Annotated in this window: 47 protein-coding genes (1 of these 47 running past the window's edge); 10 read left to right on the top strand and 37 right to left on the bottom strand. The window is 36.2% G+C overall.

Annotated features, from left to right (window positions below; genetic code table 11):
• Positions 1-1785 carry the 3' portion of a DNA topoisomerase (ATP-hydrolyzing) subunit B gene (gyrB, locus tag A9G45_RS05795; protein ID WP_065568389.1) on the top strand. It extends 627 nt beyond the left edge of the window, so 1785 of the gene's 2412 nt are visible here — the last part of the coding sequence; the start codon falls outside the window, past its left edge; it ends in the stop codon at positions 1783-1785.
• A 336-nt stretch (positions 1786-2121) separates the two neighbouring features.
• Here gyrB and A9G45_RS05790 read toward each other — a convergent pair whose 3' ends face one another.
• From A9G45_RS05790 to gss, 15 genes are all read right to left on the bottom strand, one after another.
• The gene (locus tag A9G45_RS05790; RefSeq protein WP_141673621.1) at positions 2122-3609 is read right to left on the bottom strand and encodes a hypothetical protein; all 1488 of its coding nucleotides are present in this window, start codon (positions 3607-3609) and stop codon (positions 2122-2124) included.
• Positions 3610-4036: 427 nt separating this feature from the next.
• A complete protein-coding gene (locus A9G45_RS05785; protein WP_065568391.1) occupies positions 4037-5488 on the bottom strand; it encodes a VWA domain-containing protein in 1452 nt (483 codons plus the stop codon).
• 119 nt (positions 5489-5607) lie between these two features.
• On the bottom strand, positions 5608-6993 hold the full coding sequence (locus tag A9G45_RS05780; RefSeq protein WP_065568392.1) for a VWA domain-containing protein: 1386 nt from the start codon (positions 6991-6993) through the stop codon (positions 5608-5610).
• A 119-nt stretch (positions 6994-7112) separates the two neighbouring features.
• The gene (locus A9G45_RS05775) at positions 7113-8498 is read right to left on the bottom strand and encodes a VWA domain-containing protein (protein ID WP_176701657.1); all 1386 of its coding nucleotides are present in this window, start codon (positions 8496-8498) and stop codon (positions 7113-7115) included.
• A gap of 79 nt (positions 8499-8577) precedes the next feature.
• Entirely contained in the window at positions 8578-9060 is a 483-nt protein-coding gene (locus A9G45_RS05770; protein WP_065568394.1) for a hypothetical protein, read from the bottom strand.
• Positions 9061-9062: 2 nt separating this feature from the next.
• Positions 9063-9752, bottom strand: a complete 690-nt coding sequence (locus tag A9G45_RS05765; protein WP_065568395.1) for a hypothetical protein — start codon at positions 9750-9752, stop codon at positions 9063-9065.
• Entirely contained in the window at positions 9752-11377 is a 1626-nt protein-coding gene (locus A9G45_RS05760; RefSeq protein ID WP_218057044.1) for an SUMF1/EgtB/PvdO family nonheme iron enzyme, read from the bottom strand. Before A9G45_RS05760 ends, A9G45_RS05765 begins: the two co-directional genes overlap by 1 nt.
• Positions 11334-12557: an ABC transporter permease gene (locus tag A9G45_RS05755; RefSeq protein ID WP_065568396.1), complete on the bottom strand. Its 1224-nt coding sequence runs from the start codon at positions 12555-12557 to the stop codon at positions 11334-11336. Before A9G45_RS05755 ends, A9G45_RS05760 begins: the two co-directional genes overlap by 44 nt.
• Positions 12558-12560: 3 nt before the next feature.
• The gene (locus A9G45_RS05750; protein ID WP_065568397.1) at positions 12561-13277 is read right to left on the bottom strand and encodes an ABC transporter ATP-binding protein; all 717 of its coding nucleotides are present in this window, start codon (positions 13275-13277) and stop codon (positions 12561-12563) included.
• A 4-nt stretch (positions 13278-13281) separates the two neighbouring features.
• Positions 13282-15246, bottom strand: coding sequence for a vWA domain-containing protein (locus A9G45_RS05745; RefSeq protein WP_065568398.1), 1965 nt, complete (start codon positions 15244-15246; stop codon positions 13282-13284).
• Positions 15247-15258: 12 nt separating this feature from the next.
• Positions 15259-16272, bottom strand: a complete 1014-nt coding sequence (locus tag A9G45_RS05740) for a hypothetical protein (protein WP_065568399.1) — start codon at positions 16270-16272, stop codon at positions 15259-15261.
• A gap of 113 nt (positions 16273-16385) precedes the next feature.
• Positions 16386-19058, bottom strand: coding sequence for a putative virulence factor (locus A9G45_RS05735; RefSeq protein ID WP_065568400.1), 2673 nt, complete (start codon positions 19056-19058; stop codon positions 16386-16388).
• On the bottom strand, positions 19055-22081 hold the full coding sequence (locus A9G45_RS05730; protein ID WP_065568401.1) for a virulence factor SrfB: 3027 nt from the start codon (positions 22079-22081) through the stop codon (positions 19055-19057). The genes A9G45_RS05735 and A9G45_RS05730 overlap by 4 nt, the downstream gene beginning before the upstream one ends.
• A 9-nt stretch (positions 22082-22090) precedes the next feature.
• The gene (locus A9G45_RS05725; protein WP_065568402.1) at positions 22091-23656 is read right to left on the bottom strand and encodes an SrfA family protein; all 1566 of its coding nucleotides are present in this window, start codon (positions 23654-23656) and stop codon (positions 22091-22093) included.
• 286 nt (positions 23657-23942) lie between these two features.
• Positions 23943-25817 carry a bifunctional glutathionylspermidine amidase/synthase gene (gss, locus tag A9G45_RS05720; protein ID WP_065568403.1) on the bottom strand — a complete coding sequence of 625 codons (1875 nt, stop codon included), beginning with the start codon at positions 25815-25817 and terminating at the stop codon, positions 23943-23945.
• Between the two features lie 201 nt (positions 25818-26018).
• Between gss and ybeD the strand changes: the two genes are divergently transcribed.
• Positions 26019-26285 (top strand): DUF493 family protein YbeD, encoded by a 267-nt coding sequence (gene ybeD / locus A9G45_RS05715; protein WP_065568404.1) that lies wholly within the window; start codon positions 26019-26021, stop codon positions 26283-26285.
• A 288-nt stretch (positions 26286-26573) separates the two neighbouring features.
• Here ybeD and adk read toward each other — a convergent pair whose 3' ends face one another.
• The 11 genes from adk to putP all read right to left on the bottom strand — a co-directional run bounded on the left by adk (position 26574) and on the right by putP (position 37616).
• Positions 26574-27218: an adenylate kinase gene (gene adk, locus A9G45_RS05710; RefSeq protein ID WP_065568405.1), complete on the bottom strand. Its 645-nt coding sequence runs from the start codon at positions 27216-27218 to the stop codon at positions 26574-26576.
• Between the two features lie 39 nt (positions 27219-27257).
• Entirely contained in the window at positions 27258-27509 is a 252-nt protein-coding gene (locus A9G45_RS05705) for a YfgJ family double zinc ribbon protein (RefSeq protein ID WP_065568406.1), read from the bottom strand.
• Positions 27510-27512: 3 nt separating this feature from the next.
• Positions 27513-28979, bottom strand: coding sequence for a ribosome biogenesis GTPase Der (gene der / locus A9G45_RS05700; protein ID WP_065568407.1), 1467 nt, complete (start codon positions 28977-28979; stop codon positions 27513-27515).
• Between the two features lie 17 nt (positions 28980-28996).
• Positions 28997-30169 (bottom strand): outer membrane protein assembly factor BamB, encoded by a 1173-nt coding sequence (bamB, locus tag A9G45_RS05695; protein WP_065568408.1) that lies wholly within the window; start codon positions 30167-30169, stop codon positions 28997-28999.
• A 25-nt stretch (positions 30170-30194) separates the two neighbouring features.
• On the bottom strand, positions 30195-30920 hold the full coding sequence (locus A9G45_RS05690) for a YfgM family protein (RefSeq protein ID WP_065568409.1): 726 nt from the start codon (positions 30918-30920) through the stop codon (positions 30195-30197).
• A 16-nt stretch (positions 30921-30936) separates the two neighbouring features.
• The gene (gene hisS, locus A9G45_RS05685) at positions 30937-32214 is read right to left on the bottom strand and encodes a histidine--tRNA ligase (protein ID WP_065568410.1); all 1278 of its coding nucleotides are present in this window, start codon (positions 32212-32214) and stop codon (positions 30937-30939) included.
• 24 nt (positions 32215-32238) lie between these two features.
• Positions 32239-33348, bottom strand: a complete 1110-nt coding sequence (ispG, locus tag A9G45_RS05680) for a flavodoxin-dependent (E)-4-hydroxy-3-methylbut-2-enyl-diphosphate synthase (protein WP_065568411.1) — start codon at positions 33346-33348, stop codon at positions 32239-32241.
• An 85-nt stretch (positions 33349-33433) separates the two neighbouring features.
• Positions 33434-33874: a helix-turn-helix domain-containing protein gene (locus A9G45_RS05675; protein WP_065568412.1), complete on the bottom strand. Its 441-nt coding sequence runs from the start codon at positions 33872-33874 to the stop codon at positions 33434-33436.
• A gap of 59 nt (positions 33875-33933) precedes the next feature.
• Positions 33934-34800, bottom strand: a complete 867-nt coding sequence (pdxY, locus tag A9G45_RS05670; RefSeq protein ID WP_065568413.1) for a pyridoxal kinase PdxY — start codon at positions 34798-34800, stop codon at positions 33934-33936.
• Positions 34801-34804: 4 nt separating this feature from the next.
• Positions 34805-36076, bottom strand: coding sequence for a tyrosine--tRNA ligase (gene tyrS, locus A9G45_RS05665; protein ID WP_218057043.1), 1272 nt, complete (start codon positions 36074-36076; stop codon positions 34805-34807).
• Between the two features lie 52 nt (positions 36077-36128).
• Complete coding sequence (gene putP / locus A9G45_RS05660; RefSeq protein ID WP_176700682.1) at positions 36129-37616, bottom strand: sodium/proline symporter PutP; 1488 nt, start codon at positions 37614-37616, stop codon at positions 36129-36131.
• A 281-nt stretch (positions 37617-37897) separates the two neighbouring features.
• Between putP and nth the strand changes: the two genes are divergently transcribed.
• Together nth and smrB are read left to right on the top strand one after the other, a co-directional pair.
• On the top strand, positions 37898-38536 hold the full coding sequence (nth, locus tag A9G45_RS05655) for an endonuclease III (protein WP_065568416.1): 639 nt from the start codon (positions 37898-37900) through the stop codon (positions 38534-38536).
• 5 nt (positions 38537-38541) lie between these two features.
• Positions 38542-39081 carry an endonuclease SmrB gene (gene smrB / locus A9G45_RS05650; RefSeq protein WP_065568417.1) on the top strand — a complete coding sequence of 180 codons (540 nt, stop codon included), beginning with the start codon at positions 38542-38544 and terminating at the stop codon, positions 39079-39081.
• Positions 39082-39751: 670 nt separating this feature from the next.
• Here the strand turns inward: smrB and cgtA are convergent.
• From cgtA to rplU, 4 genes are all read right to left on the bottom strand, one after another.
• Positions 39752-40918 (bottom strand): Obg family GTPase CgtA, encoded by a 1167-nt coding sequence (cgtA, locus tag A9G45_RS05645; RefSeq protein WP_065568418.1) that lies wholly within the window; start codon positions 40916-40918, stop codon positions 39752-39754.
• Entirely contained in the window at positions 40918-41883 is a 966-nt protein-coding gene (locus tag A9G45_RS05640) for a DMT family transporter (RefSeq protein WP_065568419.1), read from the bottom strand. The genes cgtA and A9G45_RS05640 overlap by 1 nt, the downstream gene beginning before the upstream one ends.
• Before the next feature lie 88 nt (positions 41884-41971).
• Positions 41972-42232 carry a 50S ribosomal protein L27 gene (gene rpmA, locus A9G45_RS05635; RefSeq protein WP_034915250.1) on the bottom strand — a complete coding sequence of 87 codons (261 nt, stop codon included), beginning with the start codon at positions 42230-42232 and terminating at the stop codon, positions 41972-41974.
• A 15-nt stretch (positions 42233-42247) separates the two neighbouring features.
• A complete protein-coding gene (gene rplU / locus A9G45_RS05630; protein WP_034948580.1) occupies positions 42248-42556 on the bottom strand; it encodes a 50S ribosomal protein L21 in 309 nt (102 codons plus the stop codon).
• Positions 42557-42772: 216 nt separating this feature from the next.
• On the opposite strand from rplU, the gene narX reads away from it, so the two are divergent.
• The 3 genes from narX to A9G45_RS05615 all read left to right on the top strand — a co-directional run bounded on the left by narX (position 42773) and on the right by A9G45_RS05615 (position 46535).
• Positions 42773-44596 carry a nitrate/nitrite two-component system sensor histidine kinase NarX gene (gene narX, locus A9G45_RS05625; RefSeq protein ID WP_065568420.1) on the top strand — a complete coding sequence of 608 codons (1824 nt, stop codon included), beginning with the start codon at positions 42773-42775 and terminating at the stop codon, positions 44594-44596.
• A 3-nt stretch (positions 44597-44599) separates the two neighbouring features.
• Positions 44600-45253, top strand: coding sequence for a two-component system response regulator NarL (narL, locus tag A9G45_RS05620; RefSeq protein WP_065568421.1), 654 nt, complete (start codon positions 44600-44602; stop codon positions 45251-45253).
• A gap of 259 nt (positions 45254-45512) precedes the next feature.
• Positions 45513-46535 carry a DUF4272 domain-containing protein gene (locus tag A9G45_RS05615; RefSeq protein WP_065568422.1) on the top strand — a complete coding sequence of 341 codons (1023 nt, stop codon included), beginning with the start codon at positions 45513-45515 and terminating at the stop codon, positions 46533-46535.
• Positions 46536-46720: 185 nt separating this feature from the next.
• Here A9G45_RS05615 and cysG read toward each other — a convergent pair whose 3' ends face one another.
• The 4 genes from cysG to nirB form a co-directional block, all read right to left on the bottom strand.
• Positions 46721-48106, bottom strand: a complete 1386-nt coding sequence (cysG, locus tag A9G45_RS05610) for a siroheme synthase CysG (RefSeq protein ID WP_065568423.1) — start codon at positions 48104-48106, stop codon at positions 46721-46723.
• Positions 48107-48336: 230 nt separating this feature from the next.
• The gene (gene nirC, locus A9G45_RS05605) at positions 48337-49104 is read right to left on the bottom strand and encodes a nitrite transporter NirC (protein WP_065568424.1); all 768 of its coding nucleotides are present in this window, start codon (positions 49102-49104) and stop codon (positions 48337-48339) included.
• Positions 49105-49128: 24 nt separating this feature from the next.
• Entirely contained in the window at positions 49129-49461 is a 333-nt protein-coding gene (gene nirD, locus A9G45_RS05600) for a nitrite reductase small subunit NirD (protein WP_065568425.1), read from the bottom strand.
• 1 nt (position 49462) lies between these two features.
• Positions 49463-51985: a nitrite reductase large subunit NirB gene (gene nirB / locus A9G45_RS05595; protein WP_065568426.1), complete on the bottom strand. Its 2523-nt coding sequence runs from the start codon at positions 51983-51985 to the stop codon at positions 49463-49465.
• A 283-nt stretch (positions 51986-52268) separates the two neighbouring features.
• Between nirB and A9G45_RS05590 the strand changes: the two genes are divergently transcribed.
• The 3 genes from A9G45_RS05590 to A9G45_RS05580 are packed head-to-tail and all read left to right on the top strand — an operon-like array spanning position 52269 to position 55118.
• Positions 52269-52766, top strand: a complete 498-nt coding sequence (locus tag A9G45_RS05590) for a MarR family winged helix-turn-helix transcriptional regulator (RefSeq protein WP_065568427.1) — start codon at positions 52269-52271, stop codon at positions 52764-52766.
• A gap of 58 nt (positions 52767-52824) precedes the next feature.
• A complete protein-coding gene (locus tag A9G45_RS05585) occupies positions 52825-53964 on the top strand; it encodes an HlyD family secretion protein (RefSeq protein ID WP_065568428.1) in 1140 nt (379 codons plus the stop codon).
• Positions 53961-55118, top strand: coding sequence for an ABC transporter permease (locus tag A9G45_RS05580; RefSeq protein ID WP_218057042.1), 1158 nt, complete (start codon positions 53961-53963; stop codon positions 55116-55118). The genes A9G45_RS05585 and A9G45_RS05580 overlap by 4 nt, the downstream gene beginning before the upstream one ends.
• 203 nt (positions 55119-55321) lie before the next feature.
• On the opposite strand, the gene A9G45_RS05575 is transcribed toward A9G45_RS05580, so the two are convergent.
• The 3 genes from A9G45_RS05575 to A9G45_RS14390 form a co-directional block, all read right to left on the bottom strand.
• Positions 55322-56710, bottom strand: coding sequence for a hypothetical protein (locus A9G45_RS05575; protein WP_065568429.1), 1389 nt, complete (start codon positions 56708-56710; stop codon positions 55322-55324).
• On the bottom strand, positions 56707-56970 hold the full coding sequence (locus A9G45_RS05570) for a PAAR domain-containing protein (protein WP_065568430.1): 264 nt from the start codon (positions 56968-56970) through the stop codon (positions 56707-56709). The genes A9G45_RS05575 and A9G45_RS05570 overlap by 4 nt, the downstream gene beginning before the upstream one ends.
• Before the next feature lie 32 nt (positions 56971-57002).
• A partial coding sequence (locus A9G45_RS14390; RefSeq protein WP_065572378.1) for a T6SS immunity protein Tli3 family protein occupies positions 57003-57671 on the bottom strand: 669 nt, incomplete at its 5' end.

Below are 57671 nucleotides of genomic sequence, written 5' to 3'. Positions count from 1 at the left end.
GGCAAAAGTGAGCATTATCATTATGAAGGTGGTATTCAAGCTTTTGTTGAATACTTAAATAAAAATAAAAACCCTATTCATCCGAAAATATTCTATTTTAGTACTGAAAAAGATAACATTGGTGTCGAAATTGCATTGCAATGGAACGACGGCTATCAAGAAAATATCTACTGTTTTACTAATAATATTCCTCAACGAGATGGGGGAACGCATTTAGCTGGTTTCCGTGGAGCAATGACTCGCACATTAAATAACTATATGGAAAACGAAGGATATAGTAAAAAAGCCAAAATCAGTGCAACGGGCGATGATGCGCGCGAAGGGTTAATTGCCGTAGTCTCAGTCAAAGTGCCAGATCCTAAATTTTCCTCACAAACCAAAGATAAATTAGTGTCATCAGAAGTTAAATCTGCGGTTGAATCAGTAATGGGCGAAAAATTAGCAGAATATCTACTTGAAAACCCAAGTGATGCCAAAATTGTAGTTGGGAAAATCATTGACGCCGCAAGAGCCCGTGAAGCAGCCCGTAAAGCTCGAGAAATGACCCGTCGTAAAGGCGCTTTAGACTTAGGCGGATTACCCGGTAAACTTGCTGATTGCCAAGAAAAAGATCCTGCCTTATCTGAGCTTTACTTAGTGGAAGGGGACTCTGCGGGTGGTTCGGCAAAACAAGGTCGTAACCGTAAAAACCAAGCGATATTACCACTTAAAGGTAAGATTTTAAACGTAGAAAAAGCCCGTTTTGATAAAATGCTTTCTTCGCAAGAAGTGGGAACATTAATTACCGCTCTCGGTTGTGGAATTGGTCGTGATGAATATAACCCAGATAAAATGCGTTACCATAGTGTTATTATCATGACCGATGCCGATGTCGATGGATCACATATTCGTACATTATTATTAACGTTCTTTTATCGTCAAATGCCTGAAATTATTGAGCGTGGTTATGTCTATATTGCTCAACCACCACTATATAAGGTCAAAAAAGGGAAGCAAGAACAATATATTAAAGATGATGAAGCAATGACACAATTTCAAATCGCTTTAGCTCTTGAAGACGCATCATTGCACGTCAACGATCATGCACCAGCGCTTGCCGGCGAAGCTCTCGAAAGGCTAATTGCTGAATATCAAAAAGTCGAAAAACTCATTACCAAGATGGAACGCCGCTATCCAAAAGCGCTACTATCTGAATTAGTGTATCATGAGGTATTAGACGAAAATATTTTACAAAATCAACAAATGGCAGAAAATTGGGCAAAAACTATTGTTGAAAAATTATCCAACAAGGAGCAACATGGTAGTAGCTACCTTTATTCAACTGAATATAATGAAAAAACACAACTACATGTGCCAATTATTAAAATCAGAACCCATGGTGTAGATACTCATTACCCTTTAGATCAAGTCTTCATTCATAGCAATGAGTACCGTAATATTTGCCACCTTGGAGCACAATTGAAAGATCTACTTGAAAGTGGCGCATTTATTCAACGAGGTGAACGAAAACAGCCAGTTGAATCCTTCGAAGAAGCGGTTGAGTGGTTAATTAAAGAGTCTCGCCGAGGCTTAACAATTCAGCGATATAAAGGCCTTGGAGAAATGAATCCAGAACAGTTATGGGAAACCACAATGGATCCAACCAGTCGCCGCATGTTACAAGTCACCATAAAAGATGCTATTGAAGCAGATCAATTGTTTACAACTCTCATGGGTGATGAAGTCGAACCTCGTCGATTATTTATTGAAGAAAATGCTCTTAAAGCAGCCAATTTAGATTTTTAAAGGTCACGCTATTTTAATATACAACATAAAAGACTAGGCACCCAACCTAGTCTTTTATTGATTAAAACAAGAGAAATAACAAATTGAATTAACAAGTTATAAAGAAAAACAGAATCTTGTTAAAAATTTTTAATTAGGTATGCGTTTCAGTATAGAATTCTTTTTGATCCTTTTAGCTTTATATTGAAACGACGCTTATTGTTGTTGATTAACATTAATAATAAGCACGTTATTCTTCAATATTATCATTGCGTTTTTCTCCATTTTAAGTTGAGGCAACTTCTTTAATGCTTAGCCTTAATTAGCTGATAATCCTGCTTGTCAAGCTAATTATCATCACGGATAGATACACAACCCATTGTTGTGACTGTAAGGATAACTTCCATCAGCAGCACCAGAAGTTGAATCGATACGAAATCTCCATCCTCCATAGGGATCACTCGTCCAGAACCAAGCATTTGCAATACCAGCACCTTTATAATGGGTTATATCCCCCCACTCAGAGAAAAATCCAGCACCGATTTGACGCTGATAATGATGGCCACTTGATGCTGGCGTGGCACCAACTAAACTTCGGCAGTAAATAGTTTCGTTTGCTCCTGAGCAGACCGCATTAGTAAGATCTTTTGCTTGTGGAAGACGATAACCTAAACTAGCACACCAATTTTCAGTTTCGATGTTGGTTGCTGACCTTTCACCACGGCTGACAAACCACTTCTGTAACACAAACCCATATTTTATCACTGCTGCACCGCTACTATCATAACCAACTAACTCAAAAGTTTTTGGTAAGGCTGGTGTGTAAATTCGAGCTGGGTTTGCCTCCTTTATTTGATCATCAGTTGCCACAGGACCTGTTAGCAGAACTCGCACACGGGTGCCATTCGCATTGGGTGTCATAATAGCCGTTATTCCCTCATCGGTAATGGAAGGCCAAGTCAATTGGGTACCTTCCGATATATCTAAATCAAAATATAGGCCATTTGCGCCCGTGGTTGGGAAGTTAAGGTTATATGATGTCGGTATTATAGATTGAGGAAGAAAGCCCCTGTTTGGCTGCCAAATATTAGCTGGACCAGCAAATTTCCACCCATTAAAGCCTGGTTCATTATTTCCGCCAAGCCTCAAATTAGGCTTAGCATAAAGAACGGCTGGTGATGATTTTGGAATGATGTAGTAAGTCACTGTGCCAGCGTTAAAAGTACTACGATTAGGTACACCATACTGGGTACTTAAACTACTATTTGTATTACTTAACACTACTTTATAAGGCGCTCTAGCAATATCTAAAGTATCAGCGCGACCAACTACCTGATTATTTTTATCTGTAATATTAACGGTTAAGCTACCCATAGCCGTTACGCCATTAACCTCCTGCCCATCACCATCATCATCACCCCAATAATAATAAGGCGCATCAATAAGTGCTTTTAACTCTATCGTATCAGTTGTTGATGGTACTAACATGTCAACATCAGCAAAAGTCTCTCCAACACGAGGAAGTACGATTGGGTTTGTTGCTGAAGTATTAGTAATTGGAGTAATGGTAGTGCCATCTGATAAGGTAATAGCTAATAAATCTTCTGTATTTATCACTTTTGTTTTACCGTTATTAAACGTTAAATAAGGCGCACTACCTTGAATCATGTTTGTTGTGGTAGCTGATAATGCCTGAGAATCGAACGAAAACGGCAATAGCAATAACAGGGATAATGTTATAGGGAATTTTACTAATATTAATGAAGTGAACGAGAAAACCTGTCTACAATAGTGATTTAATAGATTTAAAACATAAAGCTGCTGCGTTCTATCGCGGTAATGCACAAAATACTCCTTTCCTCAATTACTTATCTGTTTTATTTAACTCTGTTATAACTTTTTGCTAGTAAAATAAGTTAAATTAATTTGTTATCACCTGAATTATAACGTTTGAAAAAAAATTGACCACTTTTGCGATTAAAATATTTGTAAGGATTTGTTAAGAATGGTTCCGCATAAAAAATTAAATGACTAATGAACAAATAGTATTAGCCAATATTTATGCTTTTTGAATAATTTGGAACAAACACGAAGTGTACCGAATGAATAGCTGACAAAACTAAATATTAAACGCTAAATCAAGTTGTGAAAATTTTTACTTAGATCTTGTGATAACGCTTAATAATTTATAAATAAAAAATAGATGATAGCATAATTATCAATAATCTATATCAATAAATTAGCTAATAAATCCACTATTTTTTGTGTTTTTTTATTGACATACTGGTCTATTAATTTTCAAATTTGAAACCGCTTTATTCATCTGTTTGATCATATCTTTTGGACTTTGAGCAATGTAAACTTTGCCACCAGTGGCATTAGCAATACAGTCTATTTTGTGTTCACCGGCAATATCAACGATATTAATTTTTAACCTAGGCTTTTGCGTAGCAATATAATTCGCTAAGGTGCAAATGTTATTTTTTGTACAATTATCTTCGCCGTCACTAATAATAAGTATATAGTCATCACGTTTTACACCATCTAGCATTTTGCTGGCTTTTTCTAGCCCGTTATATAAAGGTGTCCCTCCCCCTCCTGCTGCAGTTGGTGTTAATTTTTTAATTTTACGCTTTAGTGTTCCTCGGTTAGCATAATTATAAAATGGCGAAACATATGCTGCTGGGCAATTTGTTAGTGTCACAAGCGAGATATCAATGTTCGGTTGTATCTTATCAATGCTTGATGTAGCCACACTCTTACTACTTGATAAACGAGTTGGTAAGCGCGTCATTCGCTTTTCGTATTGGATTCTTTCCTGCTCGGACATATTCCTATAACCATAAGTCAAATATTGAAAATATTGCTCCACTTCTGATGGCGATTCATTCAATGTCACCGTCATGGATAATGAATTATCAAACACAATTGCCATTTTAGATGGATTAGGATCTTTATTCATCTCTTCTTTGGTTATACAGTTAGGTGGATTTTTTACCTTTGGTGCTGGCTCAGGTACAGGCACTGTCTCTGGTTTAGGCTCAGATGTTACAATTGGCGCAGGTTCTGATGTCGGCAAAAGATCTTGTGGTTCAACAACTGGCTCTGTTTTAGGTTCTACTTGTTTTGTTTCAACAGATGATGAAATAACTGGCGCTGGCTGCTGAGGGGCAACTGCTTTTTCTTTATCAAATGGGTAAAATAAATACCAAAGGAAACTAGACAAACCAAGCAGTAATAAAGCTAAAAGTAAAAAATGCCACCAACGCCAAAATGGTTTAGGCACAATAACAGGAGCCGGTGCGGGCATAACAGGCTCTTCAAAGGCATTAATAATAACAGGATCTTCATTTATAACATAAATCTGATTACCTAAACTCTTAATTCTTGGAAGCCAAAACGAAATTAAACACTGATCTTCATCGCTTAAGATCATCAATTTAACAGCTTGTTCAATATCATTAATACGTGTTTGTAATGTCTTAGCTATTTGATTTTTATGTGATTCATTAGCAATACTATCAAGTAAAACAGGTTGACCTTCAAGATTAGTATACCAGCCAATATATTTATTGTTATCAATTAACTTTGGTGTTGCTAAAATTGAAAACGTACGATCAGTTAAATGTGACTTTAGTAATAGTAGTAAGGATTTATATTGGTTTAGTAGAGAAATCTTCTCTGAATTATTATGTTCAAAGACAGTTCTAGTTATTCGTTGCATTACTAATTTAATCCCTTACATTTTACCTTTACACTAAAGCTACATTAATTTTAAAACATGCTCATAAGCAGAAATACAATTAATGCTATATGCATTTATATAATATTATTTCAACATAATTATTCACATAGCGGTTTGCTAATATTCATACTTGAAACAGCATTGTTCATTTGTTCAACTATTTGTTTTGGGCTTTGAGCTACATAAACTTTACCACCAGTTTGCTCTGCCACACAATCAATTTTATGTTGCCCAGCAATATCCACAATATTTATCTTTAAACGTGGCTGTTGGGTAGCGATTTTGCTCGCTAACGAACAAATATTAGCCTTGGTACAATTGTCTTGACCATCACTAATAACTAATATGTAATCATCACGGTTTACGCCATCAAGCATTTTGCTGGCTTGTTTTATCCCACTATATAATGGTGTTGCGCTGTTATCATCCAGTGGTTTTAACTTGTTGATTTTATTCTTTAAGTTACTTCTATTATCATAACTATAAAACGGTGTAGTTTGTGCTACAGGGCAAGCTGAGAGTGTAACTAATGCTATATTAACGTTTGCTTGAATTTTATCAATGCTTGCTAATGCAACTTCTTTGCTACTTGATAACCGATTAGGCAGGCGTGTCATGCGTTTTTCATAGGCATCAGCGTCTTCTAGCGACATTGAATAGAAATCAGTGTTCAAATATTTATTAATAGAATCTTGAGATTCCATCAACGTCAATGACATTGATGCTGAATTGTCAAATATCATAACCATTTTAGGTGCATCACTGTTACTGACAATCTCTTCACGAGCAACACAATTTTTAGGTGCAATGGCCGTTGGCTCTGATGTCGATTTTACAACGGGTTCAACTTCTTCTTTGCGGGGTTCCACAATAGGTTCTGGTTTCTTTTCTTCTACTGGTTGAGTAATGGCTGGCTCAGCAACTTGAGCCACAGGCTTTTGTTTTCCATATGGGCAAAATAAATACCAAAGGAGCCCAAACAAACCAAGCAATAATAAAGCTAAAAGTAAAAAATGCCACCAGCGCCAGAATGTTTTTGGTGGAATAATAGGAGGTGGCGCGGGAGGCAAAATCGGATCTTCAAAGCTATTAATGATAACGGGTTCATCATTAATAACATAAATAGGGTTACCTAAGCTTTTAATTCTAGGCAACCATGATGAAATAAATCCCTGCTGCTCAGCAGTTATTGGCATTGACTTAACTGCTGACTCGATATCGTTAATACGATCTTGCAATGTTTTTTCTATCTTACTTTTTTGTGATTGATTACAAATCTCACTCAATAAAGCAGGTTGCCCTTCTAAAAGCGTATACCAACCAATATACTGATTATCGTTAATCAATCTTGGTGTTGCTAAAATCGAGAAAGCACGCTCTGTTAAATGCGGTTTTAGCAGTGTTAACAAAGAGTTATATTGATCTAATAAAGACATCTTTTCGGAGTCATGGTGTTCAAAAGCTATCCGAGTTATTCGCTGCATTATTAATTTAATCCCTTATAGTTCAATTTTAGACTAAAACTGTACTCATTTTGAAACATGCCCATAAACAGAAATACAAATGATGCTAGATACATTTATATAGCATCATTTGAAAATAATTATTCACATAGTGGTTTGCTAATATTCATACTTGAAACGGCGCTATTCATTTGTGCAACTATCTGTGCTGGACTTTGAGCTACATAGACTTTACCGCCAGTTTTATTAGCTACACAATCAATTTTATGCTTCCCAGCAATATCCACAATATTTATCTTTAAACGCGGCTGTTGAGTGGCTATTTTGCTCGCTAACGAACAAATATTAGCTTTGGCACAATTGTCTTGACCATCACTAATAACTAATATGTAATCATCACGGTTTACACCATCAAGCATTTTGCTGGCTTGTTTTATGCCACTATATAATGGCGTTGCACTGTTATTATCTAGTGGTTTTAACCTGTTAATTTTATTTTTTAACTTACTTCTATTGTCATAACTATAAAACGGTGTAGTTTGTGCTACAGGACAAGATGAGAGTGTGACTAATGCAATATCAACGTTTGCTTGTATTTTATCAATGCTTGCTAATGCTACTTTTTTACTACTTGATAACCGATTAGGCAGGCGTGTCATGCGTTTTATATAAGCCTCAGCTTCTTCTGGCGACATTAAATCTTCTGTATTCAAGAATTTATTAATAGCTGCTTGAGACTCCATCAATGTAAACATCATTGATGCTGAATTATCAAATATCATAACCATTTTAGGTGCGTCACTGTTACTGACAATCTCTTCACGGGCGATACAGCTCTTAGGTGCAACGACCATTGGCTTTGAAGTTGGCTCTGAAGTTGGCTCTGATGTCGATTTTACAACTGGTTCAACTTCTTCTTTGCGGGGTTCCACAACAGGTTCTGGTTTCTTTTCTTCTACTGGTTGAGTAATGGCTAGTTCAGCAACTTGAGCCACAGGCTTTTGTTTTTCATATGGGCAAAATAAATACCAAAGGAGCCCAAACAGACCAAGCAATAATAAAGCTAAAAGTAAAAAATGCCACCAGCGCCAGAATGTTTTTGGTGGAATAATAGGAGGTGGCGCGGGAGGCAAAATCGGATCTTCAAAGTTATTAATGATAACGGGTTCGTCATTAATAACATAAATAGGGTTACCTAAGCTTTTAATTCTAGGTAACCATGATGAAATAAATCCTTGCTGCTCAGCAGTTATTGGCATTGACTTAACCACTGCTTCGATATCGTTAATACGATCTTGCAATGTTTTTTCTATCTTACTTTTCTGTGATTGATTACAAATATCACTCAATAAGACAGCTTGCCCTTCTAAAAGGGTATACCAACCAATATATTGATTATCGTTAATCAATCTCGGTATAGCTAAAATTGAAAAAGTACGCTCGGTTAAATGTGGCTCTAGCAGCGCTAGCAAAGAATTATATTGATCTAATAAAGACATCTTTTCGGAATTATTATGATCACACATAAACCTTGCTATTCGCTGCATTGCGTAACTGTTTCCTTTTATTTCTTATACTGTTATAAAAAAGCGATTAAACAAAAATTTATATATTTAATGCCTTTTGCAACTGTTGAAGTTTTTTGTTTAACGTTTCTAACTCAACTTGCTTTTCAATTTGTGAATTATTTGAATTGTTAGCTTTTTTTAGTTGCTGTTCAATGTCTTTAACTTGAGCTTGTAGATCATCACGACCTTTAGCCTTTTGTTTAACTTCGTTTGTTAATTTAGTTAAATCATTTTTCAATTTTTGTTGTTGCGCTTGTTTTTGTTTAACACTTAATGAGGTATCGTTTTTCTGTTTTTCAATTGTCGCATAGATTTCTTTAAACTGCTGATTCGCTCTTACTTCATTTTCCAGAGTTTGCTTTTTCTGATCGATCCGAGCTTGGTAATTTCCTGAATAATTACAGCTAATTTTATCCATAATACCAATGTTAGTATTAGTCGGATCGCACTGTTCGGGAGTTGTTGAGCAACCAGCTAAAAAAATAAGCGGGCTGAGTAATAGAAGATGTGTTTTTTTCATAATTAGCTAACCTTAACTGCTGAACGTTGTTGTGTAACAAGATTAATTTGATTTTCAAGTACTGTAATTTGTTTATGTAATTGACTTATTTGTTTATCGAGTTTTGATACATTAACGCCTGATTGTTGTTCTTGAGAAGAGATTAAAACCCAATCATTTTCAACTTTTCTCATGCGTTTTAATTTATCATTTAAATAGGCAATATTAGCATCAATTTGCGTTAAATCATTTTTAGCTTGTCTTTTATTTAACGTATCTTTTTTGATTTGATTATTTAACACTTTAAGAGTCGCTAAATTTTTATCCAACACAGCTTTAGCTGTTTCAGTTACTGCTTGAACTTCGTAAGTATTTTGTTGAATGTCTTGGATGTAAACATCAAGGCGCATTTCGGCATTAGCATATTCAGCTCGTTTACTGTCAAGATAATAGTTAGCGCCCATCATCACACCACAACCAACCGCAGCAGATGCAATACAAACGCCAGCTTTTCCACCTGCTAACATACAACCAATACCGCCTAAACCCGCGCCAACAGCACAAGACTGCCACGCTGATTTACTAAAAAACTTAGCTGTGTTACTTTTTGTTAAAGCAGGGTCGGCATTTCTAGAGCTGACTCCTCCTCCCCCTTGGCAGCCAGTTAAAATAAGCGATACACACAAAAACAGCGTTACTATAATTTTATTCATCATCTTTTTCCTTTTATTTCATTGCATGTTTGTAGCCAAGCTGATCTCGCAATTTTCCCCGATTCAATATATTGATTAATATGTTTGAAATAGAGTTTTAAATAGTCACTCATATTAGCTTTGCCACTATTTTCTAAAATAAATTGAGTAGAGTTAACTTGATCATTAATAGTAACTTTCTCGTAATTTGACGCAGTATTAACAATAGTATCGGAATAATATTTCAATATAAAGTCCCGAGCATTTTTAGACTCATCAACAACTTGTTTCAAATTATTTAGCTTCACTTTTGAACACATATTGTCATCATCTAAAGTATCGCTTTCTTTTGGATCGCAAACCTCATTAGTCATTGTTCTATATAAATTGTCATTATACTCAAATTTACTGCTTAAATCAGAAACATTCGCACACAAAAATGCACCTAATTGTAATGCTGACTGAATGGATCGATCTCGTTGTTCATCACGAGCTTGGTTAGCACTACGTAACAGTGTATTAAGTTGATTTAATTCTTTTTTCGTTTTCTCGTCTTCCACTTGTTTGGTGATTTTTTCAAGCTCACTAACAACATTAGCATTTTCTGAGCTTTCCGTTTCGCTACCTAATTGGTTCCATTCTTTTTCTAACTCTTTGATTTTATCACTAGAATTCATCACTTCTGTTGTATAAACCAAACGAAACCCAACATCTTTACTCTTATAAGCACCTTTATCATCATAAAAAGGTTTTTCGGTACGAAAAGCACTGGTAGTTGATGATTCAGGTGTCAAATAACTACCACCACGCACTGTCATACCGCCTTGTTGACCATGATAACGATCGAGCTTATTCATTCGAAACGAATCAAACATCATTTCGCTTGCATTACCTAAGATATCAAACAAATCTAGCGGATTAGGTTCAAGCCGTCCAATAAGTTGTAATTTTCCATTAGCTGACTTGGCACCAGAAAACCACGCGTAATTTTCAAGATTACCCGTCATTGGGAACCGTGATTCACGAAATTCTGATTCGGTTACTTTCGAACCACCTCGTGCAGCATATTCCCATTCGGTATTATTCGGTAAACGGACATAACCATTAGGCAAACTAATTGATTTTAGCTTTGACCGATTTTCAATTAACCAACGATTATATTTATTTGTAAAAGCTATAGCATCAAACCAACTAATATCAGTGATAGGAAAAGAGAGGTTCACTTTAGGTATTGGGCAGGTGTCATTCATTACAGATTGATATTGCAATACGGTAATTTCATATTTACCTATCAAATAGTACCGTTCTTTACCTGCATCAGAAAAACTTCCTGCTATATAGTTGGGTGTCGCATATTCAGCAAAACCAAGCTCTTTTTGATTACTTCCTAAAATAACTTTGACATCATCTAACGATTTATTGGTAGGAGTAAATACCTTTTTCATCACTAAACTACCATCACACGGCATGGGTAAAATGACATCATCTTTGGCTGGTTTGGGATTATAAAATTTACTGTCCCAAGGCTCAGCAAAGCTTAATGAGGGAAGTAAGCTTATTGTAGCCAATCCCCAATAAGCCAATCGAATACATTGGGGATAACTATGCTTCACGTAAGCTTTCTGCTGGTTGAATTTTAATAGCACGCCGCCCTCCTATAACCACAACGCCGCTTGATATAAATAAAGTCAGTAAAAAAGCAACGATAAGATGATAAAATTGTAATTGACTCACCACGGATTGTGAAATCAAATTTTTACCTAAAACTAAATTAAAGGCACTATTTCCTAATCCAAAAAGCACACAAGAGATAACAAAAGCTAAACAGCTTAAAATCATTGCTTGATTGATTAAATAAAGCATAATGCTTTTTGAACGAAATCCAAGTAATCGCATAAAGGCAATATCTTTGCGTTTACGTTCAATATTTGATAAAAATGCCCCTGTAAATGACAAAATACACCCTAAAACAGCTGTAATTGCAATGACACTAAAAATAAAATTGAGCACTCGATCGATTGCTTGCATGTTTTCAATCGCGTTAGCTTGTGTACGGGTTTCTATATTTTTTTCTCGTAATTTAAAGGCTAATGGGGCGACATTATCTAGTGAATTGGCATAAATACGGGCTCGCGCAAACGAAGTATGTTTTGGCGGATTTGATTGCCCAGTAGACGTTAAAAAAATATCACTTTGGTAGCCATCATAAAAATCTTCCATGGCAATAAGTAAATCTAAAGAAACAAAAGCAGCTGCTCGACTATAACGACTCTCGGGAATAATATCTACCACATCTAATGTGGTTATGCCTTTTTCCAGTTTTCCATCAAGCTGCCTTGTTATCACCATTTTCACACGACTACCGATAGTTGCTTGCATTTTTTCTGCCGATAATGCGCTTAATATAATTTGATTTTTATTATTAAGCAAAGGCGTAGCTTCTGTTATTGGATCACCTGTAGCCGTAGGAATAATTTCGGCATTATTCACAAAATGACTCGCATCTTTCATTAAATCAGCTTGTGTATTTAATGAGCGTGTTAGAGGGATAACAAAAGCCGTTTCAGGCTGTTTTTTTATCCACTCAAACATTTCACTCGTAAACTGTAAATTACCAACGATTTTGACTTCTAAATTTTGTGGATCATTAAGTAATTGTTCTCTAAGTTGAGAAACCACACCATATTTTAAGCTAAATAACAATAATAATGGCGTAATCACTGAGATCACCGAGGCAATAATACAAAACGAAACTTTTTTGTCATACCATAAGTCAGCTAAAGATAAGCGAGTAACAAGTAACCATTTTAATATTGCTTTAGTCATTTTTTACGCCTTATCTTGTAATGGTAAAAATACTGAGGATTGGGGGGAAGTTAAGTTAGCTGATAAAGTAAATAACCCTTTGCTTGCAATGCGTTGCCAATCGTGCGTTACAATCATCACAGCAATATTGTCTTGCTGAGCTTGCTCAATAATTAAATCAAAAAGTAAACTTGCATTATAGGGATCCAATGCCGAGGTTGGCTCATCGGCAAGTAATAATGCCGGTTTATGAATAATGGAACGAATAAAAGAAGCGCGTTGCCTTTCACCAATAGATAACTGTTTAGGATATTTGTTTAGCAAATGGTCAATTTTAAGTTTTTGCACTAGATAATCAAACCGGCTGTTATCCACTTTTTTTTGTAATAACTTCAATGATAATAAAATGTTATCACGAACTGTCAAAAAAGGTAGTAATCCACCTGTTTGTAACATAAAACCCAAATACTGAGCTCGAATATCAGCCAGTTTATCAAGCTGGTTTTGCTCGATTAGCGTTGCAATGTCGATTGCATAATTATCAACAATCAATTTATAGTGGCCAATTTCATCTGGTTTTAAAATCATTCCTACCATTTCAAGTAATGTGCTTTTGCCTGCACCACTATCGCCCTGAATAACAACAACTTCACCAGCTTTGACGGTTAGCTCTGGCAGGCAAACACTAAAAAAGGATTTACCTGTTGAGCGCAAAATAGATAACTGCTTAATAGTTAACATATGTCTAAGGTAACATTTCTAATGGGATAGGATAAACATTTTCGCGAGGATCGCTGCCTTCGGCTAACGAAATCCAACGATCGACATCGGCATTACATTTTTGATAGTAACGAATTTTACTATTTAAATTACGGATAAATTTTTCTTGCTCAAGCCCGCTCATGCTTTTCCAAGTATCTTGATCAAGCCCTGTCACATCACTTTTATATGGAATGTTATCTAGATATTCACCAAGCAGACCTAAATCAGCAATTTTGGTCACCGAATCTGATTTTAATTTACTTGGATCTTGCCCCATTGCAGCAGCAACAGAGCGAAGCTGGGAAAACATATCATCGGCTGAAATTAACCCATCATTAGCCGCATTAGCAATTTTGCTGACAATATCACTCAAATCACTAAGTTGCGATTTAGTTAATAATATACGAGGCTCGGCTGTTGGAATCGTCGGTTTAACGAAATCTTTATCTGCAATCCACGCTTTAAAAACGGTTGGCGCTTTAGTCCCTTTGGTATCGCCTAAATAAGCTAACTGCATGGCCTTACTGAGTAGCAATGCATCTTTTAACATATCAGAATTATCATCTTTTGCATTAAGTGCATTGCCGACAGAAGCCTCGCCTTTATACGCAAGCTTAACTTGTTCTGATAAGGCTTTTGCCAGCAAGTCAACTTTTTGGCCAAACTGATGTACATCTCCCGCATTAACAGGATAATAAAGCGATTTATGAATGAAATCATTATAAGTTAGATCCGAATATTGCGTTGCAGCAATCTGATGATCTTTTTCACCACTTGGCGTTTTTAAATGTAGTGCGTAAATAGCGACGCCCTTATGCTGAGCTTCAAGTCTTAATTGCGCAGCATCCATTCCTGTACTAGAAAGTTTATCATCACCGGGAATTGCACTAGCATCTGTTATCAAAATCATGTAACGCGCGCCAAAGCTATTCCAATTAATATCATTTAATGCTTGAGCAACCCCAGCATAAGAATCTTCGGCAAAATATGCGGTTGATACAGAAGCTTGTTTAAGCGAAGCGCTTAGCTGTTTAAAATCCTCTTTATCTTTCACTTTATTGGGATCGGCAAAAAGTTTAGAAACAAATTCAAGTTTATCCGAGGCCTTTAAACTCGATCGAAATGAAACCAATCCAAATTTAACTTGATCTTGTAAATTTTCTTTTTCAATGTGCTGATAAACTCGCGTTACCGCTTCTTTAGTTCTTGAAATATAAGGATCCATTGAAATAGTGGAGTCAATAACAAACACAATGGCGGCTTTAAATGGAGCAACTTGATTAGTGCTATCATCAGTAGTTTGGCCATTAGCTGGTTTTGTATTATTTTTTACCAATGAATCCTGTTTACTTACTGATGCTACTTCTAGCACTCGCTCATAAAAACCTTGCCCATTCATAACCTCTTCACCTTGTAAAATAGGTAATAAATAGAAGTTACGTTTAAAATCAACAAACTCTTTAGGCTCTTGAGCAACCACATCTGAAGCTGGCTTATTGGCTTTTAACGTGTCACGAATAGGCTTTAATAAAACCTCTGGCTTATCAGCATCAACAATAGCGGTTAATGCAGCCTTATCTTTGAAAAATAACAAAGGATCACGATCAACAGGGTTTGTAAAAACTAATGTCATTTGCATATTCCAAGCAACTGCACATGAATTATTAATCCAACCTATCGTTTTTCCATAAGAATCAGGCCCAACTTTAAGCCATTGCTGATTATTGTCGTTTTTACGTTCATAAACATAATAGCGTGAAAATGCTGGCACAGATTTGCCGGTAGGATCTGTAATATTATTTTTTAATTCACACGTTGGTGTGCTTAATACACGCTGATATAAGGTTTTTTTACCTTCTTGTTTGAGCGGTTCAGCTGCCGAAGCTATCCAAGGTACACAAGCGAGGCTTAGACCAATAACGAGTTTTGAAATTGCTATTTTTTTCATATCCTTTCCTCACTATTTTTGCAATTCAGCTAAGCGATTTTTGGCTAGGGTATTATCAGGATCATGATTCAAAGATGTTTCATACCAATAAATAGCGGTTTCTTTATCTGCTTTAAAGCAACTATTATTTTCATAAAACTTCTCGTCGTACTCTTTAGCATAAAGTATAGCAATCTTCGCATTTTGCTGAGCTTGATTTGCATATAATCGTTGAGCAATATTACATTTTTCAGCTTTTTTAGCTTCAGTAATTATCTGAATAATTGCATCAACTTCTGGCTTGGTTTGTAAACATTGTTGAATAAAAGTTAAGTCATTGGTAAAACCATTATTTAAACTGCATTGGGCACTAATTTGCACCGGTGTTATTGGTTGTGATTGCTTTTTGAAAAAGAAAAAATACCAAGTAGCAAAAGCAATCCCGATTAACATCATAAAACCAATTATAATAGCAACGATTAATCCTAAGCGACTTTTCGGTTTAACCGATTCAAGCGGTATTTCAGGTTCAGGCTCTGGTATTGTTTCCGTTTCAACAGGTTCAGCCAGCATTGTCTTCTCAGTATCCATGCTCGACTCTTCAATTAATGGCGTCTCTTCTTCAACAATAGATTCGTTTGCTAATTCTGGTTTTGCTATAACTTGTTCGTCATTAGGTAATGCTGCCTGCACATTTAATGCCGTTGATGCAAACACGGTGTCAGCAATACTAACAACCCCGCCATCAATATAATTCTCATTTTGTTTATCACGAATTTGTATAAGAAAACGAACCTGATTTCCCTGTGACAACAAAGTGTCAACCAACCATTCACTGACTTGCCCTGTTAGCTGTTCATTCTCTACAGACATATTTTCAACTGTATGCCAACTTTTTTCAGGAGCCCACTGATTCAAATCAGATAAATAGTACCCATCCTGATTACGTTGTATAAGCATATCAATTTCAGAACTGCCTTTCCATTTTTGAGCTAAAAACTTCGCAACACCGGGTTTATAACCATCTAATTCAATTCTTAATGCCATGATATCCTCTATTTTATACCCAAACTTTGAGCATCATTCACTCTATCGAGTGATAAGCCTTTTATTCAAAAAGGCTCATTTACTATATTTAGTCAATACGTTATTATTTATTTTTAATTAATCTGCGATTGCTTGAAAAAGCCAAGAATTTCGCCTAACCGACTATTTTGTTCTTGACTAATTTCTCGCCCTGCATGGTGGCCTACATTTTCTTGCGCAAGCACCGCAAAAGCAATAAACCAATCAAAGATCGCATATTGAGAATAATTTTTAGTATTATCGTCTAGCTTTGGTAATGAATGCGATGATTGAACATTAAATTCACTTAATGGTGAAGAAAATATTGGCTTACCTTGATTAACTTTGCTCATTGGTATATCAGTTACTTGACCTTGAATAAAACCTAACCAAGCAATAAAGTCTGCCAGTAAATTATGAATAGTACTGATTTGCCTAGACTCAAGATCATCCCGTTTACTACCCATATTTTCATTATTCAAAATATGCTCACTTAAACTTGCTTCAAGTTTCATGCGATTCGCAGCAGTAATAAGTTCTTCTATAATAAAAGAAAGTGATTTTTGAGTAATTCCAAAAAACTGTAAAATATGTTTATCTAAAACGATATTTCTTAAATGCTCTAACCATGCCGAAAAAACCGTTTTTGCAAACTTTGATTCTGTTGTTAATATAGTTGCTTGTTTGGTAGTTAACGATGAATTCACATCAGAAAATAGTTCAAAATCCGCATTTAATCCGAAATCATTTGAGAAATTATCTAACAAATTATCATTACTATCTTGCTGTGTTTCATTTTCTATCGTATTAGAATGATAAAGTGCTCGAATTGTTTGCTCGGGTAATTCAAACGTTTTAAGTAGTTCGCCTAATAATAAAGCTTTATTTTGTAGTTCTTTAACAACATTAGCGATAACTTGTTTTTTCTTAACGAGCTCTTCATTACTATCTGCTTGATACCAAGTATCAAAACGCATATTAATAATGTAATCAATTTTTTCATTAAGTTGTTCAACAATCCGCTGTTGTTTAACTTCAGTTATAGCAACTTGTTCTAAGTATTGACTAATTCGCCCTATACCGCCATCATTGAGTTTTAGCATAGCATCCCACGCTTCCTCTGGCTGAAAAACATATTCTTTAATATCACTATTTTGAATAAATGTGCTTCTTAATACATTCATTTTATCTTGATAATTTTCATTATAAGCTTGTTCTTGGCAAGTTTTTGAATCGACATTTAAAAATGGCACATCAAATCCAGGTTTGCGAACTAAGAAGACATTATTAAATTTATGCTCGTTGGACCAGTTACTTAGCCAATCATAACTACCAAAGCGTTCTAAAATAGTTTGTTGTAGCAAACCACCTTTACCCCAACTATTTTTAAGATTATCTTCTGATAGTGTTAATGAGGTACCAATGCGTTTATCAAACATAGTGATTGCCCATAATAAACCCGCTTTTTTAGTGGCTCTTTTTTCAGCAGTTTCACCTTGAGTTTTATCAATCCAACGCTCAAGAACGGGACCCACATCATTAACATCAGATTGTTTATCTGACGGTGTGCAAACAACTAGCACGTTCATTTCTTGGCTATCTGTGTATTTTTCGAAAAGATAAGCAACTTTGCCTCGCAATAAAAGCTGAGCAATAGGGTTACCTTCTTTAACATCTGAAACTGAAACCAAGTTTAAGCGACCACGATATCCAGGAAAATCGAGCAAATCGACGTTTTCAAAGGTTGGCACTCTGGTTTTATTAACTAAAGGGAAGAGTAATTCAGCGGTTAGAAAAGCCAGTTGAGCTAAAGAGATATCTGTCGGCACTCCATTGAACGGCGTTATGGTCACTGATGAATCTTTATTAGTGTTCAAACGTTCAAGAATATCAACATTCATAATACTGTCAATTTGTGATTTAGTGCCATTATTATCTTTAACTAATACAGAAAGTGGCGCATACACAGTTTCAACATGACCTAAACTCGATAGTGTTGTGGCTAATTGAGTATAAATTGTAGTGAGCTCGGCAAGCCCACCCCACAAAACAGCCAATAACTCCCCTCGCTCAGCTATTGGTAAGTAAGGGAGCAACAGGATGACTTTTTCCCAATATCCCCCTTTCAACTCATCAAGGGAATTGCCAAAGTTTTCAGATAAGTAGTCATAAAGATCAACAATATCGTCTTCGTTAACGCCACCTACATAACTGGTCTGTTTTTTAGTTTCTAAACGTTGAATCAACTGATTTAGCTGTACTAACTCAATTTTATTGGAGACTTTTTGTTGATCAAAATCCTTAAAGTAAGCATTTATCAAGATTTTGACAATTTCTATCTCTTTAAATAATTTTAATTCTAATGGATAGTTAGGTATGCCACCTTTGGCAATACGGCTAAAGCGGGTAACAAGGCCTGTTGCCTCTTTGCCACTTCCGACAGGGTTAACGTGATCGATAAAATCGAGAACTTCATTATCCACAATGGTTTCAAGTTTACCATTTTCACCAGCGGCTAATGCTGAAATAAGATAAGATTTGCCCGCTTGTGATAACCCAAAAAAACCAACTGCAACAGATTTGGCAGAAACATCACCTAATCGTTTTGCACTATTACGCAAACGGCGCAAATCCAGAATTAAATTATCGGCTTCACTATTTAAACGTTTGGATGAATGACGTGTTTGATGCACCCATTCAATAGCCTTTGCGGACGCTTGATAGACCTGATCCCAAGATTTAGGAAGTTGTTCATTTAAGTTATTCATCGTTTTATCATTCCACTATCAAGCCAATATTGTGCACTAATTAAACCAGAGTTAACCATTGTGTTTAAACTGAGTTTAATATCCTGATTTTTATTACAAGCCCGCCCGTCAGAGGCTTTTAAATCTTTAATATAAAAATTTTCAACCATTTTTTGTTTGTTCTTTATACCTAAAGTCACTTGTAACACCACACCTTCAGCACTCAATCGTTTAGCCACGTCACTATTTTCAATTGTCAAAATATAGATAGGCGATGCAGGCCAACGGTCAACTTCAAGCTGCCTAAATCCAAGCCTTGTGGTTCCTCTAATTTCAAATGATAGTTCAGGAAAATCATAATCAGGATTATCCAAGTCAATATCTTGGTAATAGACATTTTCCTTTTTAATCATATTCAAATTATCTAGCAGCCCAATGTATTTAACAGTTGAATATAAATCCATATTAGATGATCTAAAATAGAAATTAGGTAATCGTAAATTCTTGCTTAAAAAGCACAACATAGCTCCCACTGCGGCTGTCGTTTTAGGATCATCAATACGTTCTTGTTTATGGAATGGGTACCAACTACCAGTGTGATACCCATGTAATGGTAAAATTCGCCCAGCAGGTATTGATAACCGTGATCGAAAATAACTTTGAATACCCGGTAAACGCGAAGGGCGACCAGTTAATAAAAGCACATCACATTGATAACAGCTAATAATTTCCGATAGTGCATCAAAAGTTTTACAAATATTGTAATAATCACCACGAATAAACAAATAATGAATACGTTTTAAGTTAATTTCGATAGTTAAATCAAGCACTGAAAAATCAGGATTGTTTAATGCGCGCTTAATTGGATCATTAATAAAACTAAGCACGTTATCCGTCATAATGTTATGGTGTAATAATTCCCTAAAGGTAGAGCGATACACATGCTGTTCTGCGTGTAACGGATCGTAAAGCTCATACGCTTTTAATATTTGTAAACCAACAGGCGTAAATAACTGTAAAGTAAGTTGCTGACGCAATACTGCATCTTGTATAGATAGTTGTTGCGAGCCAATAATTGTGGATAAAATTGGATTCGGGTCAGCAATGCCCGCTTGTTTTAAGCCATTTGTTAAAGCCGTTAACACGGTATCTTGGATAATATCAAGCAAGATATCATCACCAGCAACTTTAAATCCATCACGAAAACGTTGTGTAGGTACGATATAGGCATTACTACTATTGGTTTGTGCACTGACGCCGTAGTCTAATTGATAATCATTAATGACTAAATCGGTTGTACCACCGCCGATATCAACCGTTGCAATGGTCAGTTTTTGTTTATTTTCTTTGTCTGGGCGAATCATGGAAGCAATAAATTCTTCACTACGTCCATTATAATTATTTTGTGTCTCATTAAAAAGGTACACAACTTGACCGCACGTTGCTTCATCCCATTGAATATAAACTTCAGGGATATTTGGCCAAACACTTTGTAATTGCTCTGGATTATTGAAGTCAATATTATCATCTGAACTATCCCAACCAAGGCTTTTCCAAACCAAGCCGATTGCTTGATATACACAGCTTTTGAATATAGCTTGTTCAGGCTTAGGCATCGCTGGAGGAATCGTTAAAATAATTGAACGTAAATTACGCGGTGTTTTAGCATGTTCAAGTTTATTACGTTGGGCAACACTATTGATTTGCATTAATGCGTGCATTAATACTTCGCAGAGCATAAATGTCATCAAAGAACTGCGAGAATATTTTGGATGGAAAACGGGCATTTTGCGATCATATTCTTCTTGAATATCATTGCTAAGAATGTGTAACGCTTCCCCATATTCATTAATTAAACTTGAAAAAGGCTCTGCGGTTGCAAACGGTTCATGATCGCTTTTGACATAATGAGAGTTAAAACGCCAACCTTGTTCGTATTTATCTTGATCCCACAAATAACGTTTTGGACTTGAAAGCCCAGTTGCCCCCTCATTGCCCTCCCGCCTACTGGCAAGCCGGCTTGCTTCTTGACCAACACGAACAATGCTTGGCCAACGAAACGTATCTCGTCGCCCACTTTGCAAAGAAAAATGCTCTTTACCAAAAAAGGTTTGGGAAAATTCTACTCGGCTTTCAAATGGTTCATTATAAATATGCTCTGGTTGCGTTAAATCCCGAATTTCAAGCTCATAACGATGGTTTAAACTATCTTTATCTTGAACATGATCTTCAATTAAAATGCCGCAAGTGCGAGAATTTCCTACATCTAAAATCATGTCAACAGGAATTGATTTCACCAAATCATTTTTAGTATTTGAGACAATTTTAATTGTCGGTAAATGTAATGAGTCGGCAAGTAAATGGATGATATTAAGATAATGACCATAATAAGCTTTATTTTTCATCTCTATATTAAGATCATCTCTGTGAATTTTTAAGCGCTGGGGATCACCCGCCAACTCTTGAAAAAGATCAATTAACCAATTGGTGATCCATTTTAGTTCTAAATACCAGGAAATGTGATCTGAACGATGTGCTAAACTAAATACGGCACCAGTCATTACATCATTTTCCGTTGGTGCAAGGTAAGCCACATCTTGTAAATTAGCAAACACTTTTGTATCAAAAGCAAAAGTAATTCGATTTGTATTACCATCGGGATCTTCCCCCTCAGGAATACTAACAATTCGAACTCGGCTCCAGTTATGAGGTCCTTTATCAAAGCGTTCAGGCGGTATTGAGCGTAAAACAGGCACTGGTAACCAAATACCGTCGTATAATTTTAACGATTGCTCAACACTTATTTCTTGTGTTGGATTAACGGCAAATGTTGGATTATCTGGCGAAAAAAATTGACCATTATCCACATCTTCAATCAATCTAATCAGTGCGCCACTTTCGGAGGGATCAATAAAGTTACCATTAACTCTATTGCGCCAATAGTTATCTTTCCAATCAATTTTAAGAGCAAAGTCAAGAAACTGAATACCGCTATTCATAATAAGTGTCACTTCTTGACCATAATTGCGTAATTCTGGAAGCATATACAACCTTTATTGTTTTTTCATCGTTATTGGGAATGCAGTCCCATTATTATAAATTCCTTGGCAATTGGCTTTATTATCCTTGCCTTGCGTACATTGAATTTTTGGTAATTGATATTTGGTATTGTCACTACAAACAGCCTCAGTGTTACCTGTTATATCTAAATTAGCGTTTTTAATGCCAGTGCTAACATTACCTGTACATTTTACACCATCACTACGTGTTATAGTCACTTCACCATTGCCATCATTAAAGTTATAACTTAATTGCAATGGCTTGCCGGTAGCTTTATCTTGGATCCCCCCGTTTGCAGACCATTGACCATTTAAGAAATCGGTGGTTCCTTGCTTGATTGCATCAGTAGGAAAAGCTAAATGGTCAGCCTGATCAGCAGCTGAAGTCGAATCTGATTTATTATTTTTATCGGTTGGAGAAGTCGTTTGGTCAGTGCCATCTTGGCTATTTTTCTCGTCAACATTATCTTTTTTATCCGGATCGGGAACATTGGATTTTTCATCCTTTCCATCAGTTTTATCCAGATCTGGAGATGGTACCGACCCATTTTCATTATCTTTAGCATCTGGTTTTGGAGTATTCTTATCATCATTTGTGCTATCAGCTGGTACAGGATGATCAACCGAATCACCAGTTGTATCAGCATTAGTAGGAACACGATTAACATTATTCGTATCACCTAAAGCTGTGTCATTTGGTATCACGTTATTGGTCGCGCCTAACCGATTTTCTACAACGACATCTTTTGGCTCAGTTTTTAATGCAACGTTAGGTTTTTTCTCATCTTGTTGTTCATTTTTTTCTGCTTGATTAATTGGAGCATTTTCTAAAGACAAATTTGGATTAATCGATATTTCAGGTTTTAACCAACAACCACGCAATAAAAACAATGCTAGCAAAAGCAACAATAAAGGTAATAATCCCAGTAACCATATCCACCAACGCTTCCACCATGGTTTATTATTAATAGGTGTCTGAACTGGAGGCACCGTTGCTGTTGATGCAACTTTTTTTGCGGGTTCTAAACAATAGAATGGAGAATTAACTTGAGGCGTTTGTGGATAAACAAATCCCCAAAAAGTAATAACGGGTTTGTCATTAACGATATAAACAAATTGATTACTTGGAAAACGTATCGCCATCAAATTAGGCTCAGCGCTGTCGGCATTATTTTTGGGATCATAAATAAGGCGGCTAAAAAGGAGTTGATCCCCTTCTAAATTAGGATTACTCGCTAGTTGCTTACCGAAATTCATCACTTTATGTTCAAATTCTCTAAGCAAAGTTAGTGCTGATTCTTGCTCAGACTCGCTAGCAGAGCTCCAAGGTACGATATAATATTGGCCATCAGGCTGGTCTGAGTCAAAAGGAATATACCAATCAATAATATTGCCTTGATCATTACGTTGGGGGATAGCTAAACAATCAGCATATTGCTTACCTAATTTAACTCGAAACATTTCGCGGATTTGAGTTGCAACGAGATAGGCAGCCTTACCATCATGCCCTAACATTTTGAAATCTTTGATATCACCACTTCGAAGTAATGTATTTGCCATATATTCCTTTTTATTCCTTAATTTTATTTATCTTTTTATAGGATTATATCAATTCTAACAGAAAAACTTGAATGTTGTAATTGGTTTGCTAGCCGATATTATGAGCTTTTCATCTGTTTTTTAACTCAAAATACAATCAATTCATCATAAAAAATAATAGGTTATATAAAAATTATTTTAAAAAAGCCACGCGATTATCCGGTTAATTTTATCCAATAAGCGCAATTGCTATTATTTCTGTTTTATACTAAAACGTATGAATTATCCGAAACCTCTCTACAAAAATTCACTTTATAAACTCATCATCTGTTAAAACGCGTAATGGTTGCATATCACTTTCACCTTTTATAACCAATGTAGGATCTGACCGTAAACAAGCACCGCCATAATGCCCACCAACAGTAAAAGTACATAACTGTAGATACCGATCATCGACCTTAGGTAAACACCATAATTCTTGATAGATGTTTTCTTGTTTTGCAAATTTACCCAGTGTTTTATCAAGCACTTGTTCTTTACTATTGACTAATTCAATATTGCTACCCCGCCGTCCTGCGATCGGTTTAATAGCATAACCTTTTTTAATTAGGTTTTCATTAAGTTCAAAAGTCGATTCTAATAAGTAACGGTGGTTAGGAAATAATGACCATAGCACAGGTAAAATAGCTTTATTACTTGGAATAACCGTCCATAATGGCTCAAAAACAGACACTTCTGGACGTAATAATACATCAATTAATCTCACTGAATTTTCAGGGTGCCCTGTACGAATAGGTAACCCAGCAACTTGTGCTTCACTTTCTTCTCGAAGCTGTTCTAAAACCGTTTCCCAAGCCCATGTTTTCCAGACACAAGTTACTTGACGGCCTTCATCATCCACAAGCCGCCCACGTTTATCCCAACATAGCCCATTAAGGCCCCGTAAAATCTTACTACTAAATCCAGCTTGAGTAAGAGCGCTTTGCATAAATAGTGCATGATAATTTTCTTCACTATCATTGTCTTGCATAATATGAACAAAAGGTTCGGCGTCACTATGCACCCAACAGTTAGCTAAAGAATTAAGTAGGCCACAACTAGGATCAGTTCCTCGGGTTAATCCCGCTTGGATTGCCCATTTTTGTAAAATATGCCCCGCTTCCGTATGGCAAGAGGCCGAATCGGCATTATATTCATAAACTTTAAAGCCACGTTCATCCATACAGAAATCTAATCGTCCAGTAATCATTTGATAACGGCGTTGCTGCCAAGAAAGACGTAATCTTGGCCATAATATTTCAGGAACATTAAAATTAATTAATAAATTATTATCCTTTAACACCTTGTCGGTAGCATGTAAATACATTAAATGTAATTCGTTTGTTGCCCGAATTAACTCTTGTTCGGCACTTTCTGAAATGGTGAAATAACGATATTGATCATCATGGCTAATCGCATGACCTGCTGCTAATACATACACACTTTCTAATGGGTCTGATTCATTTAACCATTTTTTAGCAAATTGGCTTTCATTTTTAATATGAGCACTGTGGATTTCCAGTAAAGGCTTAGGAATTGTTGGTTGTGGTAAAGTATATTCGGTTTTGTCAGTTTGAATCATCCAACCTAAGATTTTCGTGTCATCAAACGTATCATGTAATTGATAGCCCTCATTACTCACTGTCATTTTAAGTTCGCGCGTCCATTGTTGCCCAATGGGTAAGCGGGTATGTATTACATTTTGCTCAGCTATCCTAATTTTATCTTCAAACACTTCAGTAATAACAGCGACATGACCTGTTCTATCAAATACACCGCCATCATCCCATATCAATAAAGATCCTGCTTCTGGTATTTTTTTACTGCCATTAGCATACGCCTGTAAAGGTAAAATGGCTTCGTTAACAACTTGCCTTAAAAAGCGTAGTGAAAAAATTTCGTGAGCCATACCCACATCAGTAAATACAATACCGTAATTTAAGAATAAAAATCGCCTTGCAAATTCAACACATTGCCATTTATATCCCATATACTCATACCCAGAATAGCTACGAAATGATGCATCAGTCGGGTATTGGGTTCGATCCAATGTTTCATAATCAGAAGAATAAATGGCAACGCCACCTGGCGCATAACCTAATAATGTTCCGAAAGGTTCTTTATCGCTGAGCTGAGATAACATATTGTATTAACCTTATAGAGAATGAATAGCAAGATACATTTATCAAGCTGTTAGAATTTTCTTATCATAGATCAAATTATAGCCTTTAAAAAGCAATGTTTATATTTCATTACTTGAAGAAGACTAAATTGCCTATATATAGTGACTATTCTTAGTAGTCTTACTGATACATTGCTCCAATTAAGTGAGAAAAATACAATTATGCAAAAAACAAAATTAAATGAATTATTAGAGTTTCCTTGTTCTTTTACCTATAAAGTCATGGGAGAAGCAAAGCCAGAGCTGGTAGACAAAGTGGTATCAGTGATTCAACGCCACGCTCCTGGTGATTATACGCCATCAATTAAACCAAGTAGCAAAGGTAATTATCATTCTGTGTCAATTACTATTAATGCCACTCATATTGATCAAGTTGAAAATCTTTATAAAGAATTAAGCGAAATCGATATTGTTAGAATGGTTTTATAATATTTTATTTTTTATTAAAAATAGAGTCTTATTTTCACAAATAAGGCTCTCTATTGATTATAAAATAGGTTGAGTTGAATCAATCCGATAGCTAAAAAATTGAGTAAAATCCATATTTTACCAAAAATAAAAACTTCAATAAAATCAATGGCTTTTCTGAATGTTTTTTAGTGAAGTTTATGATATCTTGTCTTTTAGTTTATTGTTGTATAAATAGAAAAATTAACCTAATGAATTAAAAAAGCGCAAGATCATGTTAACCCTCTTGCGCTTTTAATCGATAACGAATTATCCCAAAATTTTCGCTAATTGTTCTGTTACTTGAGCGACAGGCTGTGTTCCATCAACACAGAAATACTTTGTGCGTCCCTCTTTTGCTTCATGCTGATAATAATTAATAAGTGGTTTAGTTAAATCATGATATTCAACAAGGCGTTTACGAACGATCTCTTCATTATCATCTTTGCGAATGGTGAGGGGCTCACCTGTCACATCATCAATGTTTTCAACCTTTGGCGGATTATGGCGAATATGGTAAACACGACCTGAAGCAGCATGAATACGACGGCCACTCATACGATCAATAATCACTGCATCGGGCACATCAAATTCAAGTACATAGTCAACGTTAATGCCAGCTGCTTTCATTGCATCTGCTTGCGGAACGGTACGTGGAAAGCCATCTAATAAAAACCCATTTGCACAATCACTTTGCGCAATACGCTCTTTAACCAATGCAATAACAAGCTCATCGGTAACCAATTTACCTGCATCCATTAACTCTTTTGCTTGCAAACCAAGAGGCGTACCCGCTTTTACCGCTGCACGTAACATATCACCCGTTGAAATTTGGGGAATACCGTATTTTTGCATAATAAATTGTGCTTGAGTTCCCTTTCCTGCTCCTGGTGCGCCTAATAAAATAATTCGCATAAAATAACCTCTTATGGCTTTAAATATAGATACAATTTTCTATTCTGGTAAATAATGAAATATCACTTTACTGCTGGAGATTAAGCCATCAGTGTGACAAATATAGTTTATAGCGCCACAACCTTTAACCATTTGAGCACTCTGCTGGCAAATGGGGCAGACATACTGTTCTAGGTAATGCTGTTTGCAATGAGGACAGTCGTAATGTTGTGGCGACACAGTATTCATTTTATTATGGCATTTTGGGCAAATACCTTCTTGCCCACCATCAACGCTCTTTTTTGTTGTCATCAGCTATTTACGGCCTCGTACATGTTTCATTAAACGACGACGTTTACGTTGTTGAGAAGCCGTCAAGCTATTCTTACGCCCTTCAAATGGGTTGGCTCCTTCTTTAAATTGAATTCGAATTGGTGAACCCATAATTTTTAACGATCGTCTAAAGTAGTTCATTAAATAGCGCTTATAAGAATCAGGTAAATCTTCAACTTGATTACCATGAATCACCACAATTGGTGGATTATAGCCACCCGCATGTGCATATTTTAATTTAACGCGACGCCCTCGAACCAAAGGTGGCTGATGATCGTCTTGCGCCATTTGCATAATCTTGGTTAATAAAGCGGTATTAACTCGGCGCGTTGCACAATCATAGGCTTCTTGAATGGAATCAAATAAATTACCAACGCCACTGCCATGAAGTGCCGAAATAAAGTGTACACGTGCAAAATCAATAAAATCTAACCGATCATCTAACGTTGACTTTACTTGCTCTTTAATATCTTGAGATAAACCATCCCACTTATTAACGGCTATCACAAGTGATCGCCCACTATTAATAATAAAACCAAGTAATGATAAATCCTGATCAGATATACCTTCTCTGGCATCTATAACCAAAATAACAACGTTAGCATCTTCAATTGCTTGTAATGTTTTAATAACTGAAAACTTTTCGACAGTTTCGGTAACCTTTCCGCGTTTACGAACACCTGCGGTATCAATCATGACATATTCACGATCATCACGTGTCATAGGTATATAAATACTGTCACGCGTCGTACCCGGCATATCATAGACAACGACGCGTTCTTCACCTAAAACTCGATTAGTGAGTGTTGACTTACCAACGTTCGGTCTACCAACAATAGCAACTTTGATTGGCTGGTTAATCAGTGACTCAGCATCATCTTCAACATCATCATAAGCATCAAGAAGCTCATCATCGGTAGGCTCATCAGACAAAACCTCATGCTGATCATTTTCAAAATGAAAAATAGGATCTAATACCGTTTCGATTAACACATTAACACCACGACCATGACTTGCTGCAATCGGATGAATGTTACCTAATCCTAAACTATAAAAATCAGAAATAGCGCTATCAGCATCAATACCATCAATTTTATTAGCAACTAAAAATGTTGCTTTTTGACGAGAACGAAGATGTTTAGCAATGGCATGATCAGCAGGCATAGCACCAGCTCTTGCATCAACTAAAAAAAGCACAATATCTGCTTCTTCTATTGCTTGTAAGGATTGTTCAGCCATAAAGCTTTCAACCCCATCCTCGGTGCCATCAATACCACCAGTATCAATGACGATATATTCATGCCCTTTGATCTCTGCGCGCCCATACTTACGGTCACGCGTTAATCCAGGGAAATCAGCTACTAAGGCATCTCGAGTTCGAGTTAATCGATTAAATAAAGTCGACTTTCCAACATTCGGACGACCAACTAGTGCGACAACAGGTATCATATTTATTCTCAATTACTTTATTTTTTTGTGAATGCGTAAATATCACCATTTTTAGCCTGAACAATAATTTTATTATCCACAACTAATGGTTTCGAAATTAATCCACTACTACTGACTTTTGTCTTAGCAACAATTTCGCCATTTTCAGCATTCAACCAATATAAATAACCTTCAAAATCACCAAATACAACATAATTCTGGTAGATAACAGGATCTGTTAACTGGCGATGTAAAAGGCTTGTTTGAGTCCAAAGCTCAGCTCCACTGTTCTTAGCAATCGCTTGAACATTATCATTTTGATCAATAACAAATAATTGATGTGTATCAACCGCAAAGTTATGAATAGAGCCAAGTTCTTTGTGCCAAACAGGCTGACCATTACTTAAATCAAGTGCAACAACACTACCATTATAACCAACAGTATAGACTAAATTACCTTCAACTACAGGACTAGAGTCAACATCATTTAATTTAGCAATTTCAGTAGAGCCTGATGGCTGAGAAATACGTTGCTGCCAAATTAATTGACCGTCGTTAATATAGTAAGCATTTACTCGACCATTATCATCGCCAACAATGGCTGCACCATGGGCAATCGTTGGTGTAGAGTTACCTCTTAACGACAGTGCAGGGACTTCGAAAGAAACATCCCATAAATTATCACCGGTATCGCGATTAAGACCTTGCAAAATACCACTTGCTGTATGAATGATTAATTTGTCTTGAGAAGATACAGGGCGAGCAAGCACTTCACCTTTTACAGGTTTTTCCCAGACCACTTTCCCATCTAAGCGATCTAATGCATATACAACAGCACGCTCACTACCTACATAGACATATTTATCATCGGCACTTACGCCCCCTGAAAATAGTGCTGTTTTACTACTAAAAAAGGTACTTTGAGATAAATTTACATCCCATATAGTATTACCGCTAGCTAAATCAATGGCTTTAACTTGTCCACTACGACTTGCGACATAAATAGCATTATCATAATTACTTGGTCCTAATAATGAGTAAATATGAGTATTGCCAGCCGTACTATTTTTCCACACTTGTTGGATAGAAAATTGGTTATCCACTTTCGGTGAAGGTGAAATTTGAACAATTTCTTCGTCCCCACCGAATAAAGAGCACCCAGCAAGTGAAAACATTAAAACACCAGTAAAAAGATATTTTGATAACTTCATTGTATAGCCCCTTATCGCAGGATAATTAATTTTTATTTTCGTCAGTTACAGCTTGTTTTGCCTTAGCTTCTTGTTCTGCCTTTTCTTTAGCTGCTTGGGCTTCTTGTTCAACTTGTTGTTTTGATTGCAAATATTCAGTTTGATTCAACTTCATTTTAATATTTCCTTCTAAATCTTTGGTTGGATTAGAAGTTAGAGCAACGTTATAAGCGTTAACTGCGTCTGCATAACGCATCATTTTAACTAACACATCACCACGGATATCATTAACAACAGCTCCCCAACTTTCGCTTGTTACATTGCTTAACGATGTTAAACTGTCTTGATATTGACCTTGTTGGTACTGTAAGCGTGCAATACGAATATGGGTAATGGTTCTGACAGGCTCTGAATCGGTTTTCTTTAATACATCAGATAATAATGCTTGTGCACCAGGGTAATCTTTTAATACTTCAACATAAAATTTTGCAGCGCGTAAATTCGCAAACACACTATAAATAGTATCGTCATCTTTCGCAAAAGAAACCAATTCATTAACTGAATCTGGCTTATTATCATCTAATTGAGTAAGTAATTGCTCATATTTATCTGATGATTCTATCGCTTTTTCAGCTTTACAAGATTGCCAATAACGCCAGCCATAAAAAGCGAATAATCCGATCACAAGAACCGCAACCATAATTTTCCATGTTTTAGCAAAAAAGCCCTTTATCTCTTCAAGTTGTTCTTCACTCGATAATTGATGACTCACGTTTTTCTCCTATTTTTTACTTAATTGACAAGCAAGTTTGAACTACGTCTTTTTGTGCAACTTCAACTTGTTCGCCTGTTTGTAAATTTTTAATCATTACTGAATGATTAGCTAGTTCATTTTCACCAATGATAACAGCTATTTTAGCACCTAACCTATCGGCTTTAGCAAATTGTTTCTTAAAATTACTACTACCGTAATTTGTCATAATTCGCCAATCAGGTAGACCATCACGCAACAGCTCAGCAACACTCTGTGTGGCTGCAATTGTCTTCTCATCACCAGATGATATCATATAAATATCAATCGAATTATCGCAATTTAATGTTGGATTAACCGCCTGAACTAATAACACTAAACGCTCAACGCCCATGGCAAAACCAACAGCTGGTGTTGGTTGACCACCCAGTTGACTGACCAGACCATCATAACGACCACCACCACAAACGGTACCTTGAGCACCTAAACTGCTTGTGACCCACTCAAAAACAGTACGATTATAATAATCTAACCCACGAACTAATCTTTGATTAATATTGTATTTTATTCCAGCATTATCCAATAATCGACATAAACCTTCAAAGTGAATTTTTGACTCTTCATCTATATAATCAAATAGTTGAGGAGCTTGGTTTAGTAGCTCTTGTACCACTGGGTTTTTTGAATCAAGTACGCGTAATGGATTAGTATACATTCTACGCACACAGTCTTCATCCAATTTATCTTTATATTGTTCAAGAAAAGCAACGAGTGCATTTCGATAATTGGCTCTGGCTTCTAACGAACCAATTGAGTTAAGCTCAAGAGAAGTATATTGTTCAATACCAAGCGCTTTCCAAAAACGAGCTGTTAATAAAATAAGCTCCGCATCAATGTTTGGACCCTCTAGTCCAAATACTTCTACACCAAATTGATGAAATTGGCGATAACGTCCTTTTTGAGGTTTTTCATAACGAAAAGCTGGTCCTAAATACCAAAGGCGTTGCTCTTGATTGTAAAAAAGACCATGCTCAATCCCCGCACGAACACAACCTGCGGTGAGTTCTGGGCGCAGCGTTATACTTTCATCATTACGATCGTTAAAAGTATACATCTCTTTTTCAACAATATCAGTGACTTCACCAACAGCTCGCTTAAATAGTGCCGTATCTTCAACAATCGGTGTTCTAATTTCGTTATAACCATAGCTATTTAATACGCCTTTGACAATTTTTTCAATTTGTTGCCAACTTGCACTATCTGTTGGAAGTAAGTCGTTCATTCCTCGTATTGATTGGATCTTTTTCTCAGTCATTTATTTATTCGCTATTTAGTAAAATTATAATTCAGTTGCTGCAATTCTATTTTTCAACATGGATGCTTTAGCACGAATTTTAGCTTCTAATTCATCAATCATCTGTTCATTATTGATACGGCCAATACGTACACCATCTTCATAAAAACCACTTTTGTTATGACCGCCAGCAACTCCCATAGTTGAAGCTAATGCTTCCCCTGGACCATTGACCACACAACCAATAATAGATACATCCATTGGTGTAATAATGTCTTCCAATCGCTGTTCTAGTATATTGACTGTATTAATCACATCAAACTCTTGGCGAGAACAGGTTGGGCATGCAATAAAATTAATACCCCGAGACCGTATACGCAGTGATTTTAATATATCAAAACCGACTTTAACTTCCTCAACAGGATCTGCGGCTAAAGATACTCGGAGCGTATCGCCGATGCCTTCTGATAACAATAACCCTAATCCAATCGCCGATTTAATAGCACCACTACGCACGCCACCGGCTTCAGTTATACCTAAATGTAATGGTTGCTTAATTTGCTTCGCTAACAATCGATAAGCATCCACTGCAGTAAATACATCTGAAGCTTTTACACTCACTTTAAACTGATCAAAATTAAACCTATCAAGTATATCAACATGGCGCATTGCTGACTCAACTATCGCTTTTGGTGTTGGTTCCCCATATTTCTCTTGAATATCTTTTTCCAGCGAACCCGAATTAACACCAATGCGTATAGGAATATTTTTATCTTTGGCACAATCAACAACAGCCCTAATTCTTGACTCATTACCAATATTACCAGGGTTAATTCTCAAACAATCAACACCATATTCCGCCACTTTTAAAGCAATACGATAATCAAAATGAATATCAGCAATGAGCGGAACTTTGGATTGTTGTTTAATAAATTTAAATGCCTCTGCTGCATCCATCGTTGGAATGGAAACGCGCACAATATCCACACCAACACGCTCAAGCGCTTGAATTTGGGCTACGGTTTTTTCTACATCAGTGGTGCGAGTATTTGTCATCGATTGAACCGCAATTGGCGCTCCGCAACCAATAGGGACATTACCGACATAAATTCGGGTAGATTCTCGTCTAAAAATTGGCGAATCTTGATGGCTCATACACTCTTAACTATATTACAAAATAACTAGCCAGCAATCTTAACAAGATTTAAGACAAATGTCTGTATGAGAATAAGAAAATTTGCTAACTATTAACACGAGTAGATGGGGATGGTGAAATATAATGGCTTACTTCAATAAGGTTATTTTTACTTTCTTTATTCACATAATATAACGTTATACCGAGAGCACAAAAAAGAATAAATAAGCCAATAAAAATAAAGGGGAGCTTTCCTGGCTTTTTAGTTATAAATGCTTGCGTTTGGTATTTCTTTTGCTGAGATTTAGATTGTTGGGTTAACTCATCAATATAAGGTTGATACTGATCAACAGGTAAACCGACAATATCGGCATAAGATCGAATATAACCTTTTACAAAAACAAGAGGGGCGTGAGGCAATTGGTCTTTTTCGATATCAGCAACTACCGTTTTCCGCACATGAATTTTATTGGCAATATCATCTTGAGTTAATCCCATTTGTTCTCGTAAATCAGTGAGCATCACTCCTAGTGAAATATTGTCCATTATCCCCTCATAAACTTAATACTAACCGCTGTAAAACACCTTCTTTACATATTCTACAACTAATCAATTTTTTTTGCATTAAACCATTGTGTTGGTTTTTCAATTTCATGTTGTGCTGCCACTAATTGTAACTCATACTCATCTTGTCTTAACGTTTCAAGCATAACAGCATAGACAGCTGAAGTAGTATGTTCTAAGGCTTCAACCAATGATTTCCCCAGTAAAATATTAGCTAAAAATAACCCGCTAGTCATATCGCCAACACCAACTGGTTGCCTTACGCCAAAATCAACTAATGGACGATCAATATGCCATGCTTCGTCTTTAGTTACAAGCAACATTTCAAAACGATCATTTTTATAGCCAGCTCTGCTTAAATGTTTAACTAAAATAGCTTTAGGTCCTTTTTTGCATAGCTCACGACAAGCTAAAATTGCTTCGTCAACATTATTAATCCGTTGTTTGCCATTTAGCTCTTCAAGTTCTAAGATATTTGGTGCCATCATATCTGCCATAGGCAGTGCTGTATTGCATAAAAATTCAGATACCCCAGGAGCAACAAAGCATCCTTTTTCTGGATGTCCCATTACAGGATCGCAAAGATAGATGGCATCAGGGTTGACAGCTTTTACTTTTTTAACTATTTCAATAATGGCATTACCTTGCTCTGGCGAACCCATATAACCACTTAACACCGCATTACAACGTTTTAATTCATCAATCTCATTGATCCCATCGGCAATCTCGGTTAAATGAGACGCCGACATTACCGTTCCAGTCCATTGGCGATATTGAGTATGATTAGAAAATTGTACGGTGTTTAAAGGCCAAACATTGACACCTAATCGACGAATAGGAAACTCAGCTGCACTATTTCCAGCATGACCAAATACCACATGAGACTGAATCGATAAAATATTTTTCATGAAATTAGCTCCAAATTAACAAGCAGTAATATTTTTTACCACGACGAAGTAAAGTATAACGATTAAAGAGCTTATCGCTATCAGCAAAACGGTAATCTGTTGTTGTATTACGTTCACCATTAATAGAAATAGCATTAGATTCAATCATCGTTCTTGCCTGCCCTCTTGAAGGAGCAAACTGTGCATTAACGATCGCTTGTTGTAAATCAACTTCCGAATCAACGGCTAGCGTTGGCATACCGTCTTGAGCTAATTGTTCAAAATCAGCTTCTGATAGGTCAGCTAATTTACCAGAAAATAAACTGTCTGTAATACGTTTTGCCGCAACCAGACCCTCTTCACCATGAACAAGGCGCGTAACTTGTTCAGCAAGCACATATTGAGCTCTTGGCGCAACACCGCTATTTTTATCTTCTTCTTCCAATGCATCAATTTCACTTAATGGCATAAATGTAAAGAATTTTAAGAATCGATACACATCAGCATCTGCCGTATTGATCCAGAACTGATAGAATTTATAAGGGCTTGTCTTTTTCGGATCTAACCATACTGCACCACTTTCTGTTTTACCAAATTTGGTACCATCTGATTTAGTGATTAGCGGTACAGTCAAACCATAAACCTGTTTTTGATGTAAGCGACGGGTTAAATCGATACCAGCAGTAATATTACCCCACTGATCAGAACCACCAATTTGTAAAACAACATCATGCGATTTATTCAAACAAGCAAAATCATAAGATTGTAATAAACTATAAGAAAATTCAGTAAATGAGATCCCCGCCTCATCGCGATCAATACGTTGTTTAACTGATTCTTTATTGATCATCGCATTAACCGAGAAGTACTTGCCAATGTCACGTAAAAAGGTCAGTACATTCATACCACTAAACCAATCATAGTTATTGGCAACAATGGCTGCATTTTCACCACAATTAAAATCAAGAAATGGAGAAACTTGCTGTTTAATTTTTTCACTCCATTCAACCACTGTTTCTTCAGTATTAAGTTTACGTTCAACCGCTTTAAAACTTGGATCACCAATTAATCCTGTTGCCCCACCGACTAAAGCTACAGGCTTATGGCCTGCTAACTGAAATCGTTTTAAACAAAGTAATGGGACTAAATGGCCGAGGTGTAAACTATCTGCAGTTGGATCAAAACCACAATAAAGCGCAATTGAATTTTGCTCAATTTGTTCTACTAGCGCTTTTTCATCGGTAAGTTGAGCAATCAGCCCACGTTCCTGTAGTTGTTTGATCACATTTTTTGTCATGATATTTTACCTATTAAATTTATTACGTTTATATTCTAGTTTAAATAAAATGTTATTCTGTTTTGTTATGATAACGTTTATACGCTTGTTTGAAATGATCTTCCACTATATTGTTAGGTTTTTTATCAATAAGACTAACAATAATAATTGCTATAGAAGAAAAAACAAACCCAGGAATAAGTGAATAAAGATTAAACCAATTAAAATTAATCCATAGCAATACCGTTACAGCACCTGTTATCATTCCAGCTAGAGCACCATTACGAGTCATACGAGACCAAAAAACAGAAAATATGATTATAGGTCCAAATGCCGCACCAAATCCAGCCCAAGCGTGACTCACTAAATCAAGTACGCTATTATTTGGATTAATGGCTAATAAAATAGCAATAACTGAAACTAACAACACCATAATACGACCAACCCAAACAAGTTCTTTTTGTTTTGCTTTCGGTCTAAAAAATGCACGATAAAAATCTTCTGTTAGTGCACTTGAACAAACCAGCAATTGGCAACTTAATGTACTCATTACTGCCGCTAAAATAGCCGCTAGCAAAATACCAGCAATCCAAGGATTAAAAAGCAACTTAGATAGCTCAATAAAAATACGTTCATGTTTACCATTATTAATCAAATAAGCTAAATCTGGATGATGAGCAAAAAAGGCAATACCAAAAAAGCCAACGGTAATTGCACCACCTAAGCATAAAACCATCCAAGTCATACTAATTCTACGCGCGTTTCTCATAACTTCATGAGAATCAGCCGCCATAAACCTAGCTAAAATATGAGGTTGACCAAAATAACCAAGCCCCCAACCTAATAAGGAAATAACAGAAATAAAATCCATATGAGCCAATAAATTGGTATAATCAGGGTTAAGTGATTCAATATATACCATTGCATCAGAAAAACCACCTGCATTTACCATAACCATAATTGGCGTTAAGATAAGGGCGAACATCATCAAACTAGCCTGAATGGTATCTGTCCAACTTACTGCTAAAAAACCACCAATAAAGGTATAGATAATTGTTGCACCAGCACCAGCTAACATAGCCCAGCCGTAACTCATACCAAATGTACTTTCAAATAACTTTGCTCCAGCAACCACACCCGAAGCACAATAAATGGTAAAAAAGATAAGAATAATCAAAGCTGAAATAATGCGAAGCAAAGAACTTTTATCATCAAATCGCCGCGCAAAATAATCAGGTAATGTTAAAGAGTTATGATTGACTTCAGTAAAAACACGCAATCGCCCAGCAATCAATAACCAATTGAGGTATGCGCCAATGATAAGTCCAATGGCAATCCAACTTTGAGAAATACCAAACAAAAAAACCGCACCTGGTAACCCCATCAGCAACCAGCCACTCATATCAGATGCACCCGCCGAAAGCGCAGTCACAACACTACCAATACGACGCCCACCTAAAATATAGTCACCAAAATTCTGCGTTGATCGAAACGCAAAATAGCCAATCGCAATCATTCCTAAAATGTACACAGCAAAGGTAACAATCATGGGTAAGGACATATTAAAAAAAACCTTATTTGATGAAATTAAAAAGAGTCGGCTAGCTTACCATAAAATCAGCATGCTAAAAAGACAGTGATGATGAATGTAAATACGCAAATAAATAAAACCGATATAATTTTTCAAATAAATTCAAATCACAATCTGTAATTTCGTACACTATCAATTAGTACACTACCAATTTTATTGTTTATAACTCTAGAAAAACTAACAATGACCTACAGATAAACAATAAATAAAAGTATATAATATGTCTAAATAACTTTTAATATCATTATTTCGTGAAACAATTAACCCGAATCCAAATTTTAGAAAGACTAAAGGATCATATTAAAGATCCAACAACAGAGCTAATTTATCAAACACCTTTTGAGCTACTAATCGCCGTTGTGCTTTCAGCACAAGCAACTGATGTGAGTGTAAACAAAGCCACTAAACCCTTGTTTGCTGTTGCCAATACTGCTGAGCAAATTTTGGCGCTTGGTATTGATAAATTAAAAAGTTATATCCGCACTATTGGGCTATATAATAGTAAGGCTGAGAATATTATAAAAACATGCCAAATTTTAGTTAATAAATATCAAGGCGAAGTGCCAGAAGATTTTAATTCGCTTATTGAACTGCCTGGCGTTGGACGAAAAACGGCTAACGTTGTCTTAAATACAGCCTTTGGCTGGCCAACTATTGCCGTTGATACTCATATATTTCGAGTCAGCAACCGCACTGGTTTTGCACCTGGAAAAACAGTTGAGGCTGTTGAAGAAAAATTGCTGAAAGTTGTACCTAAAGAGTACAAAATCAATTGCCACCATTGGCTAATTTTGCATGGCCGTTATACCTGTATTGCGCGTAAGCCTCGGTGCGGTTCTTGTGTGATTGAAGATTTATGCGAATTTAAAGAAAAAATTTACCCAGAGTGAGAATCATGCTAAATAAATTTAAATTAGATCATGAAGATATCGACTTATTTAAAAACAGTATTGGTAATATCAAAAAGATTAAGCAAGATACCGTTATTCATAAACCGATAAAACGTTCACAAAAAACGGTAGAAACAAAAAAATTACAACATGAAAAAGATCATGCTGAATTTTACTTTTCCGATAATTACCAACCATTATTGCAAGAAGATCCTATCCGCTATAGCAGAGAAAATGCTGATCCTTACGAAGTAAAAAAATTGCGCCGTGGATTTTATAATCCAGAATTCTTTTTAGACTTGCACGGGCTTACTCAACAAGAAGCTAAAAAAGAAATTGCAACCCTTATCGCTGCATGTTTAAGAGAAAGAGCGCATTGTGCGTGTATTATGTATGGTCATGGTAAAAATATACTAAAAAAACAAACACCACTGTGGCTTGCACAACATCCACGTATTATCTGTTTTCATCAAGCCCCCAAAGAGTTTGGTGGTAGTGCTGCATTATTGATTTTATTTGATATTAATGAATTAACAAATATTTAAAATAACATATATCTCATCGATATATTCAAAAATATTCAATCATATTATTTCATAATATTTATTGTTATACGACTCACAACATATAGCTAACAAAGCAATCATTGTTGTCGAACAAAATATTGACGTTGTCGCATAAAATATATCTTTGTTACACTCATTTTTCATAGCAAAAAATATCCGTATAAAATGGATGACTAAATATTCAACATAATGGAAAAACAAAAAAATCATATGATAGAGATAAATAGGTATAGAGAGGTTAGGAAAAATATTAAAGTGCAATACCCAAAATTATTTAGCAATAAATTAGAAAAGAAAACTAATTTTAATATTGGGTTGATTACCACTAAACTGCTATCTGTAAAATAAAAAAGCCAGCTTAATTAAGCTGGCAAACATTGGAAGCAATGTGAGCAATGTCATACTTTCCAGAAGCCTTTCTACGCTCTAACAAAGTACGAATTAATGATAATGATTATCATTATTAAAATCAAGCGTTTTTTTGACTACTTCTAGTTACATAGCAATAAATTTATTATTCTCTTATTTTATAAATAATAAATTTACAGTTGCTCAATACAAAAAAATAAAGCAGAAGCTTTCCCTTCTGCTTTTATAATACGATTTCACGCAATGAATAAATTATTTTAGATTAAGACAATCATCCTTATTATTTTTGATAAATAAACTCAACACCCTCTTCATCGCTTTCGTCCCAATCCTCAAATTCTTCATCATCATCAAAAGCTTCATCCATTACTTGTTGATGATAATCATCCCACATAAACTCCACTTTTTCTGGCGATGATTCTGCCTGCTCGGTTTCACGTGGATGTGCATTAATATATTCCATTAAATCCCAGCATAAAGCCTTTACACCTTCGTGGTTAATTGCAGAAATAGTATAATATTTATCTTGCCAACCAAGTGCCTTAGCAATTTCAGCCGCTCTCTCAGCCCCCTCTTCAGCACCTAATACATCCATTTTATTAAACACTAACCAACGCGGTTTATTAGCTAGTTTTTCACTATACTGATGTAGTTCTTGGATAATGACTTTTGCATTCTCGATCGGATCAGAGCCATCAATTGGTGCGATATCAATTAAATGTACTAACACTCGGCAACGTTCAAGATGCTTTAAGAAACGAATACCAAGCCCTGCTCCATCAGATGCACCTTCTATCAATCCGGGAATGTCAGCAACAACAAAACTCTGTTCGTTATCCATTCTAACCACACCCAAGCTAGGTACTAATGTTGTAAATGGGTAATCCGCTACCTTTGGCTTGGCTGCTGAAACAGCACGAATAAACGTTGATTTACCCGCATTAGGTAAGCCTAACATCCCCACATCAGCAAGTAATAATAACTCTAATAACACATCGCGTTTTTCGCCTGGCGTACCGTCCGTTTTTTGCCTTGGCGCACGATTTACTGATGATTTAAAACGTGCATTTCCTAGGCCATGAAAGCCACCTTTAGCAACCAATACTTTTTGTTGGTGATGCGTTAAATCGCCAATAACTTCACCAGTATATTTATCCGTAATTCGCGTTCCTACAGGCACTTTAACCGTGATATCTCGACCTCGTTTACCGGTACAATCAGAACCTTGCCCATTTTGACCACGTTCAGCACGGTAATTTTTTTCAAACTGAAAATCAACAAGTGTATTCAAATTCTCATCAGCAATAAAAAATACATCACCACCATCACCACCATCACCACCGTCAGGGCCACCTTTAGGTATATATTTTTCTCGGCGAAAACCAACACAACCATTTCCACCATCTCCAGCTTCGACTCGAATTGAAGCTTCATCTACAAATTTCATTATTCTTCCCCTTTATTGCGGTTAATTAGCCAGCCTTTTCTTGGATGCCAAATATAATGCCCAATGGTCGCAAACATTGCGCCCGCAACAACAGACACTGCGCCAATATAACCTAAAATATTTAAATATTGCATAGCAAACTTTTCAGGCCAAATTAATGCAAACAGATCTGAAAAGACAAGTGCAAATAATGGCGTTAGGGTTGTTATAGCACTAACTTGTGCCGCTTGCCACCGCTCCATTGCCATCACTAACGCACCATATGCAATGATAGTATTTAAACCACAAAATATAATTGCAAAAAGTTGCGTTGCATCAGCATTTGCAATCCTGCTTGGTGAAGTAAATGGCATTAAAAACACGGTACAAATAAGGTAAATTAACCAAAGTAGCTGTTCTGCACGTAATTTACGTAATAACACCTTTTGAGCAAGTGCATAGCAAGCCCATGAGACCGAAGCAAGTAAACCAAGCCAAACCCCTATACCATACGAAGACATATTAGAAAACAGATCTGCAATATTTTTATTAAAAAATAGCCCTAACCCAATTAGTAAGACTAAAATACCAATGATCTGAGTTGGTCTTAGTCGCTCTTTAAAAATTAAAGCGCTTGACACCATAAATATCACAATGCCAGTTTGCCCAACAACTTGGGCTGTTGTGGCTGAAAGGTATTGAACTGCACTAGCAAATAAAGCAAAATTACCCAGCAATCCAAATCCAGCAATTATCAATAAAATAAAGCGACGGCGTTTTTTAAACATCATTAAACTAGGAAATTGCTTTTTGTAAACCAACCAAATGGTAATCCCAAGCGCTGAAATAGCTAACCTAGACCAGGCTAATGTCAAGGGATCAACAACCACTAGTGCATATTTCATTGCAACTGGCACAATACCCCACATCACCGCAGTTAACATGGCAAGTGCAAAACCTAATTTAACATTTTGCTGTTTTATCATATCGCTATCGATTTTATATGCGTTTAAAGAAAAGAAAAAAGCCCCACAATAACTGTGAGGCTTTTATAACTTTTGACCCGCTATTAAGTTAGCTATTTGCAACTACGCTAACATAACGACGGTTTTTAGGTCCTTTAACTTCAAATTTTACTTGCCCATCAATTAAGGCAAATAGAGTATGATCGCGACCACAACCTACATTGGTACCTGGATGAAATTGAGTTCCGCGTTGACGAACTAAAATATTACCCGCAAGAACTTCTTGACTACCATAACGTTTAACACCTAAACGTTTACTTTGGGAATCACGACCATTACGTGATGAACCACCAGCCTTCTTATGTGCCATTGTGCGATACTCCTATTAAGCGATTGCAGTGATCTTCACATCAGTGAACCACTGACGGTGACCTTGTTGTTTACGATAGTGTTTACGACGACGGAATTTAACAATTTTCACTTTGTCACCACGACCGTGCTCAACAATTTCTGCTTTAATTGTTGCACCTTCAACAAACGGAGCACCAACTTTGATGTCTTCACCATTTGCTACCATTAAAACTTTATCGAAAACAACTTCTGAACCTGTTTCGACTTCAATTTTTTCCAAGCGAACGACTTGCCCTTCGCTAACTCGGTGTTGCTTACCACCACTTTGGAAAACTGCGTACATACTTAACTCCGCAATAAAAAGCAGACGATTACTTGATTAAACATATATGTCTGCATTGATTAATCTTATAGGGCGTGAATTTTACGCAAAATTTATGCTTGTTGCAAGCGCTGTTTACCAAAAGATCGCAAAAAGTTACAAAAAAGATCAGCGGTACACTTTTTTCAAGCTACAATAATCATAAATTATTAGTTACCCAAAACAAATTATAAAATAATGATGAGTGCTTATACACCGAAAAGAAAAATTGGCCACACCGCATCAATTATTAACCGTTTAACGCTATTATTGTTTTTTTTAGGAATGATTGCTTTAGTCGCATTATCGTTTTCAATTCAGGTAGCCAACGATGCCAAAGGTGGCGCATACATGGTAAATCAATTGGGGCTACTGAGAATGAAAAACTACCAATTGCTTACTATGATACCACTGGATGAAAGAGAGTATGACCGTTTAAATATATTTAGTGATATTGCTTCATCACAACCGCATTTAATGCTTTTAAAACGTTATGACTTAATGAATGAATTTAATCAATTACAACTTGATTGGAATACTCACATTGCCATTAAAATACAGCAAGCAAAAAAATTGAATGAGATAAAAACTGACATTGAAAACTATGTGACTCGTATCAACCATTTGGTGCATAAGATTGATCAAAAAACCGAAAGTAAAATTTACTATATTTCTCAATTACAACAATTATTTATTGCCATTATTGTCTGTTTTTTAATTGTTCAAATTTATTACTTGCGTTATTACCTGCTTGCACCATGGCAAAAGCTACTAGATATGGCTGAAGCTATTACAAATCACAATTTTAAAGAACGTTTTAATATTAGAACCCCAAAAAATGAGTTTGATTTACTAGGGCTGGCTTTTAATCGGATGTCAGAGCAGATCGAATCACAATATTTATTGCTAGAACAACAAGTTGCTGAAAAAACAGCCAGGCTACAACAAACCAATAAAATCGTTTCATTTCAATACCAAGCAACGAAGCAACTACATACTTCAGAGCCATTATGTGCCCGTTTTTTAAAAATCCTACGTCAATTAGAAGAGTTAGTGCCATTAACTCACTTTCAAATTCGCTTTTATGAATCCGATGATCCTGAGCATTATCAACAAGCCAGTTACGATAACGAGCAAAAATTACCTTATTGCCAAAGCCCTAAATGCAATGCATGTTTAATCTCGTCCAAGCATGGTTCCGAAAAAAACCTTCAACGCCATTGGTATCTTCAAGAAAACGGAGAAAAATATGGGATATTATTTGCTTTGCAACCAACGGGATTAATATTAACCGATGAGCAAGAAAGCTTAATTATGGGGCTCATTGAGCAAATGACTACAGCAATGAAGCTAGAGAGAAAAATAGAACAACAGAAACAATATTTATTAATGAAAGAACGCTCTGCTATGGCCAGAGAACTGCATGATTCGATAGCACAATCACTTTCTTGTTTAAAAATACACCTTAGTTGCTTACAAATGCAATCAGATCTCACATCGCAAAGCAGTATTGATTTATTAGCAACCATGCGTAAAGAGATCAATCTTACCTATTCACAATTAAGAGAACTCATCACCTCTTTCCGTTTACGTCTCAATCGCACAGGCTTTTATGCAAGTTTAATCGAACTCATTGAAGAGTTTAACCAAAAATTACAATTCAATATTCAATTTGAATACCAATTACCACTTAATATTATTAATAGTAAATATGCATTTCATTTATTACAGATTATTCGAGAAGGGCTAAATAATATATACAAACATGCAAAAGCCACACAAGTCGCTGTCAATTTAAAAATGAATGATGACCAAATTGTTTCTGTTTGTATTGAAGATAATGGTATTGGTTTACAAAACAATATTAAACAGGATAATCGTTATGGACTAATTATTATGCGTGATAGGGTTGAAATACTAAATGGCAATTTATCAATCAACAGCAAACCTCATGTAGGAACACAAATTATGGTAGCATTTAAAGCAAACAAAACCATTCCATTAAAAAAAATAGATGAGTAAAAAATGGAACAAATAAATAGTTCAATTCTTCTTATTGATGATCACCCAATGTTAAGAAATGGCGTGAAACAATTAATAAACACAGTAAACCATTTTGAAATTGTGGGAGAAGCTGGCTCAGGTATCGAAGGGGTTAAATTAGCCCAAGAGCTCGATCCTGATATTATTCTGCTCGATATCAATATGCAAGATGTCAATGGGCTAGAAATATTGCGCTATTTACGGGAGAAAAACATCGCAAGTCGCATTATTATGTTCACCGTATCGGACGCAAAAGAAGATATTATCACGGCACTAAAAACAGGTGCTGATGGGTATTTATTAAAAGATATGGAACCAGAGGATTTTCTAAAATCACTCAAAGAAATCTCGCTTGGAAAGCTAATTATGGATGATGCGATTTCACATATTATCCTCAATTACATGCGTCATGGTGAAGAACAGCTTACTAATCAAACTCACGATGTAAGCCTGTTGACACCAAGAGAAAATGAAATTTTTAATTTATTAGTTCAAGGCCTGCCGAATAAATTAATTGCAAAAGAGCTAGGTATCGTAGAAAGTACTGTAAAAGTACACATCAAAAGCATATTCAAAAAACTTAATTTTAAATCACGAATGGAAATGACCGTATGGTATCTACAAAGTAAGGAATAATCTTATCCATTGAAAAATAAAAATAGATAAATCGTTATGCGTTATCTTTGTTTAATAGGGTAAAACGATTTATAACATAAAAACTTCCTGTTCGGCGAATTAGTAAATAACATTATTCATTTAACAAAATAACAAACATCACAAAAATCAAACAAAGCATTGAAAACTAGAAAGATATGATAACTTATAATAGAATTGTGCAAATAAATAGCTGCTATTTATAGCCATACACACAAAATCTACAATAGGAATATTTGAAATGCCAATATTGATTAATGCTTATTCGACAGTCACTCACCCACCAGCCATTGATTTCCCTTGTGAACGTTTATATCATCGTGGATTAGATGATCCTGAATTGATGAAACACCTTGATGGTTTTATCGGTTATGTCATGCAAGCAGGCGATGGGCAGATGAATTCACGTCGTTATGCTTTGTATCGTCATATCCAACGAGTTAAACACCAATGGGCCTTTGAGATTGAAGAAGATAATTTCAATAAATTTACTACTTGGGGGTGGCAGGTAAATGCCATTATATTGATGCCAGATGGCACGATTCGAAATCCTGATGGCGATGTCTTACAAGATCCTGATGGGGATATTGATTTAGATGCAGTTATGCCTTACCCACCAGAAGCATTAAAGCGCAAAGCAAAAACGGAGCAGTATTTAGCTAAATTAGGATTGCATACACCGACACATTTACCACCGGTTATTGCTGAATCAGAAGTCATACTTAGAACACCAGAAGAAGTCGCTGCACGTGCTTTAGCGATAATGTTAACAGGTATTCAAGCCGAAAGTTTTCGAGAAAATGATCCGATTAATCCGATGGAATTTAAAGAACGTTGCCCAACGGGGTTTGCGGCTTTATCAAATAATGAACGTGACTTTATTTATAGCGAGCAACCAACAGAGCAAGATGTAATAGATATGTCTTGGAAATATGAGGCACTATTACCTTTACAATGGGCAATCAAGTGGCAATCTGAGCTCCCTTTTGCTGATACTATCTGTAATGTTTCATCGTTAGTTGACGAAGGGATGCAACACTGTGAGCAAGATAATTCTACAGTAACCTTAAGACCAGTTAGTGAATTGTTAGATGCTTTAGATTTACATTACCGCTTACATTGGATAACCACAGATTATCAAATGAAAGATAAGCAACCACCCGCTTCAATAATAAGTGACGTTATTCAAGAGCGCCATTATGCATTAAATTGGTTAACTTGCTTTGAAAATGCGGATTGGGATGATGTCGATACACCGACCTAATATTTTGTCTTATTATTTAGCAGGCACCATGCCGTATTAAATTAGTAGATACTGTATTAAATTAGTAGATACTTTATTCATTGGCTAATGATTCATCTCATTAGCCATTTTTTAAAGTGAATAACTGAACCTTTTATAAGTAACGAAAAAATACAATCGTAGCATTGCGCACCACTAAAACTAATTTAGCTGTTCCCATTACTATCAGAAAACCAACTCAGTTTTTCACGTAATGCCACAACCGGGCCAATAATAATTAAACTCGGACTACAAGCTTGTAATGATAGTTGCGTTAAATGACATAACAAACCCGATATAACTTTTTGCTTCGTTGTTGTACCTTCTTCTACAATGGCAACTGGCGTATTTGCATCCATACCATGCTTAATTAACTGTTTTTCGATGTTTGCAGCTTGAGATAATCCCATATAAAAAACCAGTGTTTGTTTTTCGGCTGCTAAACTTTGCCAATCAAGGTGGCTACCATCTTTCAAATGCCCTGTAATTAACCGTACACTATGCGCGTAACTTCGATGCGTTAATGGAATGCCGCTATAAGCAGAACACCCCGACGCTGCCGTAATGCCTGGCACGACCGAAAAAGGAATATCAGCGTTAAATAATGTTTCTAACTCTTCACCACCTCGACCAAAAATAAAAGGATCGCCACCTTTTAAACGCACAACACGCTTACCTTTTTTAGCTTGCTGTAAAAGAATTTGATTGATTTGTTCTTGAGGCACACAATGAAATCCGGCTCGTTTACCAACAAAAATACGTTTAGCATCTCGGCGAGCAAGATTCATAATTTCATCTGAGACTAATCTATCATAGACAATAATATCTGCCTGCTGGATCTGTTGTAATCCTTTTAAAGTCAATAACCCAGCATCACCAGGACCCGCTCCGACTAACACAACCTCACCTCGAGAATCAAGCGAGGCATCAAATAACTCATTAGTGAGCTTCTCAACACGCTCAGAATCATTATTTGCAATTGCTTGAGCCAACCTGTCATGAGAAAACAACCTTTCCCAAAAACGACGGCGCTCAGTGATTGTTTGATAGGTTTTTTTAACTTTATTGCGCAAATAACCTGAATATTTAGCCAGTTTTCCTAAATGTTCGGGCAAAATAGATTCTAATTTCTCACGCAATAATCTAGCCAAAACAGGAGCATGCCCCTCTGAAGACACGGCTACCATAATAGGCGAGCGATCGATAATTGAAGGCATAATAAAACTAGCCTCCTTAGGAGAATCAACCACATTACAAAAAACACACCGTTTTTCAGCCTCAAGGCTCACTTTTTGGTTAATATCTTGGCAATCTGTGGCAGCAATAACCAGCCACTTATTATCAAGTAATTGTGCATTAAATTCCCCTTGAACTAGGGTAAGTTGCTGTTGTTCATGCCAACACATAAATTGCTCATTAAACGATTGAGAATTAACCGTAAGACGTGCGCCCGCTTCAAGTAATAGCCGCGCTTTACGTTCAGCAACTTCACCACCACCGACTAACAAACAATCACGGTTTTCTAACTTACAAAATAAGGGGAAATAATCCATAACACCTCAAAATAAAACATCTTTTTAACAATTTACTGATAATCAATCTAACAATAGCACTCTATGCATTATTCTGTGTTTAACTACCTTGCTATTTTGTATGACTTGTAACAATCAACGCCAAACACAATGCTAATTAAACATTCTTTATTGAAAGAGGGGAAATTCGCTATATCGCCCCTCCGATTTAAGCTAATGAGTTGAATAACCAACTTTTTATTCAGCAGTAATTAAGGTCGCTCAGCTCTAGGCGTTGAATACCAGTATCCGAGCCCCATAAATAACGCACCAGAAACAATATTTCCTAATGATACCCATAATAGATTATGACCAATTCCAGTTAGCGTGTAAGCATCACTATGGTTACCAAACCAAGAAAGCGAAAAAAGCGTCATATTGGCGATTGAGTGCTCATAACCACAAGCGATAAATGCTAACAAGCACCACCAAATTGCAATAAATTTTGCAGACCCTTCAACACGATTAGCCATCCAAATTGCTAAACAAACTAGCCAGTTACATAACACACCTCTAAAAAATAATGGGCAAGCCGCGGCCGATGTTTTTGCTAAAGCCGCAGTATGCACAAGGCTAGTATCGGTAGATAATAAAGGCGTTGCCGCATAAAAATACAGTGCCGCAACAAAAATTGAACCAACTAAATTTCCCAGCCATGTTTGTGGCAATACTAACCACATCTGCGTGTGTGTAATTTTTTTGCATTTCACCCCAAGCGTTAAAAACATGGTATGCCCAGTAAATAATTCTGATCCAGCAATTACCACTAACGTTAATGCGATCCCAAATGTCGCCCCCATAACTAAAGGTCTTATTGAAGGTTCAACCAAATTACCCAAAGTAAAAATTAAAATAATACCAAAACCTACATAAGCACCCGCCATGGCTGAACTTACCCAAAAACCGAATGGATTGGTTTTTGCCAAGCGAACAATACGCGCTGCATTAGCAGCACATTTATTGATTGTCTCTGTATACATATTTTTACCCTCTTAAAAAGATATTTAATTTGATTTAACCTGCACAGTACCATCATCATTAACATTCACTTGATAATAGGCGATAGAATATTGTTCATCATCCAAACAATAACCGTCTTTTAAACGAAAACGCTGTTTTTTTAGTGGGCTGGCAACATATAGCTCATTTTCATGCTGTCCAATAATGCCTCGCGATAACACACTTGCCTTAGCAAAAGGATCAATATTACTAATCGCATAAAGATCAGCATTATTATATGGACGAAAAATAGCAACGTGATCATGACCAACAAGCGCACAAACTCCGGTGCCTGGCAAAATATCATCAAGCTTACAAACCGTTATCCATTGACTCATACTATTCCCCTAACATTATTTTACGTTCTTCTGCTGTAGCAGGTCGATGCTGATCGCGCTCCGCTACAATTTGCACATTTTCATCACGCTGATTACTATTAATAAAGTGAGCAAATCGAACTTGATTTTCAGGATTTTCAACCGTCTTTTTCCACTCACACACCATTAATTTACGTAAGCGCGCCATTTCGCTTTCTAGTTCAGCATTAATCCCTAACTTATCGTCAACAATAACACTACGCAAATAATCAATACCGCCCTCTAGATTTTCAAGCCAGACGGATGTACGTTGTAACTTATCAGCGGTACGAATATAGAACATAAGAAAACGGTCAATGTATTGAATTAGCGTATTTTTATCTAGATCAGCCGCAAGTAAATCAGCATGGCGAGGCTTCATACCACCATTACCACAAACGTAAAGATTCCACCCTTTCTCTGTAGCAATCACACCAATATCTTTACCTTGGGCTTCGGCACATTCACGCGTACAACCTGATACACCTAACTTAAATTTATGCGGTGCCCGAATACCTTTATAGCGATGTTCTAACTCAACGCCAAAACCCACACTATCACCCACACCATATCGGCACCATGTGCTACCAACACAAGTTTTTGCCATTCTTAATGCTTTAGCATATGCATAACCACTTTCAAAACCGGCATCAATAAGCTCCTTCCAAATAGCTGGAAGATCATCTTTTTGCGCACCAAATAAGCCAATACGTTGTGAACCAGTAATTTTAGAATAGAGGTGATATTTTTTAGCTATTTGACCAACAGCAATTAACCCTTCTGGCGTAATTTCACCACCGGCGCTACGCGGAATCACCGAATAAGTACCATTTTTTTGAATATTTCCCAAGAAAATATCATTACTATCTTGCAAAGGGATTAAATCATCTTTAAGAATATAATCATTCCAACTTGAGGCTAATAACGATCCAACGGTGGGTTTACAAACCTCACAACCATAGCCCTGACCATGTTTTTTAATCACTTGATCAAATGACGTTAAACCCTCAACACGAATTAAATGGTATAACTCCTGACGAGAATATTTAAAATGCTCACATAATGCGTGACTAACCTCGATCCCTTGTTTAGCTAATTCCATATTAAGGATTTGGGTCACTAAGGGAATACACCCCCCACACCCTGTGCCCGCTTTTGTTTCGGCTTTTATTGCTGCAACGGTATGGCAACCTGCATTAATTGCATTAACAATTTTTTCTTTCGTTACATCAAAACAAGAACAAATTTGGGCCGAATCAGGAAGCGCTTCAACGCCCATCGTAGGTTTTGCTCCTGCATGAGCAGGCAATATCAAAGTATCGGGGTGCTCTGGCAGATCCATATCATTAAGCATTAATTGTAATAAATTACTATAGTCTGAAGTATCACCAACAAGCACTGCGCCCAATAACTTGTTATTATCTTGAGAGACAACTAATTTTTTATAAATAGGAACCGTTTCATCTAAATAAACATAGCTACGGCTACCGATTGTTTTCGCTTTAGCATCACCAATACTGCCGACATCTACTCCCATTAATTTTAATTTAGCGCTCATATCTGCGCCTTCAAATGGAGTTTGCTCACCCATTAAATGCGCCAAGGCAACCTGCGCCATTTTATATCCTGGTGCAACTAAACCAAATACTCTGCCTTGCCAACAAGCACATTCACCAATAGCGTAAATATCAGGATCAGAAGTTTGGCAATAGTCATTAACCACAATGCCACCACGTTGGCCAATTTCAAGCTGACATGCTTTGGCAAGCTGATCATTCGGGCGAATACCTGTTGAGAAAACAATAAAATCAATTTCAAGTGATGTGCCATCAGCAAATTGCATAATTTTACCCGATGGTGTGTGAATAATTTCTTGGGTATTTTTGCTAGTGTGAACGCTAACGCCCATACTTTCAATTTTTCGGCGTAACTGCTCGCCTCCCATTACATCAAGTTGCTCTGCCATTAATACTGGTGCGAATTCAACGACATGTGTTTGTATTCCCAAGTTTTTTAATGCACCGGCAGCTTCAAGCCCCAACAAGCCACCACCAACAACCGCCCCCGTTTTACAGTGGCTAGCACATTCAGCAATAGCATCAAGGTCTTCAATGGTTCGGTAAACAAAACAATTTAAACCATTAGCGCCTTTAATCGGTGGAACCCATGCATAAGATCCTGTTGCAATGATCAATTTATCATAACTAACAATTCGCCCCGTCTGTGAATGAACTTCTTTACGCTGACGATTGATTAAAATAGCGCGTTCATTAAGTAATATGTTAATGCCATTTTCTTCATATAGCCCTTCACGAACTAAAGAAAGTGCTTCAGCAGTATGACCGGAAAAATAAGAGGAAAGATGAACGCGATCATAGGCAAGGCGAGGCTCTTCACAAAAAATAGTAATATTAAATTGATTAGGCGACATTTTATCAATTAACTCTTCAACAAAACGATGCCCAACCATTCCATTACCAATGATAACGAGGTTGGTTTTACTCATACAACAACTCCAAATTTATTTTAATTTAATCATTTAATTTTTATTTTGCTCACATTGTATGAAACTTTGTACAGAATATAACTACTCTCAAGGATTACTACTTTAGTGGTAAAGATAAGGCTATTTTAAAAAAAGTTTATTTGAAAATAAGCAACAATGACAATTAGTTATAAAACAATATCGACTCCCCTCCCATAACCAACCCATAAAAAATAGTTAAAAAAGTTGCCAATTATAATTAACTTTATATAATTAGCCGACTAAATAAATTGAGTAATGATAATTGAATTACAATTCAAGAAAACTTCCTTCACGCGAAACTTTAGCAAAAGCGCAAAGATTTACTGATGAAACCATTGAGGTTTCCGGTGTCGATCTTGTCCTTAGTTTAATCACTACCGCCGATTTAATTCGCTCAAATATTTATGCGCAACTGGCAAAAGATTATGATGTATCTGAAGGAAAATTTGCGTTGTTAATGTCCTTGTATAGTGAAGGAGAAACTTGTGCTAGCGAGCTCGCATTAAGAGTCGGCGTTACACCGGCAACCGTTTCGGTAATGGTAAAACGAATGTTAGCTACCCAAGATCCTTTAATATCAATGACGAAAAGTGGACAAGATGGCCGCTCCCGACTCATCACGCTCACCACGACGGGAGTGAATCTTATTCAAAAAGCATTACCTGATCACTTAAAATCGATTCGCGCTTTTGCTCAAGTCTTAAATCCACAAGAGCAAGAATCTTTAATTGCAATGTTGCGCAAATTATTGCGGAAATAATTGCTAGTATTTATTAATAATCGTAATATTTTAACCATATACTTAGCTGACTAAATAAATGAAAAATAAATTAAACTTCAATAATTTACCTAAAAACATTAAAATCCCTGTTATCTTTTTATTGCTACTTCTTTTTGGCTCAATACTAATTTGTCTTGGTTCCAGAAACGATGCTGTCACTGTGGCAAAAAGTATCAAATCAGGGGTATTAACTGCTGATGAAATCAATATTGCATTCCAAAATGTTGGTGGAAAGGTCATAAAACGATTTGTTCAAGAATCACAATTCGTAAAAAAAGGCGATCCTTTAATGCAACTTGAAGATATTGATACCCAACTATCTATTGATCGCTTACAAGCATTGGTCGACAGCCAAACCGCTGCGGTCAATCAAGAACAAGCAGCAATCGAAATCACTGAAAACGAAATCAATCTTAATGAACTATCAACATGGCGCAAAATAGAAGAAGTCAAAGCAGGCTTAGAGGCAGCAAAATCAGCTCGAGATTTGGCTAATACTGAATTTCAACGCCATACTCAATTAAGAAAAGCCGGTGGATCTTCACAATCGCAACTCGACGCGGCGCGCAATGCCTACATCAACACAAAAATGCAAGTTGTCCAGATTGAAAGTCAATTGTCAACATTAATGATTGGCGCAACCCCTGAACAAATGACGCAATTTGAACAAACCCGAAATGCGACCGGTATGACATTGCAATCAATCACAATTGCTAAACAAAAATTGCAAAATCGTCAAAATCAACTTGCTCAGATCCGGGCTCAATTAGCACAAGCGGAAACCGATTTAAAACAGCTCAAAGTCAATTACAACCGCCTTACATTAGTTGCACCAGAGGATGGCAAAGTACTAAAGCTGATGTTTGAAGATGGTGAAATGGTGCCGGCTGGTGCGCCTGCGGTATTGTTAGAAACTGATCGCAAATATATTGATATTTATGTTAACGAAAAAATGGTTAATGATTATCAGCCAGGTACTCAGGTAAAAGCGAATGTTATTGCACTCGACAAAACAGTAAAAGGCACCGTACGTTTTGCAACCGCGGCGCCTTCATTTGCTGATTTACGCATGACTCGCGAACGCGGCCAAGCCGATTTAACATCTTACCAAGTCAGAATTTATATAGAATCCATTCCTAAATTATTAACTGGAATGACACTTGAGGTTAATCAATGATGCAAAACATCATTAAATCTATGCTTGAAGAGCTTGATGCGATGCTATCAGGCCACTTCATCCCTTATTATAAAGTGTGTTTGGGCTTAGCCGCTATCGTGTCGCTTATTTTTTCAATGGTATTGAGCCATGGCTCTGTTTTTGAAGGAAAAATTGCGGTTATTGATTTAGACAGTTCGAATTATTCCACTGAACTAATCAGCAAAGTGAATACCTCGCCTTTTATTGAAATATCTGAGGTCATTCACTCACCAATAAACCCAATTACCTTAGTTTCACACGATAGTAATTTAGGGGTGCTATATATCCCCAAAGGGCTGGAAAAGTCATTAAAGAAAGGCGATAAAACAGTTAAATTAGGTTACTTTGTTGATGATACGAATGATGCACAAAACGCTAAAGTCATGCAAAGTCTTAACGAAATCATTCCTGAGCTAGGGGTAGAATTAAGCGTTGGTAAAGTTGCTGCATTAGGGCAAGGAAGAGAAGCAACCGAAGCGACTTTATCACCAATGCAATTAAAAACACGCTACATGTTTAACCCGGCGAGCTCATCAACAATATCGACAATTATTTATTTTGTTTACTTCTTCTCGTCGCTGACTTATGGACTAACATCGTTAATGATTATCGGCCGCTTAAAAAGCACAGGAATGTGGAATACCGTTGTCGAGCGTGGATTTTTGCCACTATTGGCGCGAACCGTGCCTTATGCCCTATTTTACACCACCGCGCTAACGTTAATTACCGCAATATTGGTCATTTTTGGACAACTGCGTTTTGATGGTAACTATTTTGCATTCGTACCTAGCGTATTTATGACAGGACTTGCATTTGGCTGGTTAGGATTTTTACTTTCTTGGAACACCAACCATCCTGGTGAAGGGGCAAGCCGAATGATATTTTTAGTGCCACCGGGATTCATCATGGGCGGCTCAACCATGGCGGTCGGGATTATGCCTATTTGGGCCTATTATGCCAGTCATGCCTTTCCATTAGTTTGGTTATTCCGATTTTTCCGTGACTGCGCTATGCGTGGGCGCTCGTTTATTGATATGCTTTCAACCTATGGGATCTTTATCATCTATTTAACGGTTATTGCTTTTGTTGTGATGATGTTTGTTGAGCGAGTAAAAAAGACAGCAAAAAACTAATTTTTTGTCAAAAAGTTTCAAATAACATCTACGTTTCAGTAAAAAATTGATACCACACCACATCAATTTTTACCCCTCGATGAATGTTCACCGAGGGGTAAATTTATAGTTGGCACTTCTTTTTTAGAATATTACAACAATGACTTTATAAAGCTGAAGCTAACTAACGTCACTTCCCCCGCATACAAACGACCTTTAAGTTATCATCTAAAAGATTCACACCAAATTTCATCAAACTCCTCTTGATAAATTTGGATTTTAAAATAAAGAGAAATACAAACTACAATCATCGATAAAAAAGTACTAAAAACGATTATTGATAATATATCCTTCAATTCAATATAATGAACGGCCAATAAAGCAATAATAGAATACAGACAAAAAACAAGACTAAAAAAATAAACCATAGGGAAAATAAATAATTCGTCATTTTCTTCGTTACTTTGGACGGTTCTATCCGATAATTGCATAATATAAATATCGTTATTTCCTTGCGCAGCAATCATTTGCCCCTTTTGTCCCTGATTTACCCCATCAGCAGCCAGTGCTAATGCAAGCCATGCATGGCTTTCGCCTAATTTACCTAAATTAATATCTAATGGATAAACCTTATTTGGCGCAATTATAATTTCACCATTAATATCAAAAAATGTCTCCTTTAAAATATTTAATGCAGAAGAAGATAAAGATGTCGTCCATAATTGATTAACTCGTTTCTTTTCAACCTGCTCGGCTTTAATTAAATAACCAATATCATCACTTAAATCAGTAAGTTCGGTTTTAAGAGGTCGAAACACTCTTAATTTGGATAGATTTAATGCTTTATTAACATTAGAAAATAATAATGCACAGCAATATTCACTAAAAGATAATTGGTTCTTAACATCGTATACTAAATTAATCATTAAAATAGATTCATCATATTTTGTATCTATCCATTCATCGATGATTTCAGGCGAAGGGATGCAATCGGATAACACAATATCAGACTCGTTAATATTAATATGATTTAAATGACAATAATTAGCTAAAACCATAACCGCAGCATCTGAACTTTGAGTCATATTTAATAGCACTTTGATTTTTTGCAAGCTATTAATTTTAGCTTTCATTGGCATAATAATTTTTTCAAACACATAAAATAGTGGCGAACTACTCATTTCATGTATAACTGAAATCGGCATTACTTTATCGGGATTCATTGGTTGACTGCCTTCTAGCCCCATAACTTTTAAAGCAAGATTATCGATTTCTGTTAAATAACAATAATCAACTAACCCAATTGATTCTCTTGCCCATATCTGCCATATCGCTAGTTTATTTTTAATATTTAAATTAAAAAATAGCGCCTTAATTAATTGTGAATGGTAAAAACTATAAATAAACCCCGTTATAGATAAACTAAAAAATAGCGGTACAATAACAAGATAAAAACCCCCTAATAATAAATTAGATAGCACACTGTTTCCATTAATGAGTAACACTATAAATTCAAAAAAAATGGCGCTCAACACAAAAACCAATAAATAAATCCAGATAGAAAAATTTTTAGGTAGTACTTTTTCTGGTATATTAGGTACTCTCCATTTCATGTTTCACTCCCTACAACAGATAATGTTGAAATAAGCTCACAGCCACAAGCAGCTTTACAGCCATTAATGGCAACAGATCGACTATACATTTTCCAAGTCGGATGCCCGTCAACAATATGATTTACACCATGCCCCTTTATCGGACAAGATACCTGATCGCCAACTAATGCAACTGGCTTACCGTCAAAAATAGCACCAGATGCACTTATCACACATCCTCCATGGGAATGCGGATCGCCTAATCGAATTACACCTTTCATAAAGTCATTCCTAAAATTATCCTAAAATATTTTTACTTTTCCGCCCCAACCTCACAACGTATTTTATCCCAACCTTGGTAAGGTTCGGGTTTTAGATTTTTTATTGAATTTACCCGTAATTGATATTCTTTATTGTTGAGCAGTTTTTTATAAGCACCAAACTTAGAGCCATTCCTAACCCTTTCATCAGAAAATGCCGCTGATGGATAAAAAATTTGATAGTTACTTAATCCATTTTCATAATCAATTCGATTATATCTATAAGAAGCCCCAAATATCACCTCATGATTTTTTAAAATAAAATAGCCGGTATTACCCGAAATAGTAATCGGTGTATTTGGTTTTTCCGGTTCATAATAAGTATCCTCAATTGGCGAATCATCCACCCCAATAAAGTAAGCCACTTCTTCTCCGGGGACAGCAGCCATTGGAGAGACCATCGCTTTTATAAAATGTCTGCCCCCATCGACTGAAAAAACAAAATCGGACAGATCATCGGTAGGAATGGCAATATACTGTTTGCCGGGGTTATAGTAGTTAAATTTCGGTAAATGATAAGCCGTATAAAATCGTTCGGTAATTAAGGTATGAATATTATTTTTATCATCATGATACCAAATCAATCCACTGCAATTTTCACCTTGTAGCTCTAAATAACGATCGGCATCATATCGATAAATTACCTGCCGCTTTTTACTGAC

The sequence above is a fragment of the Gilliamella sp. HK2 genome, assembly GCF_001690265.1.
GTDB lineage: Bacteria > Pseudomonadota > Gammaproteobacteria > Enterobacterales > Orbaceae > Gilliamella > Gilliamella apicola_C.
The sequence above is the reverse complement of the archived record's forward strand: the minus strand, read 5'-3'. Positions and strand labels throughout refer to the sequence as shown.

Coding starts and splice junctions, on each gene's coding strand:
- cysG (WP_065568423.1), bottom strand. CDS start 48,106: ATGGATTATTTCCCCTTATTTTGTAAGTTAGAAAACCGTGATTGTTTG.
- A9G45_RS05755 (WP_065568396.1), bottom strand. CDS start 12,557: ATGACTAAAGCAATATTAAAATGGTTACTTGTTACTCGCTTATCTTTA.
- der (WP_065568407.1), bottom strand. CDS start 28,979: ATGATACCTGTTGTCGCACTAGTTGGTCGTCCGAATGTTGGAAAGTCG.
- adk (WP_065568405.1), bottom strand. CDS start 27,218: ATGCGAATTATTTTATTAGGCGCACCAGGAGCAGGAAAGGGAACTCAA.
- hisS (WP_065568410.1), bottom strand. CDS start 32,214: ATGACTGAGAAAAAGATCCAATCAATACGAGGAATGAACGACTTACTT.
- nirC (WP_065568424.1), bottom strand. CDS start 49,104: ATGTATACAGAGACAATCAATAAATGTGCTGCTAATGCAGCGCGTATT.
- A9G45_RS05730 (WP_065568401.1), bottom strand. CDS start 22,081: ATGCTTCCAGAATTACGCAATTATGGTCAAGAAGTGACACTTATTATG.
- A9G45_RS05765 (WP_065568395.1), bottom strand. CDS start 9,752: ATGAATAAAATTATAGTAACGCTGTTTTTGTGTGTATCGCTTATTTTA.
- A9G45_RS05785 (WP_065568391.1), bottom strand. CDS start 5,488: ATGCAACGAATAACTAGAACTGTCTTTGAACATAATAATTCAGAGAAG.
- putP (WP_176700682.1), bottom strand. CDS start 37,616: ATGTCCTTACCCATGATTGTTACCTTTGCTGTGTACATTTTAGGAATG.
- cgtA (WP_065568418.1), bottom strand. CDS start 40,918: ATGAAATTTGTAGATGAAGCTTCAATTCGAGTCGAAGCTGGAGATGGT.
- nirB (WP_065568426.1), bottom strand. CDS start 51,985: ATGAGTAAAACCAACCTCGTTATCATTGGTAATGGAATGGTTGGGCAT.
- A9G45_RS05750 (WP_065568397.1), bottom strand. CDS start 13,277: ATGTTAACTATTAAGCAGTTATCTATTTTGCGCTCAACAGGTAAATCC.
- tyrS (WP_218057043.1), bottom strand. CDS start 36,076: ATGACAAAAAATGTGATCAAACAACTACAGGAACGTGGGCTGATTGCT.
- nirD (WP_065568425.1), bottom strand. CDS start 49,461: ATGAGTCAATGGATAACGGTTTGTAAGCTTGATGATATTTTGCCAGGC.
- A9G45_RS05745 (WP_065568398.1), bottom strand. CDS start 15,246: ATGAAAAAAATAGCAATTTCAAAACTCGTTATTGGTCTAAGCCTCGCT.
- A9G45_RS05740 (WP_065568399.1), bottom strand. CDS start 16,272: ATGGCATTAAGAATTGAATTAGATGGTTATAAACCCGGTGTTGCGAAG.
- A9G45_RS05735 (WP_065568400.1), bottom strand. CDS start 19,058: ATGAATAACTTAAATGAACAACTTCCTAAATCTTGGGATCAGGTCTAT.
- A9G45_RS05770 (WP_065568394.1), bottom strand. CDS start 9,060: ATGAAAAAAACACATCTTCTATTACTCAGCCCGCTTATTTTTTTAGCT.
- rplU (WP_034948580.1), bottom strand. CDS start 42,556: ATGTACGCAGTTTTCCAAAGTGGTGGTAAGCAACACCGAGTTAGCGAA.
- ispG (WP_065568411.1), bottom strand. CDS start 33,348: ATGAGCCATCAAGATTCGCCAATTTTTAGACGAGAATCTACCCGAATT.
- rpmA (WP_034915250.1), bottom strand. CDS start 42,232: ATGGCACATAAGAAGGCTGGTGGTTCATCACGTAATGGTCGTGATTCC.
- A9G45_RS05570 (WP_065568430.1), bottom strand. CDS start 56,970: ATGAAAGGTGTAATTCGATTAGGCGATCCGCATTCCCATGGAGGATGT.
- A9G45_RS05615 (WP_065568422.1), top strand. CDS start 45,513: ATGCCAATATTGATTAATGCTTATTCGACAGTCACTCACCCACCAGCC.
- A9G45_RS05675 (WP_065568412.1), bottom strand. CDS start 33,874: ATGGACAATATTTCACTAGGAGTGATGCTCACTGATTTACGAGAACAA.
- pdxY (WP_065568413.1), bottom strand. CDS start 34,800: ATGAAAAATATTTTATCGATTCAGTCTCATGTGGTATTTGGTCATGCT.
- A9G45_RS05575 (WP_065568429.1), bottom strand. CDS start 56,710: ATGAAATGGAGAGTACCTAATATACCAGAAAAAGTACTACCTAAAAAT.
- A9G45_RS05775 (WP_176701657.1), bottom strand. CDS start 8,498: ATGTGTGATCATAATAATTCCGAAAAGATGTCTTTATTAGATCAATAT.
- bamB (WP_065568408.1), bottom strand. CDS start 30,169: ATGAAGTTATCAAAATATCTTTTTACTGGTGTTTTAATGTTTTCACTT.
- narX (WP_065568420.1), top strand. CDS start 42,773: ATGATGAGTGCTTATACACCGAAAAGAAAAATTGGCCACACCGCATCA.
- narL (WP_065568421.1), top strand. CDS start 44,600: ATGGAACAAATAAATAGTTCAATTCTTCTTATTGATGATCACCCAATG.
- ybeD (WP_065568404.1), top strand. CDS start 26,019: ATGCAAAAAACAAAATTAAATGAATTATTAGAGTTTCCTTGTTCTTTT.
- gss (WP_065568403.1), bottom strand. CDS start 25,817: ATGTTATCTCAGCTCAGCGATAAAGAACCTTTCGGAACATTATTAGGT.
- A9G45_RS05640 (WP_065568419.1), bottom strand. CDS start 41,883: ATGATAAAACAGCAAAATGTTAAATTAGGTTTTGCACTTGCCATGTTA.
- A9G45_RS05705 (WP_065568406.1), bottom strand. CDS start 27,509: ATGACAACAAAAAAGAGCGTTGATGGTGGGCAAGAAGGTATTTGCCCA.
- A9G45_RS05585 (WP_065568428.1), top strand. CDS start 52,825: ATGAAAAATAAATTAAACTTCAATAATTTACCTAAAAACATTAAAATC.
- A9G45_RS05725 (WP_065568402.1), bottom strand. CDS start 23,656: ATGGCAAATACATTACTTCGAAGTGGTGATATCAAAGATTTCAAAATG.
- A9G45_RS05580 (WP_218057042.1), top strand. CDS start 53,961: ATGATGCAAAACATCATTAAATCTATGCTTGAAGAGCTTGATGCGATG.
- A9G45_RS05780 (WP_065568392.1), bottom strand. CDS start 6,993: ATGCAGCGAATAACTCGGATAGCTTTTGAACACCATGACTCCGAAAAG.
- smrB (WP_065568417.1), top strand. CDS start 38,542: ATGCTAAATAAATTTAAATTAGATCATGAAGATATCGACTTATTTAAA.